Origin of the sequence: Nitrosococcus watsonii C-113 (assembly GCF_000143085.1) — a bacterium.
GTDB lineage: Bacteria > Pseudomonadota > Gammaproteobacteria > Nitrosococcales > Nitrosococcaceae > Nitrosococcus > Nitrosococcus watsonii.
On record NC_014315.1, the window covers coordinates 173,015 to 229,188 of the forward strand.

Here is a 56,174-nt window from a genome sequence, read left to right on the forward strand (position 1 = left end):
CCCCGTACTCGCTCTGCGCTCATCCTGCGCCCACTTCGCGCGCGGGGTGCCGCCTCAACTTCGCCCCGTTAGGCTCTTAAGAAATGAAGCTCCATGATTTAGAGGAACTGCGGGCTAGAATATCCCGCTTTACTAGTCGCCTAGAAGATAATTCGGGGGTAGGTTTTTCTCATTCATATACGTTTCCCAACGGAGAGACGCACCATTACCGGTTTAACGGGGTGAAGTCGATAGAAGTGTTCGAAGACGACCTCCTATCCGTATTCGTATGGGTCTGGAGTATGAAGGACTACTTAAAGGAGGTTGCCAAGGATAGAGGCACCGATCCTCGCAGGATAGAAGAAATTGTTGATTCGTCTTCAGAGCTACAGATCGTGTCTGACATCGCAAACAGAGCGAAGCACGGAGAACTAAACAAAAGCCGTTCTGGTTACTTTGCGAGGCTTGAGCGTCCTTCACTAACCTGCTCTCAGAAGGGTATTGGAAAGATTACAGTCGGGGCTTTCGACGTGACCTTGGATGTATCCGATCCCAGTGAAGTTGACTACAAGGCGGATATCCGCTCGAAGTCAGGAGCAACGCTCGGGGATGCGTCGAATGTGCTAGAGAAAGCCATTATGGCTTGGGAGACCAAGGGTTCTCAGTATGTGCCGTGAGCCTAACAACTACTTTGATTCCGACGTCTTACCCTTACGCTGCACTTCAGGGAAAGCTGCGGCTCAATATGAGTAACTACGTGTTCTTCAAGTTTCGAGATGTAAATAAATACCTAATTGATTCCCTGGTTAAGGGATATCTGTATTTTGCCCATCCTGATCGCTTGAATGATCCTTTTGATTGTCGAGTTGATATAAAGAGATCTGCACAAAATGCCATAGAAAAACTTTCTGGGAGCAAGAAGGCCAATTTGGCTAAGCTTGCTGGGCTTGATAGATATCTTGACCAAATTCAGAAAGACACAGGCAAGGCGGGTATTTGCTCATTTTCTTTAGAGCTAGATAACTCACTTCTTTGGTCTCACTACGCTAGTGAACACAGGGGACTGTGTTTGACCTATGACTTACCGGAATCATTCCTTGATGATAAATCGAACGAAATAACTGGTGTGGCACCTGTCGAATATGGAGACAGCCCACTAACAGACTGGTTTGTCGCGCATGCACCCGAAAATGGAAATTCAAGTTTTAAGGAGTTTACGCTTGAAGTAGTAAAGAAGGTTCTCACTATAAAAAACAAATGTTGGGATTATGAAAAGGAAGTAAGAATTATCAGGCAAGAGCAGAGTAAATTGACGATTCCGAAAAAATATCTAAAGCAAGTGTGTTTTGGCGTAAATACTCCAAAATCAGATATTAGCCTTATCCGTGAGCTGGTTGACAACTCCGGTTACAAGGTTGGCTATTGCAAGATGGGGAGAAGTGAAAGTGATTTTGGCCTTAGAACAATGGAAATATAACTACACCATAACCGACAGTAAAAAGCAGCATGCCTTCGTCGCCCCGCTTTTTACTGTCGGTTATAGCAAATGTTAGGCGCTACAGGAGGGCTATAATTAAGGCATTCGCGGTATGGATGAGCATCCTTGTGCTGGCCATCGCAAATGGCATGCTTCGAGAGGCGATTTTTATTCCAACACTAGAGAAACCTTCAGGACTCATCCTTAGAGGCGCTCTTCTGTCAGGAGTCGTTCTTGTAGTTGCGTACTTTGCGTTGCCGTGGTTTGGGCGGACGTCGGTTGCAAGGTACGTTGCCATCGGCTTTGGTTGGTTGTGCCTCACCTTGGCGTTTGAGTTCACGTTATGTGCAAGATGTGCAAGGAGCGTAGAGGAGCCCTACGGTATTCAGGGAGAAAGGATACCGGTTCTTCTTTTTCTCGCGGGAAGAACCGAGGTTGCACGTGCATCTTATGTCGGGTGATGGTGAGGCTAAATTCTGGCTGGAGCCTGGGCTTCAGCTCGCACGGAATTACCGTTACACCAGGCAGCAGTTGAAAGAGATCGAGTCCCTAATCGAGGATCACTACAATGAGCTTGTCCGCGCGTGGAAACACCACTTCGGCAGTCGAGGTGACAAACATATCCAGGCATGGCGTCTGGCTGTTGGCACACGACCGGGAACTGTTCATGCCGGAGGAGTTTCCATGGTTTAAGGAGCAACCAGTCAAGGCGATCCTGCATGTTGAGGAACCGTCGTCAGGGCACTTCTACTGGCCTGATATTGATGTGGACCTTACTGAAGAAATCATTGAACATCCAGAGCGGTTCCCGAATAAGGCGAAGAGCGCATAACGCGGCGCTCAAGCAGACGCCCTGCTTCGTCCATCCTGGCACCCCTCCCGCGCGGGGTGCCGCTCAACTTCGACCCGATAGCGCTTCTTGGACATCATCAGGTAAAATTCGGCCATAGCCAAGACCAATAAGTTGATAGAGAAAATCCTACGAGGCCGATCAGATGCCAGCATAGGCGTTGAAGAGTTGCGTTCATTGCTGAAGAGCCTGGGCTTTGAAGAACGTATTCGTGGCAGTCATCATATCTATCGCCGTGTCGATATAGAAGAGCGCTTGAACCTTCAGCATGAAGGCGCCAAAACCAAGCCCTATCAAGTCCATCAAGTACGTGCTGTTATTCTGAAATATCGGCTAGGAGTCGATGACGATGCATAAATACGAAGTGATTATTTATTGGAGTCAAGAAGATAAAACGTTTATAGCTGGGGTGCCGGAGCTGCCTGGTTGCATGGCACATGGACCTACCCAAATGGCGGCATTAGAGAGTGTGAATCAAGCAATAGAGTTATGGTTGGATACCGCACGGGAATTTAATGATCCCATTCCTGAGCCGAAGGGGCGTCGATTACTGTATGCGTAGGGCGCTAACCATTTGCTCAAGCGGACTGCTCTCTTCGGTCGTATCCGCTTAGCTCGGCCATTATAGATTATTAGTAATGGACTAGGGAGTGGACAGTATAATCGGAAAGTCTCTCCCGCCCGTGCAGAAAGTCCAGTTCGATGACGAAGGCGCAAGCTGCTACCGTGGCCCCCAGGCTTTCTACCAGTTCGCAGCTTGCTTTGGCGGTGCCGCCGGTGGCGAGCAGATCATCTACTAGCAGGACGTTATCCCCAGGACCGAGGGAATCGGTATGGGCCTCCAGGCTGGCAGAGCCATATTCCAGCTGATAGGAGATGCTTCGGACTTCATAGGGAAGCTTGCCGGATTTGCGCAAGGGGATAAAACCTACCCCCAACTCCCAGGCGACCAGCGCGCCAAAGATAAACCCCCGCGCCTCTATCCCGCCAACCGCCGTGATACCCTGTTCCAGGAAGGGATGGAGGAGTTGGTGAACCGCTAGCCGTAAGGTGGCGGGGTCTCCGACTAAGGGGGTGATATCCTTGAAGAGGACGCCTGGCTTGGGAAAATCGGGGATATCGCGGATTTTAGTTTTGAGCCGCTCCATCGATGCTTTACCTAAGTACACTAGAATTTGAGGGAGGCACTTTATATGATTAGGGTTAAACAGACAAATGAAACGGACCCCCTGGCTTTTCTGGTGACTATCACAGAAAGTTCGGGCGAGACGAGCCATCAGGTTACCCTTTCACAAGGAACCTATCAAAAATTAACGGGCGGTAAGGTCAGCGCCGTGGACTGCGTTCAGGCGGCCTTTATGTTTTTACTAGAACGGGAACCGCAAGAAGCTATTCTCGGGCAGTTTGATATTACGGTAATTTCCCATTATTTTCCGGATTTTGAGCGTGAATTACCTCGTTATCTGGAGCAGCTATAAGCATGATGGGTCGCGGTATACCCTTTATCTTTAGCTATTATAGGGCGGGGTTGTTGTTGGCCTTAATGCTTGGCGGATGTACATTGTTTGGCGGCGGGGGGGATTCGCCAGGAGGTTATACCCTGGAAGTAGTGCGGGTGCTAGAGCAACCTTCACCCCAGGCCAGGGAACGGATACTAGAGGTGGTTCCCTTTCGGATTAGCCCTCGTTATCGCAGCCGGCTTTGGCTCTACCAGGAGGCAGGCTCTTGGCATCGGGCGGAGGAGGAGCAGGCTTTTCTCATCCCTCCACAAACCTTGGTGACTGACCAGGCGAGTGCCTATTTCAGGCGTTCGGGGTTATTCGGCGCGGTGGTGGAAGGGGAGAGTCGATTACAAGTGACCTATCTTTTGGAAGGTGCGGTAACGGCGCTGTACGGTGATTTTAGCGATCCCACAGCCCCACGGGCCGTGATGGAAATTCAATTCTTTTTAATTGATCCCCGGCTTGATCCGCCGAAAACCCTGCTTAAATCAGGCTTCCGAGCCGAAGCGGAAATCTTGGCGGCAACCCCCCAAGCTCTTATCCACGGATGGAATAATGACCTAGAAAGTATATTAGAGAACTTCGAAAACGACTTGCGACGGTTATTCGATCATTCCTCACGAGGATAGTGAAAAATTGTTGCGCTGGCGTTAGTGTTTCCGGCACCGCCATGGCGCAATATGGTAAGATTCTCTCCGAAAATAGTTTTAAAACTGACTGTTAGCGCTGACAGGAAATTGAGGGCGTTTTGCGATGGATATCCTATAACAATCTCACTGTTTTTTTAGTGATTGTTAAACATGTTTCGTTTTAGCACAAACCTACTACATTTAAAACCGCTTTGTAAGGATTAGCGTTTTTTCACCTTATTACCTACCAAAGCGCGACTGAATTCCACGGAGACCGAACACCCATAATGGATGAGATAGCCCAGGAAGTTTTCCCGGTTAATATTGAAGATGAAATGAAGCACTCCTACCTCGATTACGCCATGAGCGTTATTGTAGGTAGAGCATTGCCTGATGCTCGTGATGGCTTAAAACCCGTGCATCGACGGGTATTGTATGCTATGCGGGAATTGGGCAATGATTGGAATAAGCCTTATAAAAAATCAGCCCGTGTGGTAGGCGATGTCATTGGGAAATATCATCCCCACGGGGATGCGGCGGTTTATGATGCCATCGTGCGGATGGCCCAGCTTTTCTCCATGCGCTGCCCTCTAATCGATGGACAGGGAAATTTTGGCTCTATTGACGGTGACTCTCCTGCAGCCATGCGTTATACCGAAGTGCGTATGGCTAAAATTGCCCATGAGTTGTTAGCCGATCTCAATAAGGAAACCGTCGATTTTGTTCCTAATTATGACGAGTCCGAGCATGAGCCAGCGGTTCTTCCAGCCCGTATACCTAATCTATTGGCAAATGGTTCTTCGGGAATCGCCGTGGGTATGGCGACCAATATTCCGCCCCATAACCTCGGTGAGTTATTGAATGCCTGCATTGCCCTTATTGATGATCCCGCTTTGAGCATTGCTGGGCTAATGGCCCATATTCCGGGACCTGATTTTCCCACGGCGGGGATAGTGAACGGTATCCGTGGTATCCAGGAAGCTTATCTGACTGGCCGGGGGCGAATCGTCATGCGAGCCCGGACCCATGTGGAAACCGATGAGGGCAGCGGCAAACAAAGCATCATCGTCACCGAATTGCCCTATATGGTCAATAAGGCCCGTTTGCTGGAGAAAATCGGCAATTTGGTTAAGGACAAGAAGATCGTGGGCATTGTAGGGTTGCGGGACGAATCGGACAAAGATGGCATGCGCATGGTGGTGGAGCTGCGCCGGAGCGAAATGCCGGAAGTGGTGTTAAACCAACTTTATCTTCATACCCAATTACAGAGTGTCTTTGGCATTAATATGGTGGCTTTGGTCGATGGCCAGCCCCAGTTGCTTAATCTCAAGCTGGCCCTGGAAGTCTTTTTGCGGCACCGCCAAGAGGTAGTGACCCGGCGGACCATGTTTGAGTTACGCAAGGCGAGGGAGCGAGCCCATGTGCTGGAAGGGTTGGCCATTGCCTTGACTAATATTGATTCGATGATCGCTCTTATTAAGGCGTCTTCAAGTCCGGCCGAGGCCCGGGATGGGTTGATAGCGCGTTTTTGGCCGCCAGGCGTTGTGATTGATATGCTGCAGCGGGCAGGCGCCGCATCCTCCCCGCCGGAGGAATTGGAAGCCGCTTATGGGCTGCAACGGGACGGTTATCGTTTATCTCCTGCTCAAGCTCAAGCCATTCTTGAGATGCGTCTCCATCGTCTAACGGGGCTAGAGCAAAGTAAAATTATTGATGAATATGAGCAGGTGATCATTTTTATCTCCGAGTTACTGGAAATTCTAGCTAATCCGGAACGACTCATGGCCGTCATCCGGGAAGAGTTAATGGAGATGCTAGAGCAATACAGTGCTCCACGCCGCACTGAGATTCAGGATAATTATGTGGATCTGCGCTTGGAGGATCTCATCCAAGAAGAAAATGTAGTGGTGACCTTATCCCATAGTGGTTATGCTAAATCCCAAACTTTAGACACTTACCGTTCGCAGAAGCGAGGGGGTAAGGGTAAGTCAGCGACGGCGATGAAAGAAGAAGACTTTATCGACAAGCTCTTTATCGCCAACACCCATGATACCCTGCTATGCTTTTCGAGTCGGGGCAAAGTGTATTGGAAAAAAGTCTATGAACTGCCCCAAGGGTCACGGATAGCCCGGGGTAAACCCTTCGTCAACCTCCTGCCTTTGGAGGAAGGAGAGCGGATTAATACGGTATTATCTATCCGTGAATTCGAAAAAGACAAATATATTTTTATGGTAACTGCCTTGGGGGTGGTCAAGAAAACTTCCCTGGCTGATTTTTCCCGGCCCCGTTCCAGTGGCATTATTGCCCTAGATTTGAGAGAGGGAGATCAATTGGTGGGAGCGGATCTTACCGATGGCGAACAGGAAATCATGTTGTTTAGCTCGGGGGGTAAAGTGATTCGCTTTTCGGAGCGGGATGTGCGGCCTCTTGGGCGTACGGCCCGGGGCGTTAAAGGTATGGAATTGCCCTCGAAACATCGAGTGATTGCCCTTATTATCGCGGCGAGCGGTACTATTTTAACGGCGACCGAATTGGGTTATGGTAAGCGGACAGCCATCGCTGAGTACCGTCTCCAAGGCCGGGGAGGGAAGGGCATTATCTCTATTCGGACGACCCCACGGAATGGTGCAGTGGTTGGAGCGGTGCAAGTAGAAAAGGAGGATGAAGTCGTGCTTATTAGCAATGGGGGCACGCTTATTCGTACTCCAGTGGATAATATTTCTCTTATGGGGCGTAATACGCAAGGCGTTAAACTCATTAATCTCCAGGAAGGGGAGCGGCTGGTGGGTATTGAGCGCATCGTTGAAGATGGAGAGGCTGGAATATAACGAGACCAGCGTGCTAGGAATATTAAAGAGGATATAAGACTATGACTCGTGTTTACAATTTCAGCGCTGGACCGGCCGTGTTGCCTGAAGAAGTCATTATCCAGGCCCGCGACGAAATGCTTGATTGGCATGGTACCGGGATGTCAGTGATGGAGATGACTCATCGTGGCAAGCAATTTATGGCCATTGCCGAGCAGGCTGAAGCCGATTTTCGGGAACTATTGGCTATCCCGGAAAATTACAAAGTTTTGTTCCTTCAAGGGGGAGCTACTAGCCAGTTCGCGATGGTGCCTATGAATTTACTACAGAACAAGAAACAGGCGGATTATATTTGTACCGGGCATTGGTCTAAAAAAGCTGTTGTCGAAGGGCGCCGATTTGGCGAGATTAATTTAGCGGCCAGCTCCGAGGATACGGGCTTTCAGCATGTTCCTCCTCATCAGGATTGGAAGCTAGATCCAGAAGCTGCTTATGTTCACTACACACCTAATGAAACCATTGCCGGAGTAGAATTTCATTGGATTCCTGACTCAGGAAAAGTGCCTCTAGTAGCTGATATGTCCTCTACTCTTTTGTCACGTCCATTAGATGTCAGTCGCTTTGGCGTCATTTATGCGGGAGCGCAAAAGAATATTGGCTGCGCGGGTCTAACCGTGGTCATAGTGCGGAATGATTTGATAGGACGGCCCCTGGTCGGGACTCCCGCCATGTTTGATTACCAAATCCATGCAGACCATAATTCCATGTATAACACGCCGCCCACTTACGCTTGGTATGTGGCCGGACTGGTCTTTAGCTGGCTAAAGCGGAAGGGGGGACTTGCCGCAATAGCAAAGGTAAACCAAGCTAAAGCAGATACCCTTTACAGCTTTATTGACAGTAACGATTTTTACTACAATCCAGTAGAGCGGGCTTTTCGCTCTCGCATGAATGTGCCTTTTATTTTGTCCGAGCAGCAGCTTGATGAGATTTTTCTGGAGGAGGCAAAAAAAGCGGGGCTGACTAATCTGAAAGGACACCGTTCAGTGGGAGGAATGCGGGCAAGCATTTACAATGCTATGTCCCAGGAAGGGGTTGAGACTCTGGTGGAGTTTATGAAAGAGTTTGAACGTACCCGGGCATGAAATGAATGTTTTCGAGCCAAGCTCGCTACCCATTTTTGCTCAAGAAGGATGGGGGAGGAATTGCATTATCGATTAAACCAGGGGGGTGGCGGATAACCGCATGTATAAGATACTCACGTTGAACAATATTTCTATCGTAGGGCTGGAGCGCTTGCCTCGGGATAAGTATGAGGTGGCCTCCGAGATTCAGCATCCAGATGCAATTCTCGTGCGTTCTCATAATATGCATGAGATGACTATTCCACCTACGCTCAAGGCGGTGGGGCGCGCTGGCGCTGGGGTTAACAATATTCCGGTAACGCGCTTGAGCGAAGAGGGGGTGCCTGTGTTTAACGCTCCTGGTGCGAATGCCAATGCAGTCAAGGAAGCCGTGCTAGCAGGTCTGTTGATATCTGCCCGTAATATTTGCCAAGCTTGGGATGCTGCCCGCACTTTGGTTGGCACCGATAAGGAGATTCACCGGGAAGTTGAGGCTCAGAAGAAGCGTTTTGTAGGCGTTGAGCTACCCGGGAGGACCTTGGGGGTTGTCGGCCTCGGATCTATTGGCGTTCAGGTGGCCAATGCCGCCTTAGCACTTGGTATGCGGGTGGTCGGGTATGATCCGCAGATCACGGTACAGCGTGCCTGGGCCCTCTCCGCGCAGGTTGAGCAGGCCACTAACCTGGACCATTTATTGTCCCAGGCTGATTTTTTATCCCTGCATGTTCCGTTGCTGGAGGCTACCCGAGGTTTGATTAACCGGGAACGGTTAAGAAATATAAAGCCGGAAGCAAGACTTCTCAATTTTGCGCGGGCGGAAATCGTTGATGAAGATGCTGTGGTGGATGCTATAGAAGAAGGGAAGATCGCGGCTTATATTTGCGACTTTCCTAGCAATCGCTTAAAAGGGCATTCCCAAGTGATTGCCTTGCCCCATCTTGGCGCATCTACTTATGAGGCGGAAGAGAATTGCGCGGTGATGGTGGTGGAGCAGATTCGCGAATTTCTGGAAAATGGTAATGTGCAAAACTCGGTGAATTTTCCAGAGGCCGTGTTGCCTCGTACTGATAGCTGGCGGCTTGCAATTGCCAACGCCAATATCCCTACTATGGTTGCTCAAATTTCTACTCACCTAGCTGAAGCAGGCTTGAATATTATCGATATGCTGAATAAGTCCCAGAGTAATTTAGCTTACACGCTCGTGGATGTGGATCGCCCTATTCCTAAGTATCTAGTGGATGGAATCAGAGCTGTTCAGGGAGTCCTATCGGTGCGGGCCTTGTGATTGATTACAAAGATAACTTGAGCAGGGTTCATTTTATTTTTAATGGACGATAGTCAACAATTAAGGGAGATTCGGGCGCGTATAGACGCTTTGGATGAACAACTTCAATGCCTCATCAATGAACGCGCCGAGCTTGCCCGCCAAACGGCACAGATAAAACAAGCAGTTGGTTTGGGGGAAAATTGTTTTCGCCCGGAGCGGGAAGCCGAAATTTTGCGGCGGGTTATTGCGCGCAATCGGGGACCGCTCAGTGGGCAGGAAATGGCCCGCTTATTTCGGGAAGTTATGTCAGCCTGCCTGGCGCTTGAAACGCCCCTGGTGATTGCTTACCTGGGTCCAGAGGGAACCTTTACCGAGGCTGCAGCGCTTAAGCATTTTGGTCATTCAGTAAAAACCCGACCGCTTATGGCCATTGATGAGGTTTTTCGTGAAGTGGAGGCCGGTACGGCTTATTATGGGGTCGTCCCGGTAGAGAACTCCACGGAAGGAGCCGTGACCCACACGTTAGATCGGTTTTTGGTCTCGCCCTTACAGATTTGTGGTGAGGTAGAATTGCGCATCCACCATCATTTGCTTAGCAGAAACGAAACCATTACCGAAGTAAACCGATTATATGCCCATCAGCAAACGCTGGCACAATGCCGAGAGTGGCTGGATGCCCACCTGGCAGGATGTGAGCGTATCCCCGTCAGCAGCAATGGGGAAGCGGCGCGGCGAGCTGGGGATGAATCTGGTTGCGCCGCTATTGCGAGTGACCGGGCCCGCGAGATTTATGGGCTTCGCGCTTTGGCGAGCAATATTGAGGATGAACCTGGCAATACCACCCGTTTTCTTGTGATTGGCTCTCAAGCCGTGGTTGCTAGCGGGAATGACAAAACGTCGTTGCTGGTCTCAGGCCCGAATCGCCCCGGTTTATTGTATAATCTACTGTGCCCCTTGGCGGAGTATGGCATTAGCATGACCCGGTTGGAGTCTCGTCCCTCACGGCGCCAGCTTTGGGAATACGTGTTTTTTATTGATGTTGAAGGACATATAGACGATTCTAATCTAACTACCGCGCTGGCTACGCTCAAAGAGCGGGCCTCCTTTCTCAAATTATTAGGTTCTTATCCACGGGCGGTAATATAAGAAGGTACCATGATGAATGGCTGAAAGCTTATTTTGCCAGCTTGCGGCAGCAGGGGTGCAAGGACTGACTCCCTACCAGCCTGGAAAACCTATTGAGGAATTGGAACGGGAGTATGGGGTACGGGGTGCGGTTAAGTTGGCCTCTAACGAAAATCCTCTGGGTCCCAGTCCCCTGGCAATAGATGCGATTTATGGGGTGCTTAGAGAAAGTGGCCGTTATCCTGATGGCAATGGCTTTGCGCTTAAGGCTGCTCTTTCTCAATGCTTAGGCGTTCCCGCTAATCAGATTACTCTGGGTAATGGCTCCAGCGATTTGCTGGAGTTTGCGGCTCGGGTGCTAATTTCACCTGAGCATGAAGTGATTTATTCTCAATATTGCTTTGCTCTCTATCCCTTATTGATTCAGATTTTGGGAGCCAAGGGTCACGTTGTGTCGGCGAAGGGTTTTGGTCACAATTTGGAGGCCATGGCTAAAGCGGTGAATAGCCAGACGCGGCTGGTTTATATCGCCAATCCCAATAACCCTACGGGTACTTGGTTGCGCTCCGATGAGCTAGAAGCTTTTTTGGCTGCTTTGCCAGAGCACGTTTTGGTGGTCTTGGATGAGGCCTATTACGAGTATGTAAACGAAACTCAATACCCTTATTCTCTGGCCTGGATGAGTCGTTATCCTAATCTGATGATCACCCGCACCTTCTCTAAAATTTATGGCTTGGCTGGTTTACGCATAGGTTATGGGGTGTCTCATCCAGATTTAGCGGATTTGATGAATAGAGTTCGCCCCCCCTTTAACGTCAATAACTTAGCTTTGGCTGCAGCCACGGCTGCTTTGCAGGATCACGATCATTTACAGCGTAGTCGGAAGGTAAATCAGGCCGGAATGGCGCAGTTAACGGCGGCTTTTACCGCGTTGGACTTGGATTATATTCCTTCGGTAGCTAACTTTGTGACTGTCAATGTGAGGAAATCAGGCGATAAAGTTTATGAAGATTTGTTGCGGCATGGCGTGATTGTAAGACCGATGACGGGATATGGGCTACCAAGGCACGTGCGGGTTACCGTGGGAAGGGAAGAAGAAAATACGCGCTTTATTCAGGCCCTTGAAAATGTTCTTGAGGAATTTAGGTGATCCAGCGTCTCTGCATCCTAGGAGTAGGGTTAATTGGGGGCTCTTTGGCGCTGGCTCTAAAGCAGGCCAAAGGAGTAGGCGAGGTTGTCGGTTATGAAAGAGACCCCTTTGCTAGGGACAAGGCCCTTTCTTTGGGAATCGTCGACCGTGCTGAGCTTCATCTTGCGGAAGCGCTTCGGGGAGCCGATATGGTGGTTTTGGCCGCGCCGCTTGGAGCTATGGAAGAACTATTGCAGGCAATGGCGCCTAGTTTGAAGCCAGGGATGGTAGTGACCGATGTGGGGAGCGTCAAGGGAAGTGTGGTTACCGCTGCGCGGGCTAAATTAGGGACGCGCATCGTCGATTTTGTGCCTGGCCACCCTATCGCTGGGACAGAAAAAAATGGCCCGGAGGCCGCTTTTGCCGATTTGTTTCACCTCCATAAGGTACTTCTTACGCCTTTGCCTGAGAGTCGCGCCGTGGCCGTGGGGATGGTAAGAGCGATGTGGCATCAGGTGGGAGCTGAGGTAATAGAAACCAGTATTTCCCATCATGATCGAGTGCTGGCGGGAACCAGCCATCTTCCCCATATATTAGCGTATACTTTAGTGGATATGCTGGCTAAGTTAGGGGAAACGCAAGAAGCCTTACAATTTGCCGCAGGAGGATTTCGGGATTTTTCTCGTATTGCCTCAAGCGATCCCAACGTGTGGCGGGACATCTGTCTTGCTAATAAAGAACCTTTGCTAGCGCTCCTGGAGCGATTCAGGACTGAACTTCACGGTATAGGCGAGGCTATTCATCGCAACGATGGGGCAAAGCTGGCGGAGATTTTCGCTCGAGCCAAGACTGCTCGGGATGCGCATTATGAGCGTTAGCTGGAAATATTTTGAGGGGCAGGGAGAATAGCTATGCAGCCTATCGAAGAAGTATCGCAAGATACGATGGCTTTTGTGGTGGAGCCGGGGGGGGCGCTGAGCGGCCGGTTACGGGTTCCCGGGGATAAGTCTATCTCCCATCGGGCTGTTATCTTGGGCGCATTGGCAGAGGGCGTCACCCGGATCACTGGCTTTTTGGAGGGAGAAGATACGCTGGCAACGCTGCGGGCCTTTCGGGATCTCGGAGTAAGCATTGAAGGACCTGAGGGAGGCCGGGTAGAAATACATGGCGTAGGTATGCAGGGTTTACAGGCACCGGAAGAACCCCTCTATTTAGGTAACTCAGGAACGTCAGCGCGATTACTTGCCGGTCTTTTCGCTGGCCAATCCTTTGATGTCATACTTAGGGGCGATGAGTCTCTTTCCCGCCGTCCCATGCGGCGAGTCTGTGACCCCTTAGCACGAATGGGTGCTTTTATCGAGACGACGGCTCAAGGCACTCCCCCTCTGCACATTCATGGTAGACAGCCACTTTATGGTATTGAGTATGCTATGCCGATGGCCAGCGCTCAAGTCAAATCCAGCCTGTTATTGGCGGGACTTTATGCATCAGGACGAACCTGTGTGATTGAGCCTGCTCCGACACGGGATCACACGGAGCGCATGCTGGCCGGTTTTGGTTATCCAGTAGAGCGAGAAGGCGCGAAAGTGTGTATCCAAGGAGGAGGATCGTTGTATGGTACTGTGGTTGAGATTCCTGCGGATATTTCTTCGGCGGCCTTTTTTATGGTGGGAGCCGCGATTGGCAAGGGTTCTGATATTTTGCTGGAGCATGTGGGTATCAATCCGACCCGGACAGGAATCGTTGATATTCTCCGGCGTATGGGAGCAGATATTGAAATAAAAGAAACGGGGGTGGTTGGTGGCGAACCGGTAGCGGCGATACGGGTCCGAGCTAGCCGGTTGCATGGGATTAATATTCCTGAAGACCTTGTTCCGTTGGCGATAGATGAATTTCCGGCCCTCTTTGTAGCCGCGGCTTGTGCCGAAGGCGAGACAGTGCTGGCTGGAGCTGGAGAGCTGCGAGTTAAAGAAAGTGACCGTATCCAGGTGATGGCTGATGGTTTGCAAGCTTTGGGAATTTCTGCCCAGCCTACGGCGGATGGAATTATTATCCAAGGAGGGAAATTGCAGGGGGGAGAAGTCCATAGTCACGGCGATCACCGATGCGCTATGGCTTTTGCTATGACTTCCCTGGTGGCTAAGGGGCCTATTATTATTCGCGATTGTGCCAATGTAGCCACTTCTTTTCCGGGGTTTTTGGAGTTAGCTTGTGGTGCTGGTTTAGTCATTCGCAGCAGGGAATAAATTAGGTACTCAATTTTTATGTCACCTTATAAACTTATAGTTTTCGACTGGGATGGAACCTTAATGGATTCGGAAGCGCGAATTGTGGCGAGTATGCGTTCTGCAATCCATGATCTCAGCTTCCCCTTTCGGGAAGACGCGCAGCTGCGCAATGTGATTGGCCTAGGCTTGCCAGAGGCGCTGGCCATGCTTTATCCAGATGGGGATAAAGTGATGAGAGGTGCGTTGGTTGAGCGCTACCGTCATTATTATCTGAGTGCCGATCCAACCCCTAGCCGACTTTTTGAGGGTGCTGAGGAATTATTAAAAAAATTGCGCGAGCAGGGTTATCTAATGGCTATTGCTACGGGTAAGGGGCGTAGTGGCTTGGATCGGATATTACCAGAGGTAGGGGTTGCCCACTATTTTTGCGCCAGCCGCTGCGCTGATGAGACGGCTTCGAAGCCTAATCCCCGGATGTTATTGGAAATTATAGCGCAAACCCAGGTTGAGCCTGGAGAGACACTGATGGTTGGCGACACCGAATATGACTTGTTGATGGCCAAATACGCGGGAACCGATGCTTTAGCGGTAAGTTATGGCGTGCATGAAAAAGCACGTTTACAACGCTGTGGTCCCGTGGATTGCGTTGATTCAATCGCCGCTTTAGGGGATTGGTTTTCAGGGCCTGTCTACGACTCTGCACGTAATGTAAGCTGTCGTCACGGTTGAAGATGGCCGCTATAATGGCTATTACTACTCCTTTCTTCTATGGTGTCTCAAGGATAAGGGGACAATGGGGATGAGTAAAGACATCCCCGTGATTACGGTAGATGGCCCTAGTGGTTCAGGGAAAGGCACCTTAGCGCAGCGGCTAGCGCAGCATTTAGAATGGCACTATTTAGATAGCGGCGCGATGTATCGGGTATTGGCTTTGGCAGCGGATAAACATAGCATTGCGCCAAATGATTCTCAGCAGCTAGAGGCTTTGGCTCAGAATCTAGATGTTCGATTTATATCGGGTCTAGGGGGAATGCCAGCACGAGTGTTTTTAGAAGACGTGGAGGTGGGAGATTCTATCCGCAGGGAGGAATGTGGTAATGCTGCCTCAAAGATTGCTGCTTTGGCTGAGGTACGGAGGGCCTTGTTGATGCGGCAGCGGGCTTTTCGTAAAACACCAGGCTTAGTGACCGATGGGCGAGATATGGGAACAGTGGTGTTTCCAGAAGCAGCCTTAAAAATTTTTCTTACTGCTAGTCCATACGAACGAGCGCGAAGGCGTTATAAGCAGTTGAAGGAAAAAGGCATAGGTGCTAATCTAAAAAATTTAGAGAAAGAAATTGCCGAGCGGGATAGGCGTGATTGCGAGCGTAATATTGCTCCGCTCAAGCCGGCTGACGATGCTATAATACTGGATTCTACGAACCTTGCTATTAAGGATGTATTTCAGCAAGTGTTACCATGGTTGTCAGGAAAGAATACGTGATTTTAGGGTAGTTCGTGGCAAATACCACGGGCCAAGATTAAACAAGTGGCTCCGCGAATTGTGGAGTATTTAGCTGGTTGGCATGGGTATTCGCTAACCAAGGGTTTTGGTGAATCAATGGGCGAAAGCTTTGCAGAGTTGTTTGAGGAAAGCCAGGCGGATATGCCGATGGCACCAGGTTCTATTGTAACAGGCACTGTCATGGAAATTCGTTCCGACGTTGTGATTGTCAATGCTGGATTTAAGTCCGAGGGAGTGATCTCTGCGGAACAGTTCCGTGATGAAAAGGGAAATCTGAATATCTCTGAGGGTGATTTAGTCGAAGTTGCTCTGGAAGCTATTGAGGATGGTTTTGGTGAGACCCGTCTTTCTCGCCAAAAGGCCAAGGAAGCCCGAGTCTGGAATGATCTTGAAGGAGCCTTTGAGGCCGGCGAGACTATTACTGGCGTGCTGACTGGCAAGGTTAAGGGCGGTTTTACAGTGGATTTAAATGGGGTTCGTGCATTTCTACCCGGATCATTGGTAGATGCTCGCCCTGTGCGCGACACTGCCTATCTTGAGAGCAAAGAACTTGAATTTAAACTTATCAAGCTGGATCGTCGGCGCAACAACATAGTGGTTTCACGCCGTGCGGTCATGGAAGCCGAGTACAGCGCGGAGCGGGAGGCGCTCTTATCTAGTTTAGGGGAAGGAAAGACGGTGAAGGGCGTCGTCAAGAATCTTACTGATTATGGCGCCTTCGTGGATTTGGGAGGGTTAGATGGACTGCTCCACATCACGGATATGTCGTGGAAACGAATCAAGCACCCTTCCGAAGTCGTGAATATTGGCGATGATATTACCGTTCAGGTGCTTAAATTCGATAAAGAGCGCCAGCGCGTCTCCCTCGGACTTAAGCAAATGGGAGAAGATCCCTGGAAGGATTTGGCGCGACGTTACCTTGATGGTACTCGCCTCTTTGGTAAGGTAACGAATGTTACCGACTATGGTTGTTTTGTGGAGATTGAAGAGGGGGTGGAAGGTTTGGTTCATATGTCAGAGATGGACTGGACCAATAAGAATATCCATCCCTCGAAGATGGTTCAAGTTGGTGAGGAAGTTGAGGTGGTGGTGCTTGATATTGATGAGGAGCGCCGCCGTATTTCCTTAGGGATGAAGCAATGCAAGCCTAATCCATGGGAAGAGTTCGCCCATAGATATAATAAGGATGATCGCGTTGCTGGCGAGATTAAATCCATCACTGATTTTGGCATTTTTGTCGGCTTAGAAGGGGGTATTGATGGCCTCGTTCATTTATCTGATATTTCCTGGTCGGCTTCAGGCGAAGAGATAATCCGTGATTATAAGAAAGGCGATCAGGTTGAGGCGGTTGTTCTGGCCATTGATCCAGAGAGGGAGCGCATTTCTCTAGGAGTCAAGCAGCTTGAGGACGATCCTTTCTCCAGCTATATTGCGACCTATCCTAAAGGTAGCGTAGTTAAGGGGGTAGTCAAGGTCGTTGATACTAAGGGTGCGGTCATTGAGTTGGCTGCGGGCGTGGAAGGGCACCTGCGTGCCTCGGAAATTGCTCGAGAGCGTATAGATGATGCTCGTACTTCCCTCAATGTAGGGGATTCTATAGAGGCTAAATTCACTGGCATTGATCGCAAGAATCGTGTGATCACCCTCTCTGTTCGTGCTAAAGATGTAGAGGAGGAGGCAGAAGCTATTAAGGAGTACTCCGGCACGGGTGCGGAAGCTGCTTCGACTACATTGGGCGATATCCTCAAGGAACAAATGGAAAGGCAAGAGGAGGAAAGCTAGAAATAATAGTTTTTTCCTGCCGAGGCTCATGGGGCGTTGCCCGGAGCTTGTTGTGGTATGTGGTTTTGGGAGCGCGTTATTTATGACCAAATCGGGATTGATCGAAAGGCTTGCCCAGCGCCAAGCGTTGTTATCCTATCGCGATGTAGAGCTAGCGGTCAAGATGCTGCTGGAAGTGATGAGCCAGGCTTTGGCACAAGGTGAACGTATCGAGATACGAGGGTTTGGGAGTTTTTCATTGCATTATCGCCCACCACGGAGTGGACGCAACCCGAAGACGGGTGATACTGTGCCATTGTCCTCTAAATATGTCCCACACTTCAAACCTGGGAAAGAGCTGCGAGAACGGGTTGATCGTGGTGGATCTATTTAGGGTTTTTCGGTTGCTTTCCAACCCCACTTTAAATTGCTAATCATTTAGTGGGATTTTAGCGAATGAAATTTAGTTTGGATGAGCGAGCAGATGTTTATACGGTAAGCGCTTATGGCCCTGGATATGTGGAGTTTAGGATACCTGCTTTTTCTATAAGAGAACCTGAGCGCCTGCAAAGTAAGGGTCTAAAGGGAGATAGTGGCAAACAAAAAATATGCCGAAATGTGGTGGTTTCGCCGGGAAGATTGCAGGAGTGGCCTCCTGCTTCCTTTGCTGAATTAGAGAAGAATCATTTTCAAGCCTTTCTGGAGATGGAACCAGAGGTGGTGGTAGTTGGTACGGGTGAGCAATCTCATTTCCTTTCTCCCCGCCTGATAGAACCTTTGTTAAGTCACCAGGTAGGGGTTGAGTTTATGGATACTGCAGCTGCCTGCCGAACTTATAATATTCTTGTTGGTGAAGGCCGACGGGTAGTGGCAGCGTTATTTATAATCAGGCAGCTCTAGTAGGCTATTTAAATAAAACCTCAACTGAAATACCTTCTTTAGCCAGGATGCGGCGCAACCGTTTGAGGGTTTCAAGCTGGATTTGGCGAACCCGTTCTCGGGTTACACCAATGGCTTGGCCTACCTGCTCCAAAGTTTGTGGCTCATAGCCTTGAAGGCCAAAGCGTCGAATGACAACTTCTCGCTGCTTGTCGTTGAGTTGGCTTAGCCATAGTTCAAGGCGGGCTTGCATATCATCGTTTTGTAGTAAAACGGTAGGGTCGGGCGCGCCTTCATCAGGCAGAGCATCAAGTAAGGTTTTTTCCTGATTGTTTCGGTAGCCCGTATCCATGGAAGCAGTATTGTCTTTAAGGCTCCACACACGTTTAATTTCTTCGACGGGCTTATCTAACTGCTGAGCTAGCTCTTCAAAGCTAGGATCGTGTTCTAATTCTTGTGCTAGTTTATTCGCTACTCGCTGATAGCTCTTGATTTCCTTTACCACGTGAACGGGTAAGCGCACGGTGCGTGTTTGATTCATGAGCGCCCGTTCAATAGTTTGCCGTATCCACCATGTGGCATAAGTAGAGAAGCGAAAACCCATCTCTGGATCGAATTTTTCCACAGCATGGATTAAGCCTAAATTCCCTTCCTCGATTAAATCGAGGAGCGCCAAACCTCTATTCATATAGCGCCTTGAAATTTTAACGACGAGCCGCAGATTGCTTTCAATCATACGTTTACGTCCAGCAGAATTTCCTTTTTTAGCAAGACGCGCATAGTAGACTTCCTCTTCCGCTGTCAGCAAAGGAGCAAAGCCGATTTCACTTAGGTAAAGGTGCGTAGCATCAAATTCATGATCATTTAGAGACTGGCTTTCCCGTGTATTCTCAGGGCTTGTGGACAGATATTGGGGGTCATGTTCCTGTAGCGCTATTTCGGATTTGCTTATAGACAAAGCCTTTTCTCCTATAATTTAGTTATAGACGTACTCGCAGTTTACATTTTCACTTTTCCCCTCGGATATTCTAAGGCTTAGTACTTATATGTAAGCAGCGAGCTTATCCCTTATTAAGAAAACCTTTTATGATTTCCTAAGTATGGTACTCTCAGCGCTTAGTGGATTACATAAGGAGAATCCCTTACATAGAGAGATCCTTCTCATTTCTCTAAGTGTGGGAATTTATCTTCAACTTCGCTGTTTTTTATACGATCCCATTGGTCCGCATCTGCCGGTGGCTCTTTGCTTTCGGTAATGACTGGCCAGCTTCTTGCTAATTCAGCATTGATTTCCAAATATTTTTGATGTTCCTTAGGCACATCATCTTCTGAAAAAATAGCCTCAGCCGGACATTCCGGCTCGCATAATGTGCAATCGATGCATTCGTCTGGATCGATGACCAGAAAATTGGGGCCTTCATGAAAGCAATCGACCGGGCATACTTCAACACAGTCGGTATATTTGCATTTGATACAGTTTTCAGTTACTACGAACGTCATAAAAACTCTCTCCTGTTCAGCGCATGTCTCTCGTGCTTGTGTTCCGGGATTGGCCAAGCTAGTAAATAATTTATAGAGTTGTTTGCGCTTAGCTATATCATTAACATTTTAATCCCAATTTCCCATCCTGGCGAGAGTAAAATATTGGACAGATTATTAGAGAGTTCAGGTATGATGTATCTAGGGTACAGTGTCTAGGGGGAGGAGGCATGCGAAGAATTTTTTATTTTTTTATTTTTGTTTTTGTTTTTGTTCTAGGGCTCACCTTTGCAGGACGTCACGCCGAGCCCGTCGCAATCGATTACCATTTCGGCCAGCTACATGTCCCATTGTCCTTGCTTCTCGCTCTTATTTTGCTGACAGGAACAATACTTGGCATACTTGCCAGCTTAATTACGATCATAAGATTGAGGCGTGAAAATAGGAGGCTGCGCAAATCAATTAGGTGGGTTGAAAAAGAGAATGCCAACCTGCGGACGATTTCTCTTAAACATGAGCAATAAATGTGATCGAATGGTTATTGTTGCTGTTACCTGTGGCAGCGGCTTCGGGATGGCTGGCGGGTAAACGCAGTGCAGAAACCGTAAATGCGGGTAGTCATTCCCAGCTAAATTCTGCCTACTTTGCCGGTCTAAATCATTTGTTAAATGAGCAGCCCGATAAGGCTATTGATACCCTGCTTAATGTTTTGGAAGTAGATAGCGACACGGTAGAACCTTATCTAGCATTAGGTAATCTATTTCGCCAGCGCGGGGAGGTAGACCGGGCAATTCGGGTTCATCAAAACATCATTGAGAGGCCTTATTTAAGCAGCTCGCAAAGAGGACAAGCCCTTTTAGAGTTGGGTTTGGATTATATGCGCGCGGGAATGTTGGATCGGGCTGAAAGCTCTTTTCTTGAGGCACTTAAGCGAAGAAGCCACATAGGAATTACCCTGCGCCAGTTACTTGATCTCTATCAGCAGGAAAAAAATTGGTATCAAGCTATTGCTATGGCCCAGAAGCTGCGCGAGGAAAGTGGTGAAGCGACGGAATCCATGATCGCTCATTTTTATTGTGAACTTGCAGAACAGCGTTGGGTCCAGAGACAAGCTGCGGAAACGACCTGGTTTATCAAACAGGCGCTGGCCTCAGATTGGCGCTGTGTTCGGGCAACTCTGCTCCAGTCCCGTTTAGCAATAGAGAAAGGTGATTATAAGAGGGCTATTCGCTGCTTACGGCAGGTCGAGAGGCAAGATCCAGACTATTTGCCGGAGATATTAAAGCCGCTTTCGGAATGTTACCGGCATCTTGAGGGTCAAGATGAGTTTTTTTTCTGGCTAACTGAAGCATCAGAGCGACATCCAGGATGTACTTCATTGATTTTAGCCAAAGCGGCATACTTACAGCAGCGGGGAAAACAGAAGGAGGCTCGCTATTTCCTGATCGAGCAACTTAGAGTATATCCTTCCGTTGAAGCACTTCAGCAGTTGTTAGCTTTAGGAGTGCCAGAGGATATTGAAGCTGCCTCAGAACCTTGGTCTTTAATAGAAGAAGTGGCTAGCCGCCTGTTGAAAGCCAAATTAAACTACGTTTGCGGTTTTTGCGGATTTGGCGGCAAGTATCGCTATTGGCAATGCCCAGGTTGCAAACGGTGGGGGACCGTTAAACCCTTGGCCTTAGGTACTTAATCTACGCGGTATTGATCTATATAATATTGATAATATTAGCTTATCCAGGATTAAATAAAATATTTAGGGTTTAATTCAGCGTTCTGGCCAAGGTTAGCTCGCCAGAACTCAATGGGAGAGAAAAATTAATGTCTCAAGTCTCTATTTATCATAATCCCCGCTGCAGTAAATCTCGACAGACGTTACAATTGCTTCGTGAGCAAGGCATAGAGCCAGTCATTATAGAATATCTCAAATCGCCTCCAACACCGGCACAACTGTCAGAAATTCTCCAGTTATTAGATAAACAACCGAGAGACTTAATGCGCCAGAAAGAGGCTGAATATGAAGACAATGGGCTTGATAATCCGAGTCTTTCTCGGGAACAGTTAATTGCAGCCATGCTTGCCTACCCTATTCTTATTGAGCGGCCTATCGTGCTAGCTAACGGCAAGGCCGCTATTGGGCGGCCACCAGAAAAAGTACTCGAAATTCTTTAAGTTGAGATACAAGTCAATGCCAGAAATTCTTATTCTTTATTACAGCCGCTATGGCAGTGTAGGGGCCATGGCTGAACGGGTAGCCCGGGGGGTGGAGGAAGTGGAGGGTATGCAAGCGCGGCTGCGAACTGTGCCAGCGGTGTCTACCGTCTGTGAAGCAGTAGAAGATGCGATACCTGCAAGCGGTCATCCTTACGCAAGTCATGATGATCTGCGAGAATGCGCAGGGTTAGCTTTAGGAAGCCCAACCCGATTTGGGAATATGGCGGCTCCTCTTAAATATTTTCTCGATAGCACCAGCACGTTATGGCTTTCAGGGGCTTTGGCGGGTAAGCCAGCCGCCGTATTTACCTCAACTTCCAGTTTCCATGGCGGGCAAGAATCCACTTTATTATCCATGATGATTCCCCTGCTTCATCATGGCATGGTGTTATTAGGAATTCCCTATACTGAACCGGCCCTCATGAATACCCAAGAAGGAGGTACCCCTTATGGTGCTAGCCACGTTGCCGGTGCAGATAACGATTTACCGCTGAGTGAGAGCGAGACTATTTTATGTCGCGCGCTAGGACGGCGGTTGGCTCAGATGGGGATTTCATTAGCGTCTACACGGCAGTGAGATCGCTTAGCTTTGATCCTCCGCTGATCTATACAAAATGCGGCGTTACAGGTAATTAAAACAGGATATCTTTTGCAAGCGGATAGCGCGCCTCTTAAATTACAGTCCATCCGGGCGGCGATGGGAAAGGATAGTCTAAAGTGGTTATCGCAATTAGAACTTTACCCGGAATTGGATTCTACTAACCGTTATCTTTTAGCTCAAGTCAAGCACGGCGCCAAGAAGGGGACAGTTTGTTTAGCTGAGGCCCAGTCAGCAGGCAGAGGGCGCCATGGGCGTCTCTGGGTGTCGCCCCTCAGTGGTAATATCTATCTCTCATTGCTATGGTGCTTTTCTAAAGGCCCGCGCTTTCTCTCAGGCCTGAGTATAGCCGCTGGTGTGGGTGTATTACGTGCCCTGCAAGACCAAGGTGTGACTCAAGTAGGCTTGAAGTGGCCTAATGACGTGCTCTGGGATGATCGGAAATTGGGTGGTATTCTAGTAGAGCTGGTGCCCAAGGAGGGGGGTACGGGCGCAGTAGTAGGGGTAGGAATTAATGTAAACATGCCTATTCCCTATAGGGAACAATTAGTTCAGCCTTGTACTGATTTAGCGGAAGCTGCTCAAAACCGGTCGATAGATCGTAATTATTTGGCTGGACGCCTCATCCATCATTTTTTATTGATAATGCATAGTTTTGAGCGCTGGGGGCTTAGGGATTGTCTTGATGATTGGCGTAGATGGGACGCCTGCTATCAACGGGAAGTCTATTTATATGGGGACAGTAAGGTGATCAGTGGTATTGCTTGTGGTATTAATGAGGAGGGAAACTTGTTATTACAAGAAAAAGAGGGAATATCATGCTACCTTTGCGGGGAAGTAAGTTTGAGGCCAGTTAAGTGATTCTACTGGTGGATATTGGTAATAGCCGGATTAAGTGGGCCCGGCTAGACGGCGGTAAGCCTGCCGATATGGGGGCGGTGGCGCGGGGTAAGACGGGTATCAAGCGGGTCTTGTCCAAGGCTTGGAAAGAGTTTGACGATGTTAACCGGATTGTTGTTGCCAACGTCGGTGGGCCAAAAGTTGCGGAACAACTGGAACAGTGGCTGCAAACTCACTGGCAGATAGCGCCCGAGTTTTTAACCGCCCGTAGTAATGGTTATGGGATACGTAATGCTTATTCCAAACCGGAAACTTTGGGGATAGACCGTTGGTTAGGACTGGTTGCAGCACGTCAACGTTATCGGGGCGGTGATCGTAAGAAAGCGGTATGTATCGTCGATTGTGGCTCGGCGATTACTCTTGATGTACTTGCCGCTGATGGCAAGCATTTAGGGGGGTTGATTATTCCTGGTTTGGCTATGATGCCGAAATTGCTAACCGATCATACGGCGGTCATCAACGAAACTACCGAAGAAGCATTGGAATATTCACTGCTTGCCAGTACTACGGGTACGGCAGTTAGTGCTGGTGCGTTGTATGGAGCGGTAGCTTTTATCGACCGCGTCAGCCATGATGTGGCAGTCGAAATGAAGGGAGAGCCTAAGCGCGTCATTACCGGCGGAGATGCGCCCCGGGTACTACCATTATTGCGAGATAAATACGAACATCTTCCTGATCTCGTTTTACGGGGACTCGCACGGGTAGCCAAGGATACTTCAAAGGTAAGGCGGGAAACGGGCCTGGATTGCGTAACTCAGTAAGTTTTCTTAAAATAACGGATTAATTTTTCCTTCCCTTAAGCTAGCAATATCTTTGTAATCATCATTGCCGGGTTAGCACAGTGGTAGTGCAGCGGTTTTGTAAACCGAAGGTCGGGGGTTCAAATCCCTCACCCGGCACCGATATTGCCGTGTTTTCAATCTTCACAATAATTTTTTCTTCTTGATATGCGTCTTGTTCGCAACTGGTTTCAGCGTCATTTTGCCGATCCTCAGGTCGTGGGTTTAGCCATTTTGCTCGCCGTCGGTTTTATCACCGTGGTGCTTATGGGGCGTATGCTGGCACCCGTGCTAGCTAGTTTGGTGATCGCTTACCTTTTAGAGGGAATTATAGGGTATATGGAGCGGTGGCATTGTCCTCGCTGGTTGGCGGTAACACTGGTATTTATTACCTTTATGGCCGCTCTGTTTTCAGTCATATTCGGCTTGTTGCCTTTACTCTCACAGCAATTAGCCGAATTCTTCCAGCAACTACCCATTATGATTGCCCGTGGGCAAGAACTCTTGTTGAGTCTGCCTGAGTATTATCCGAATTTGTTTTCTGATGAACAAGTCTATGATTTAATGAATGCACTTCGTTCCGAGCTTGCCCAATGGGGGCAGAAGGTACTTTCCGTGTCTTTAGCCTCGGTAATGGGTCTGATGACACTCGCCGTGTATCTCGTTATCATGCCATTGCTGGTGTTTTTCTTCCTCAAGGACAAAGCCCGGCTGATTGGTTGGCTTGAACAATACCTCCCACGGGAGCGGAAATTGGCCGCTCAAGTTTGGCATGACGTGGATTTTCAGATTGGAAATTATGTCCGAGGGAAATTCCTCGAGATTTTGATTGTATGTGCAGTGACTGCCATCACCTTTACTTTCATGGGATTGCAGTTCTCAATGCTGTTAAGCGTTCTAGTGGGACTGTCAGTTATTATCCCCTATATTGGCGCAGTTGCGGCTACCTTGCCGGTAGCTTTTGTTGCTTATTTCCAATGGGGTTTTAGCATTGATTTCGCTTATTTGCTTGGCGCCTATGGGATTATCCAAGCCTTGGACGGTAACGTTCTGGTACCCTTGCTGTTTGCTGAAGTAGTGGATTTGCACCCGGTAGCGATTATTGTTGCTATCTTGGTTTTTGGTGGGTTTTGGGGTTTCTGGGGAATCTTCTTTGCTATTCCTCTGGCTACCCTCGTGCAAGCGGTGCTTAAGGCTTGGCCCAGTCTTCCTCCTCCAGAAGAGTCCGCTATACTTTAGCCAGCAGATGCTCTTGGTATTTGAGCAGAGGGAAGCGCCCCCAGTGCCAGCGGACTGTGGGAGCCTTGAGCCGCAAGATGGCAACTCAGGACTACTAGCACCTTCTTGGAGCTTCCCAGCCTTAAAAGGCGTCTTACAGCTGCTTACCCAGCGGGCGTTTTTGGAAAAGATAGTTATAGCGCCATATTTTTTCCGCTGAGATCGTGGCTTTTCTTGCAGAAAACTTACAATTGAATAGGACGCCTGGAGGTATAAATGACCATATTCTCTCTGCTTTTGCAGCCTGATGAGCTAGCGCGGCGGTTGGATAAGAAAAATTTGCTGCTCATTGATCTTGGTAATGAAGAATCCTACCTGGCGCACCACGTACCTGGTGCGGTACATCTTGATTACACACATATTGTAGCGGCTCGTCCTCCGGTGATGGGGCTTTTGCCTGATGAGCATCGTTTAAGCCGGGTGCTATCCCAGTTGGGGTTTACGCCGGCGAGCCATGTCATTGCTTATGACGCAGAGGGGAATGGTCGTGCTTCTCGTTTTCTCTGGACCTTGGAAGAGTTAGGACATGAGCGTTTCTCGTTGCTTGATGGGGGATTGAAGGCATGGTTAGCTGAAGGATATCCGGTAGAGGAAGGGCGACAAAGTCGGCAGCCTAGCCACTTTCATGGGCACTATCAGGGTAATAAAGCCATCGATAAAGAATATATTTTGGCCCATTTATCCGATCCTAAGGTTGTGATTCTAGACGCTCGTTCTCCGGCTGAATATCATGGCGAATATGTCCGCGCCCAACGTGGGGGGCATATTCCAGGCGCGGTGAATTTTGAGTGGACTCAGGCTATCGACCAGGAGCGTAATTTACGATTTAAACCCATGGAGGAACTGCGTTCCAGCTTGGAAGCTTTGGGGATTACTCCCGATAAGGAAATTATCTGCCACTGCCAGACGCATCATCGCTCGGCCCACACCTGTATGGTGCTGAAATATTTAGGGTATCCCAAAATTAAGGGTTACCCGGGTTCTTGGTCGGAGTGGGGGAACGATCCAGATACGCCTATTGAAGTGTAAAAAAACGATGACAGCGCTGCCTCATCTGAAAATCGCGAATGATCGCAGCGAATCTATCCATGTGCTGCAGCTAACGGATTCCCATTTGCTGGCGGATTCGGAGGCTTTTTTATGGAACGACTTAAATACCCGTAGGTCATTGGTAGCAGTCCTTAACCATATTCAGCAACAAGATCTTCTGGGAGATCTGATGGTGATAAGTGGCGATATTGCCGAAAAGGCTGAACCGGAAGCGTATCATTGGTTGCTGGAGTGTTGCCAAGCATTAGGGCTGCCGGTTTACTGCCTTCCCGGGAATCATGACGATCCAGTGCTTATGGATGAGATTCTGAACGAGATGAATGTTAGCACCGAGCCTTTAGTTGCGCGCAAGAACTGGCAGCTTATTTTTCTTAATTCCGTTGTTCCTCGGCGAAGTTATGGACATTTAAGCAAAGGACAATTGGACTTTCTTGACTGTAGCTTAGCCGATAGACTCGATTTGCATACGTTCGTTTTCCTTCATCATCCTCCCGTAGCCCTAGGAAGTCCTTGGATGGATGCCATGGGATTGGATAATGCGGCGGATTTTTTTGCAATATTGGATATGTATCCCCAGGTGCGGGGTATTGCCTGGGGTCATGCCCATCAGGAATTCCATACCGAGCGTCGAGGAGTTCAATTATTAGGTAGCCCTTCTACCTGCGCCCAATTTGCTCCTGGCAGTGAGCATTTTCAACTGGACCAGCGAGGACCGGGCTATCGCTGGCTGATATTATTGCCCGATGGTCAAATCGAAACTCGGGTTTATTATGTGGATTATCCTGCTCGATAGAGGGCGGTTGCCGCAGTTTGAACTTTCCTGGGTTCGTGGGAGCAGAGCCCAAAGCAAGTGGAAAAATAATTTGCTGAAGGATGTCTAAGCCAACCTTTTTTGTAGTTGCCGTAGCTGTGTTTCTGTTTCACGGTAACCGCTTTCTTGCCTTGCGCCGCAGTACTTCCAAGGCGGTAGCGCCAGGGGCATGGGAGGTGGTTTCAGGTAAAGTCGAGCAGGGCGAATTACCCTATGAGGCTGCCCGGCGGGAAACCTATGAGAAAACAGGGATAACGGTTGCTTTGGATGAACGACCTGTCACCGCCTATCAGGCTGATTATGGCATGGCACCTATGATAGTGCTGGTCTATCGTGGAAAAAGGCTAACAGGGGAGGCTCGTCTTTCCAGCGAGCACGAAGCCATGGCTTGGATCACCGAGGATGAATTTGCTCAATTGTGCCGCTATAGGGAACTCGTGGAGGCGGCTCGGCAGGCCGCTAAATTGCCCTGGTGTGAAGGTTAGTAGGGAATTTATCTTTCAGGAATATGCGCTATTCCTCGGGGAGGACGTGCGCCTGATCCATCGTTATTCGCTGGGAAGACATATATAAACGCCGACTGGGAATTGTCCCCGCGTGAGGATGCTTATTGAAATTTTTTTTAAATTCCGCATAATAGGTGTTTCTGCTTTTGTGCGCCCGTAGCTCAGTTGGATAGAGTACCTGGCTACGAACTAGGGGGTCGGGAGTTCGAATCTCTCCGGGCGCGCCAGATAAATCAAATAGTTAATAACGGTCCCCTTATCAAACCATTATCTTTTTTAGCAAAAATAAAAAATTACCCCCATTCTCCAAATCGCTTGGTGCCAGAAGCAAGCCGTCTTGGCTGATCTTTCGAATCCTGCTATCTGGCAATTTTTTAAACGGATTTAACCGTTCTGCCACCTCTGTAAGTAAAACCTGCGCGAAAACATCATGCTGAGCGGTCAGTTGCTCGAAAGTACTCCAGTGCATCCCTTTGGACTTCCACCCTCTACCTTAGGATACCTGGCTTCCAGCGTAGTTTTTCCCTGATTTTGTTTGCCCGCCGTGTTGAAAGCCGTTGGTGCGCCTGCCGATGATGATTAAGCGGCAAGGCCGCCCTCATCGGGCCCCATGAACACCCAGGCAGCCATCTCTTCGCGAGTGGCATCAAGCCTGTCCTTAAGCAGCGCCAAGGCTTTGGGATAGGCAATGAATTTTGCTTTTGTATCGCCGCTGCGCCCGTGCTTCTGCTGTTTTTGTGGGCAGTTTTTGCTTTGCTCAGCTGAAGGATCGAAGGTCATAACATGCTCCTCTATTTAAACCCGGTCGTTTCTATCCGAGGACATCCAAGGTAAACTATCTAAGTTGATAACAAGTAAAGGCTTTTATGGTTACGGTTATCCAACTGAGGTCATGAGGGCGCACTTTGCGTCCCTTATGAAAGCAGGGAGAAAAAGGGATAGCTGGGCCACTCCCAACCTTGGAAGTAATCCGCAAGCGGGAAGTTGGGCATTTGCTGGAGGGAGCGTCCGTATGGTTGCTGTGGCAAGTGCTGTTTCATAGCCCATAAGGCGGAGGGATTAATCCGAAGCTATGACACGACAAATGATCTCTAAGCAGCGCAGACCCAAATAGGCATAGATAGGGAGTTTATGAACCACGCCATTCACAACAGCATTGTCAATTTTATTTGGGGCATCGCCGACGACGTGTTGCGTGATGTTTATGTGCGCGGCAAGTACCGTGACGTTATCCTGCCGATGACGGTCATCCGCCGTCTCGATGCGCTGCTGGAGCCGACCAAGGAAAAAGTGCTCGTCATGAAGGCGCAGCTAGACGAGGCTGGGATCGCCAACCAGCATGCCGCGCTCTGCCAAGCTGCTGGCGAGGCTTTCTACAACGTTTCGCCCTTCACCCTGCGCGACCTGAAATCCCGCGCCAAGCTCCAGCAGCTCAGGGCTGATTTCGAAGCCTATCTGGACGGCTTTTCCCCCAACGTTCAGGAGATCCTCGACAAATTCAAATTCCGCAACCAGATCCCCACGCTCATCGAGGCGGATATCCTGGGCCATCTCATTGATAAATTTCTGGACACCCGCATCAATCTCAGCCCCAGGCCGGTGCAAGATATGGACGGCAACGAGCGGCTCCCAGCCCTCGACAACCATGCCATGGGCACCATCTTCGAGGAGTTGATCCGCCGCTTCAACGAAGAGAATAACGAAGAGGCCGGTGAGCACTTCACGCCCCGGGATGTGGTCAGGCTCATGGCCGACCTCATTTTTCTGCCAATCGCCGATGAGATCGAATCCGGTACCTACCTTGTCTATGATGGGGCCTGCGGCACCGGCGGCATGCTCACTGTGGCGGAGGAACGCCTGGCGGAGCTGGCCGCAAGCCACGGCAAGGAGGTCTCCATCCATCTCTTCGGCCAGGAGGTGCAGCCGGAGACCTATGCGATTGCCAAGGCCGATCTGCTGCTCAAAGGTGAAGGGGGCGGAGCCGAAAATATCAAGTACGGCTCCACACTCTCCAGCAGCGACCCATTCCTATCGCAGGAATTCGATTTCATGCTCTCCAATCCGCCCTATGGCAAGAGCTGGAAGTCCGATGTGGATCGCCTGGGCGGCAAGGACGACATCAAGGACCTGCGCTTTGTCACCCACCATGGTGGCGACCCGGCATACAAGATGATCACCCGCTCCAGCGATGGGCAGCTCATGTTTCTGGTCAACAATCTCGCCAAGATGAAGCCCACCACCCGCCTTGGCAGCCGCATCGCCGAGGTCCACAACGGCTCGTCGCTTTTTACCGGCGACGCCGGTCAGGGTGAGAGCAACATCCGCCGCTGGATCATCGAAAACGATTGGCTGGAGGCCATCATCGCCCTGCCGGAGAACATGTTCTACAACACCGGCATCGCCACCTACATCTGGGTGCTGACCAACCGCAAGCGCGAGAAGCGGCGGGGCAAGGTGCAGCTCATCGACGCCAGCGAATGGTTCGTGCCGCTGCGCCGCAACCTTGGCAAAAAGAATCGAGAACTCACCGAGGAGCACATCCGCGCCATCTGCGATCTGGTGGTGACTCCGGTCGAGACCGAGCAATCCAAGATCTTCCCCAACGAAGCCTTTGGCTATTGGAAGGTGACGGTGGATCGCCCGCTGCGTCTTGCTGTTGACCTGAGCCCAGCCCGGCTGGAACGGTTCGAGCGGACCTGCGCCAAGTCCAAGGAAGAACCGCTGGCCAACCTGGCCCGCCGCGTGGCCGGAGTCCTGGGTGCTGGCCCGCACCTTGATTTCAACGCCTTCATGGATGCCTGCGGCGCTGACGCCAAGGCGCATGGAATCAAGCTCACCGCCAAGCGCAAGAAGCTGCTGCAAAGCGAGCTGTGCGACACTCGCGAGGATGCCGCGCCGGTGCTCAAGAAGGTTCATAGGCCGGATAAGGCGACGCCCGATCCCATCCACGGCCTGTTCAAGATAGAACTCCCCTCTCCTAGAGGGAGAGGGGCCGGGGGTGAGGGGAAAATCCACGTGGTGGAATTCGAGCCGGATACCGCCCTACGGGACAGCGAGCAGGTGCCGCTCCTGGAAGAAGGCGGTATCGAGGCGTTCTTCCGGCGCGAGGTGCTGCCTTATACCCCGGACGCCTGGATCGACCCCGCTAAAATCCAGATCGGCTACGAAATTTCCTTTACCCACCATTTCTATAAACCCGCGCCCATGCGCACCCTGGAGGCGATCAAGGCCGACATCTACGCCCTGGAGCAGGAGACTGAGGGATTGTTGGAGCAGATTGTCGGGGAGGCTGAACGATGAAGCTGGTTTCCTATCCAGAATACAAAGACTCGGGTGTGCCGTGGTTGGAGAAGATTCCTAGGAGATGGAGGTTTTTTCGGGCTAAAAACGTTTTCTATCCTATCGATTTACGTTCTAAAACTGGGGCCGAGGAGCTTCTTTCGGTTTCTGAACGCCATGGTGTGACCTCTCGCAAAAGCGTAAATGTTACTATGTTTCAGGCTGCATCATACCAAGGCTACAAGTTGTGTTGGCCAGGCGATTTGGTCATTAACAGCCTTTGGGCTTGGATGCAGGGTCTGGGGTTTTCCAAATATCACGGAATTATCAGTACAGCATACGGCGTGTACCGTCCAAGGGTGAGGCGGGTATCAGACTTTAGATATTTTGACTATTTGCTTCGCTCCGCTGCTTACAAGTGGGAGCTTCGCGTTCGTTCCAAGGGTATATGGCGCTCTCGTTATCAATTGAAGGATGATGATTTCCTCAAGATGCCAATTTTGCTCCCAGAGGCCGAAGAACAAACCCAAATCGCCCGCTTCCTCGACTGGAAAACCGCCCAGATCAACCAATTCATCCGCAACAAGCGACGGCTCATCGAACTGCTCAAGGAGCAGAAGCAGAACGTCATCAACCAGGCCGTGACCCGGGGGCTCGATCCCAACGTCAGGCTCAAGCCCAGCGGCGTGGAATGGATCGGGGATATTCCGGCGCATTGGGAGACCACAAAGCTCAAGCGCGTGGTTAGCTTTAATCCATCAAAATCTGAGACACGAGCGAACTCGGCGGATGAAGAAAAGGTTGTCTTTCTTCCCATGGAGAACATCTCCGTCAATGGAGATATCGATTGCTCTGAAAAACGCCCTTTGTCCGAAGTCTGGAGTGGCTTCACCTATTTCCGACGCGGGGATGTGGTCATGGCGAAAATCACTCCCTGCTTTGAAAACGGGAAGGGAGCCTATCTGCAAGGGCTTGAGACTGGTTTTGGTTTCGGCACAACGGAACTGATTGTACTTCGCCCTTTAAAGGCCATCGACGGTGCTTTTCTCCGGTTCCTCATGTGGACCAAGCAGTTCTTATTGCTGGGCGAGCAATACATGACCGGCGCGGCTGGCCAGCAGCGGATTCCGTTGGATTTTGTGAAAAATTATCCAATTGGTTTGCCGCCAATTGAAGAGCAGCGGGAAATTCTTGCGCACATCCAAGAAAAGTCGGCGGAGATCGACCAAGCCCTCACCCGCGCCCAACGCGAGATCGAGCTAATACGCGAATACCGCACCCGGCTGATTTCCGATGTGGTCACCGGCCAGGTGGATGTGCGCGGCATCCAGGTGCCGAAAGTAGCTGACGAAGAACTTCTGGCACTAGATGAGGACGCCGCTGAGTCCGATGACCTGATCAATGATAGGGTTGAAATGAAGTCCGTGGGATGAGCAGGCAGGCGGAGAAAAAAATCATCATCATTGCCGGACCCAACGGCGCGGGGAAGACCACCTTCGCCGAGGAATTCCTGCCGAAGGAGGCGGCCTGCCCGCGCTTTGTCAATGCCGATCTCATCGCCGCCGGACTGGCCCCATTCGAGCCGGAACGGGCGGCCTTCCGCGCCGGGCGGTTGATGTTGGAGGAGATTCACAACCATGCCCGGAAAGCCGAAAGTTTTGCTTTCGAGACCACCCTGAGCGGCCGGGGCTATGCGGGCTTGATTCCCAACTGGCGGTCGGACGGTTATACCGTCAAGCTATTTTTTCTCCGGCTTGCCTCGCCGGAACTGGCCATTGCCCGGGTTCGGCAGCGGGTGCGCGAGGGCGGCCACAACATCCCCGAGCCGGTCATTCGGCGGCGTTTTACGGCGGGGCTGCGTCATTTCGAGAATCTCTACAAACCAGCGGTCGATGAATGGGCACTATACGACAATTCCGGTAGTGAACCCGTGCTTATTGAGGAAGGAGTGAAATCATGAGTCATCAGCCTGTCGATTCCGGCAAGAAGAACAAGCGGCGCGATCCCGATTTGGCAGCGGCGGAAATCGCCATGAAGCGGGCAGCGGAGAAGGCCCGGCAGAGGGCCAGAGAGGTGGGCGCGGGCGTTGTGGTGTGGAAGGATGGCCGCATCGTGGAAGAGCGGCAGAACGCACGGCCATAAAATGAATGGAAGTGGTGCGGATGAAGTCGACTGACACCAGCGAAAAGGGCCTGGAGTCCACCATCGTGGCCTCTTTGGTGGAGGAGGCAGGCTACGTCCAGGGTGATCCGCAGGATTTCGACCGGGAACACGCGGTTGATCGGGCCAAGCTAGTGCAGTTCCTTGCCGCTACCCAGCCCGATACCTTTGAAAATCTCGGCATCGAGCAGGACAGCCCCAAGCGCACCCAGTTTCTGCACCGGCTACAAGGGGAGATCGCCAAGCGCGGCGTGATCGACGTGCTGCGCGGTGGCCTTAAGCATGGCCCGGCCCATATAGATCTCTTCTACGGCACCCCAACGCCGGGCAATGTGAAGGCCGCCGAGCGGTTCGCGGCCAATCTCTTCAGCGTCACCCGTCAGCTCCGCTACAGCCGCGTTGGTACCGCGCTCTCCCTCGACCTGGCGGTGTTCATCAACGGTCTGCCTATCGCCACCTTCGAACTTAAGAACAAGCTCACCAAGCAGACGGTCCTTGATGCCGTTCAGCAGTACCAGCGGGACCGGGACCCGAAGGAACCGCTCTTTCAATTTGGTCGCTGCGTTGTGCATTTTGCCATGGACGACCACGAGGTACGGATGTGTACCCACCTCAAGGGCAAGGGCTCGTGGTTTCTGCCCTTCAACAAGGGCTACAACGACGGTGCGGGCAACCCGCCCAACCCTCATGGGCTGGCCACCGATTACCTGTGGAAGGAAATTCTCACCAAGGAGGGCTTGGTGGACATCCTAGAAAACTATGCCCAGGTGGTGGAGGAAAAGGACGAAAAAACCGGCAAAAAAAAGGACAAGCAGATTTTTCCCCGCTACCACCAATTGAAGGTGGTGCGGAGGCTGCTGGCCCATGCTCGGAAGAGCGGTGTCGGCAAACGGTATCTGATCCAGCACTCGGCAGGCAGCGGCAAGAGCAACTCCATCGCCTGGCTGGCGCATCAGCTTGTGGGGCTGGAGCAGGGGGGCAGGGCGTTGTTCGATTCGGTCATCGTGGTCACCGACCGGCGGGTGCTGGACAAGCAAATCCGCGACACTATCAAGCAGTTCGTCCAGGTCTCGGCCACGGTGGGCCACGCGGAACACTCCGGCGATTTGCGCAAATTCCTCAAGGTGGGGAAGAAAATCATCATTACCACGGTCCAGAAGTTTCCGTTCATCCTCGATGAGATCGGCGACGAGCACCGCGGAGCCAAGTTCGCCATCGTCATTGACGAAGCCCACTCCAGTCAGGGCGGCAAGACCACCGCTGCTATGAACCGCGTGCTGGAGGAGACCGCACCCTACGGTGATGAAATGGCTTCAGTCGAGGACAAGATCAACCAGATCATGGAAAGCCGGAAAATGGTGACCAACGCCAGCTATTTCGCCTTTACCGCGACCCCCAAGAACAAGACCCTGGAGATTTTCGGCGAGCCGGACCCCCAGCCCGACGGCACGGTGAAGCACTCCCCGTTCCACAGTTACACCATGAAGCAGGCCATCCAGGAGGGGTTCATTCTGGATGTATTGAAGCATTACACGCCGGTGGAGAGTTACTATCAGCTGGTCAAAGCGGTGGAGGACGATCCATTGTTCGATGCCAACAAGGCCCAGAAGGAGCTGCGCCGCTATGTGGAATCCCATGCGCATGCTGTTCGTGCAAAGGCCGAAATTATGGTGGACCATTTCCACGCCCAAGTGATTGGCCACCGCAAGATCGGTGGCCAGGCTCGGGCCATGGTAGTCACCCACGGCATTGAGCGGGCTATACAGTATTTCCACGCCTTCAAGGACTACCTGAAGGAGCGCAAGAGCCCTTATGCGCCTATCGTGGCTTTTTCTGGTGAGCATGACGACCCCGCCTGGAGCGGGGGCGGACGCCTGCAAGGCGCTCCTCAATACGGCGGCAAGAAAGTGACCGAAGCGGCCTTGAACGGCTTCCCCGGCAGCCAGATTCCAGACAAAATTCAACAGGACCCCTATCGCTTCTTGATCGTCGCTGATAAATATCAGACCGGTTATGATGAGCCGCTGCTTCACACCCTGTACGTGGACAAGGCGCTCTCCGGCATCAAGGCGGTGCAGACGCTCTCGCGCCTGAACCGCGCCCACCCGCAAAAGCATGACACCTTTGTCCTGGATTTTTGCAATGATTCGGATACTATTCAGCAGTCGTTCGAGCCCTACTATCGCGCCACGCTCCTCAGCGATGAGACCGATCCCAACAAGCTCCACGACCTCAAGTCCGATCTAGATGACTATCAGGTTTATTCCCAGGCGCAAATCGACGATTTGGTAGGGCGCTATCTGAGCGGCGCAGACCGGGACCAGCTTGATCCGATCCTGGACGTTTGTGCGACCACTTACAATGCGGATCTGGATGAAGACGGCCAGGTGGATTTCAAGGGCAAGGCCAAATCCTTCGTGCGTACCTACGGTTTTTTGGCCTCCATCCTGCCGTACTCCAATGCCGGCTGGGAAAAGCTGTCGATATTGCTGAATTTCCTAATCCCCAAACTCCCTGCGCCCAGGGAGGAAGATCTGTCTTGGGGTATTTTGGAAACCGTGGATATGGACAGCTACCGGGTCGAGGCGAGATCCAGTTTAAAAATTGGTCTTGCGGATCAGGAGGTAGAGATCGGTCCCGTGCCGACCAGCGGCGGTGGCCGCAAGTCGGAACCTGAACTGGATCAACTCAGTAACATCATCAAGGCGTTCAACGACCAGTTCGGCAATATTGAATGGAAGGATGCCGACAAGATCCGCAAGGTCATCGCGGAAGAAATTCTGATCAAAGTCAGCATGGACCTGGCCTACCAAAATGCCATGAAGAATAACGACAAGAAAACAGCGCGGATCGAACACGACGCTGCCTTGCAGCGGGTCATGATCGATCTGTTGGCCGATCACACCGAGCTGTACAAGCAGTTCAGCGACAACCCCTCGTTCAAGAAATGGCTGGGTGATACCATCTTCGGCGCGACCTACCAAAACGCACCTTGATTCGGGAAGGGTTTCTGCAATCTCTGCAACCCACCCTGTGGCCCTGGTTCCGGCTTTGTTACTTTTCCTTACTGCTTGAAAATTTTTGGCTGATTGGGCAATACACGAGCCTAACTCCCTGCCCGCTCAATTATTTATGCCATGTTGGCGAAACGATCCACAACGACGTTTTTGCGATCCTCGGATGCCAGAAGGAGAGAAAGCCTGTTACCGAGTAAGTGCCACGCCTGTTGCTGTTCGGCTCTTAGATCATGGCGTTGATAGATGCGCCTTAGCTTATTCTGTTCTACATGATTGATACACCGCTCAATGACTTCACCAATGACGCCCAATTCCCCCATCATGGTTGCACCGGTGCGGCGCAAATCGTGGGGCGTCCAGTTACCGCCCGCTAGCAAAAGAGTCCCCGTGGCCTTTGTGCGGTTAGTAAGCGGCTCGCTTCTCATCCGATCTTTGATCTGTTTGGCGATGGACTTCAAACAAATAGGGCGGAAGTCCGCACAATGATATTGTGAGCCTTAAAAGAGGCGTTAAAAGTCAGGAGAAGCAGATTGCTATGAGTATAGTAGGGATATTGATTTGGACTTTAGCCATGGTGGGCGCGGTAGTTTATGCCCAGTACCGCATCCCCTTTCATGCTACGAATACCACCCAAAGCTGGGTGGTCCGCTTGATGCTGGTGGTGGTAGGCGTGGGTGTGGGTTTTGTTTCGGTAAGCCGTTATCAAGGAAGTGCAAGTATGCCTCCAGTGCTAGCTTTTCTTAATGGTTTTGGCGCCGCGCATGTGCCGGCTGCTTTTATTTTATGGATGAAGGGGAGAGACAGCGTTCCTTAAATTTCCTCGTCTACATAGGTGACATGGCGAAAATAACGCTGGCCTTCAAAGGAAGCACCTAGCGAGCCCATCATTATTCCTAAGGAAGCGATAAACCCCGATAGCACTAAATAGTGCCGGAGATAAATATGGCCTTCCAGAGAGGCGGCCCATCCTTGAAGCAAGAGGGGATTATAGAAGATCTTCCCTAAGAGTAATACTAGCAGAAATAACACCAGGTAAGTGGTCGTCATTCCTAGGACCACCACCATGGTAATGGCAAGGTTGGTAATGACCGTTTGTTCGGTTAATGCGCGTTTGCCCCGATGCAGCAATAATTGTTGCCGTTTTAGAATAAACAGGCTGGTGCCAGTCAATGCCAGCAATGAAAGCCCAGTGACAAGCAGCGGCGGTTGGCTCATGCCTAGTTCCCAAACTTCAGCCGTGATGATCAGGACAAGCAAAGTAGAGATAGCTGCTGCTGTTAAACGGCTTAATCGAAAAGGAAACTGCCAAGGCTTAGCTTGTATGACAGCGCTGGCAATATCGCCGCGACTCCTTCCGAGGACTTTAAGATAGAAAAGCCATGGCCGTGTTTTGCCGGCTTGAGATTGTTCTTCTAAACGAATGTCTCCTACCTCTGCAAAAGCTTCAGCAAGTTGTGCTTGCTCTTTTTCTGAATAGCTTGTCATTCTCTCTAAGTCACGGATGATGTGGGGAGAATACATAAATCCCTTCGGATCATCTCTATGGGGTAAATCATTTAAATCACCCAGTAAGTGCATTCCCAAAGCAAAAATTTGCTGGCTCATGACTGTGTTATTTATATCATCGGTCGAGTGAAAAGCAAGCCGGGCGGTGGAGAGCACCGCCACGTTTATGGCCCGGGAGGGTATTGCCAAAGCGAAAGGCTTATAATAGCTTTTTAAATCAGCGCGAGTGACTACAAAAGCATAATCCCAGCGCCGTATTTCCCGCTCATGCTCGCCTTTTTGCAGTAAATCGGTGGGGGCTTCCAGGGTGCCGTGAGGCTGTTCGGTCCGTTTAATGACGGGCATCCGCCATTCAAATTGAGGAAAGTGCTGTTGCAGGTATTGGAGCATTTGAGCCCGTCCTTGAGAGATAGAAATTTCTTCTACGGACTCCATCTCATTAATAATCAGCCATCCTAATTCTATTGTGTTTAGAGAGTAAGATTGTAAGTTAGAAGCCATCTCAAGCTAACGTCTATTCAAATAAGCTATAACCATTATAATATTTTATCCATGCTAACATTAGGTAAAACAATTAATATGGAATTTCCAAAAAAGAGGTTAAGCAACGACACTCAAACGCCTCTCCTTATACTTTAACTTTTTCCCTTCCCCAAAGTTCTAATTGACCTTTCCTGCTGTGCTTAAGCAGAATGTCCTTATTTGCGCGGGCAGTATAAATTAACATAAATGATTAATATCTACCTTGTCAAAGTGGCGAGACTGGTTTAGATCTATCCAATTAACACACAATTGTAATGTGTGAATTAAATGTGCTTCTTGTAGCGTATAGAGCAAATGCTGGGGGGCATTCTATCAGGTCGCAATCGGATTCAATTTAGCGCATTGATGGTTCTAATAAAAACGCAAATTTGACAATGAAGTTGTAATATTTATTAGGTTGATAGTAAAAATATTAATGCAGGCTAATTTAACTTGTACTAGTATTAATGTGGAGTGCTTTTAGTAGAACTCAAAAATATTGCCGTCAGGGTTAAGGAAAAGTAAAACGTAGTAAAAATAAAATGCCACAGGAGGTATTATGATTTATAAAAACTTGAGTATAAGCGCGTTATTATTAGCGTTTTCGTTTGCGCTAGCAGGTTGTGATGTAGATAAAACGCAAGAAGGTGAGATGCCAGATGTTGATATCCAAACAGAGTCGGGCCAAATGCCAAAATATGATGTGGATACTCCAGATGTGGACGTGGGCACCGAGAAAAAACAGATAGAAGTTCCTGATGTGGACGTGGATACTGAAACAAAGGAGATAGAAGTACCTGACGTAGATGTAGACATGCCGAAAGAATAAGAAAACCAGGTTGGAAAAAGACTATCGTTAGTTTCGATAGTCTTTTTCCTTGGCGCTTGTATTAATGAGGAGACTATAGTAAATGAATACTGACACGCAGAGTTCTACAATGAAATGCGCACATGCTCCCTGCTCGTGTGTCGTCACCGCTGAGGAAGGCGTAAAGAAAGACGGACAAGTATACTGTAGTGAAGCGTGCGCTAGGGAGCAAGGCTGTGAACACGGCGCATGTGCTTGCCGCAACCAACAGGCTGGATAATAAGCTGTTTTCTAAAGATTATAGACAGCAGCCCGAGTTCATCATCCCATTATTTCTAATTGAAAATTAGTTCGTGAATTATATAAAGAACTGCGGAGGCAGAGCAGGGTATGGGGGAAATAGCAGTCTTTTAAGTTTTTCTCTACTGCCCCCCCTGTAATATTTTATTCTATTATCTGGCCTCATTACTTTTATTTAAATGCCCCTAGTAAGTGCTGGTAGCGAGGCGATACTTATCCGAGGAGCGGGGCAGAATCTTACGCTGCATAATTTACAATTTGGAGAGAGCGCTTTACAAAAACTAAAAGCATAAGCTATAAAGTATAAGCTACGAAAGTGTGAGGGTATATAGAGTGTGAAGGCCATGCTATGCAATCATTAAAAATGATAATAAATGCTGTCAGCGTTTTGTTGCGAGGCGTTGGGCAAGTTGTATTTCAGAACAATCCTATCTCAGGGCTGGTTATTCTAACCGGCCTTTTTTTTGCCTCTTTAACGGCGGGGGCAGCAGCGTTAGTGGGCGTGATCGTCAGCACTCTGACTGCAGTTTTATTAAAGGTTGACAAAGATCTTATTGGCGCTGGGCTGTTGGGTTTTAATGGCGTTTTGGTAGGGATCGCGATCAGTCTTTATAGTAGTCATAACGTCACCCTGGGTGATCTGCCCGTTTGGAAGATATGGTCTCTGGTTGTGATGGGCTCAGCTTTCTCAACGGTGGTGATGATGGCGCTAAGCAGATTTCTTTCTCCTTGGAACATGCCTGCTTTGACCATGCCCTTTGTGTTATGTGCTTGGATATTTGTGGGTTCGGTTGAGCATACCGTCAAGCTTGAAACGCCGGGCGCTTTGGAGAGCTATGCCTACCAACTTTTTCAACCTGAGATTGGCCACCGCATAGAAGAATACCGGCAGTATGCTTTAGAAACCTGGTACATTGGCATTGGCAAGGGATTCAGTGAGATTTTTTTGCAAGACAGCGCCATTGCCGGATATCTAATTTTACTGGGGATTCTCATTAATTCCCGTATCAGCGCAATCATGGGTTTTCTAGCAGCGTTGCTGTCTATTACGGCAGCCATGCTATTTGGTGTGACCGAGGAGAGTATTCGACTAGGGCTTCACAGTTATAATCCGATTTTAACCGCATTAGCGGTTGTCTTATTTGTTCGTTTTACTATTAGTTCTGGCCTCTATGCTTTGTTTGGCGTGGTAGTCACTGTTTGGGTGAGTTTGGCGGTTGGGCTTGCCCTCTATCACCTGGAATTTCCAGTGTACACTTTCCCCTTCGTCATCGTTACCTGGGCGCTGCTGCTCGGAGCGATGAGTGTTGGCAGGTTAAGGTATATCCTGCCGGCGGAAGCCCTTACCCCGGAAGCTAACTTGGCTCGCTTTGCGGCCCAGGAAATTGAGACGGACACTGAAAAAAGGCCCGCTTCGTCGCATCAGCCGAGTCCAGAAAAGCCGTTGGAGGATCAAAGGGAATAGGGATATCGCAGAACCCTAAAATCTTTAGTCCCCAGTGGGTTTATACGCTGATTTTATGAATTGAAGCGACCGGCCTATGAGAAAAATAGCTGTTTTTAAGCAGAAGCCTCATGAAGTGGCGGATGCTTGTCTTGCCAAAACTGACCTACTCCCTTTGACTTGGCCTGCTAAGCTTGAACTGGCTTATCAACGGGTGAAAATGCGTACTGTGCCTGTCCTGCGGCGTCACAAAGGACCGCTGCGGGTACAAAAACACCTTTATCCGGAAGGATCGGCAGTTTGTCAACATCTGATTCTCCATCCTCCCGGAGGAATCGCGGGGGGTGATACCTTGGATATCCAAATCCATGCGGGCTCCCATGCCTGGGCGCAGTTGACCAGTCCTGGGGCAGCAAAGTGGTACCGCTCCGAGGTTTCGCTGGCCCGGCAAAATCTGACCTTGAGCACAGAGCCTGGGGGCATCCTTGAGTGGTTGCCCCAAGAGACCATTTTTTTTGCAGGCTGTCAGACAGCGTTGGATACTACTATTGACTTGGCTGAGGATGCCAAGGTAATTGCTTGGGATATTATCGCCCTTGGCCGGCCTGCCAGTGGAGAGCGGTTTAATTCAGGGCGGATTCATCAACGATTTCGTTTGCGCCGCAATGGCCGCTTGCTTTGGAGCGAGCGGATGCAGCTGCTTGGCGGCAGCCGATTGCTGGAATCGCCTATTGGTTTTGCTGGCTATCCCGTGGCGGGCACCTTGCTCGCGAGTGGAGAATTGAATGATCAACAGTTAGCCGCTTGCCGCAGCCTTCCCATCGAAGGAGGTCGAGGCGGTTTAACTCAACTTCCAGGGCTCGTTGTCGCACGCTTTCTGGGTGAGGAAGCCGAGGCAGCGCGCAACTGGTTTATCGCCTTGTGGCAAGAACTGCGTCCCGCCTTATTGGGTCGCTCTGTATCTATTCCTCGTATTTGGAATACCTGAACTATTAAGGAGGTTTTATGGAACTCACCCCACGGGAAAAAGACAAGTTGCTAATTTTCACTGCGGGCTTGGTAGCTGAAAGACGCCGCGAGCGAGGTTTGAAACTCAACTATCCAGAGGCGGTAGCGTACATTTCCGCAGCCGTGCTGGAGAAAGCGCGGGAGGGTATGAGCGTTGCGGAGCTGATGCACCATGGCACGACTTTATTGACCCGGGATGACGTCATGGAAGGAGTGCCGGAAATGATTTCTGATATCCAGGTGGAGGCCACCTTTCCCGATGGCACCAAGCTGGTGACGGTCCACCATCCTATTGCCTAAAATTAATGATAAAAAGGAGGATCTATACCGATGATACCAGGGGAAGTACAAGCAGTGAGCGGAGATATCGAGTTGAATGCAGGCCGCCGCACGCTTTCTATCAGTGTAGCCAACACGGGTGATCGTCCCATCCAAGTGGGATCTCATTTTCATTTTTTTGAAACCAATGGCGCCTTGTCCTTTGATCGGGATAAGACCCGGGGGATGCGCCTGAATATCCCAGCGGGTAACGCGGTGCGTTTCGAACCCGGACAAAGCCGTACGGTGGAATTGGTGGAGTATGCGGGGCGGCGTCATGTATATGGGTTTAACGGCAAAATTATGGGGGCGCTATGAAAATTTCTCGGCAAGCTTATGCGGATACATATGGCCCCACTACCGGAGACCGGGTGCGTTTGGCCGATACGGATTTGTGGATCAAAGTGGAGCGGGATTTAACGACCTATGGAGATGAGGTTAAATTCGGTGGGGGTAAGGTCATCCGCGATGGCATGGGCCAAAGCCAGCTCCCCCGGGAGCAGGTTATGGACCTGGTGATTACCAATGCCCTTATTGTGGACCATTGGGGAATCATCAAGGCTGATGTGGGCATCAAAGATGGCCGTATCGCGGCGCTGGGCAAAGCCGGGAACCCTGACACCCAGCCTAACGTAGACATTAATATTGGGGCTGCGACCGAAATTATTGCTGGGGAAGGTAAAATCCTCACTGCGGGAGGTATTGATAGTCATGTGCATTTTATCTGTCCCCAGTTAGTGGAGGAAGCGCTGACCTCGGGGGTGACCACTCTGATTGGCGGCGGCACGGGCCCAGCAACCGGCACCAATGCGACTACCTGCACGCCGGGGTCCTGGAATATTGGACGGATGCTCCAGGCGGCAGATGCTTTCCCCATAAATATGGGTTTTTTAGGTAAAGGCAACGCCAGCTTACCACAATCCCTTGAGGAGCAGGTACGGGCGGGGGTGCTCGGTCTTAAGTTGCATGAAGACTGGGGTACCACGCCAGCCGCCATTGATAATTGTTTGAGCGTGGCGGAGCGTTTCGATGTGCAGGTCACCATTCACACGGATACCCTCAATGAATCCGGTTTCGTTGAGGATACGATTGCCGCTTTCAAGGACCGCACTATTCATACCTATCATACGGAAGGCGCTGGGGGCGGCCACGCGCCGGATATCATCAAGGCCTGCGGCGAGGCGAATGTACTGCCTAGTTCCACCAACCCGACTACTCCCTTCACGGCGAATACCATAGATGAACACCTGGACATGTTGATGGTTTGTCATCATCTGGACCCTTCCATTCCGGAAGATGTAGCCTTTGCCGAGAGTCGTATTCGGCGTGAGACGATTTCCGCCGAGGATGCTCTGCATGATATGGGAGCGTTAAGTATGCATGGTTCCGACTCCCAGGCCATGGGTCGAGTGGGGGAGGTAATTTTACGCGCCTGGCAGAATGCAGCGGTCATGAAGCGCGATCGGGGCACTTTGCCGGAAGATAAGGCTGACCATGATAATTTCCGTATTAAGCGTTATATCGCCAAGTACACGATTAATCCGGCGCTTACCCATGGAGTAGCCCACGAGATCGGCTCGATAGAAGTAGGGAAGCTGGCGGATTTAGTGCTGTGGAAGCCGGCCTTTTTTGGAGTCAAGCCAAGTTTGGTGCTAAAGGGAGGTATTATTGCGACTGCTCCCATGGGCGATCCCAATGCCTCTATTCCTACCCCGCAACCGGTGCATTATCGCCCCATGTTTGGCAGTTTTGGCGGCTGCCGCACCGCGAGCTGCGTCAGCTTCGTTTCCCAGGCAGGGTTGGATGAAGGCATTGGTGAGAAGCTGGGCCTCCAGAAACGGCTTGTGGCGGTGAAAAATATTCGTGGCCTGCGCAAAAGCGATCTGATCCATAATAATGCTCTGCCGCGCATAGAAGTAGACCCCCAGAACTATCAAGTGCGCGCCGATGGCCAGCTGTTGTGGTTTGAGCCCTCTAAGGTTCTGCCCATGGCTCAACGTTATTTTCTATTTTAGCAGGAACCCTTTAAGCTTATGCTGTGTTTCGAGCGGCGTCTGCCTAGAGATACTCCCGCGGATGTGGAGATGGCTTTTACTTTTGAACAGCGGGAGCGCAGTCGGTTGCGCTTCCAATTACCCGATGGCCGCGAGGCCGCTTTTCTTATCGAACGGGGCGCACCTTTGGCAGAAGGAGAACGTTTGGGAACGGCGGAAGGCCTGGTGCTGGCCATCCAGGCTGAGCCCGAGCCATTGATGGAGGTACGTTCCTCCGATTCGCTTGCTTTAGTTCGGGCTGCCTATCATCTGGGCAATCGCCATGTGCGTTTGGAGATAGGAGCGCACTGGCTGCGTTTACCGCCGGATTATGTGTTGCGGGATATGCTAACGCGTCTCGGCGTGGAAGTCTTTGAGGTTACCGCTCCTTATCAACCCGAATCGGGTGCTTATGGAGGAGGCCATCATCATAGTCACAGCCATCATGAGGGGGATGAATTCCATTCCCAGCCCCGCTTGCACCATTTCGGAGAGCGCCAATGAACAGTCTTTGGCCCTTGTTGCGCTTAGCAAGCCCGCAACTACCTATTGGCGCCTATACCTACTCCCAAGGGCTAGAGAGTGCTATCGATCAGGGTATTATCTGGGATTCCGACAGTGCCCATATCTGGCTCTCTGACCAATTAGCCATGAACATTGCCTGTTTTGAAGCGCCTCTGTTTGCCCGTATGTTGGAGGCAGCAGCCCAGGGGCAGTGGCGGGAGCTGTTTAATTGGGCGGAAGAGTATGTCGCCAGCCGTGAAACCCGTGAGCTATACCAGGAAAGTCGGCAAATGGGTTTTTCGTTGGTCCAATTGTTAAACGATTTGCCTGAGCTGGATGAGGCGATGCGGCATCAGCTGTTGAGTTTTGCGGAACCCCCTCTACCTTTGGTCTGGTCGGTGGCTGCGCGGACCTGGAATCTTGATACCCGAAGCGCGGTGGCTGCCTGGCTGTGGGGCTGGCTAGAAAACCAACTGGCGGCGTTAATGAAAGCGCTGCCTTTGGGCCAGCAGGCGGCTCAGCGGCTGCTCTCGCGGCTGTTGCCAGAACTGGATGAAGCCCTTGAGACTGCCCTGGCATGTTCTGATGAACAGTTGGCTAACGGTACGTTGGGCCTCTCGATCGCTTCTATGGACCATGAAATTCAATACACTCGTTTATTTCGATCCTAGGAGGTTTTTTAATAATGAGTAAGCAACCTTTGCGTGTTGGCATAGGAGGTCCGGTGGGGTCCGGTAAGACAACCCTTACCCTTTCTCTCTGTAATGCCCTGCGCAATCGCTACAATGTGGCCGTCGTTACCAATGATATTTATACCGAGGAGGACGCTCAATTTCTGGTGCGTCACCAGGCGCTCGCGCCAGAGCGGATTATCGGCGTGGAAACAGGTGGCTGTCCTCATACGGCGATTCGGGAAGATGCTTCTATTAATCTGGAGGCGGTGGCCCAGCTTAGCCAGCGTTTTTCAGGTCTCGATCTGATCTTGGTGGAATCCGGCGGTGACAACTTGGCGGCGACCTTCAGCCCTGAGTTGTCCGATTTAACCCTGTATGTGATTGATGTCGCCGCGGGTGAGAAAATCCCCCGTAAAGGCGGTCCTGGGATTTGTAAATCCGATTTGCTGATTATCAATAAGACTGATTTAGCTCCGCTCGTAGGCGCTTCCTTGGAGGTCATGGACCGGGATGCGCGCAAGATGCGTGGTGAGCGTCCCTTTCTGTTCAGTAATTTAAAAAGTGGGGAAGGGCTCGATCAGATCATTGATTTCATTGAGCGCCAAGGTCTGTTTAAAACCTAAGTTAAGAGGGAGAATTTATTGTGAAGACAAAGAAATACCTATCCATTCTTGCATTGCTACTATTTTCCGGTATTGCGTTGGCTCACCCCGGCCATACGGAACATGACCTTTCTGGCTTCATCAGCGGATTGTTGCATCCCCTGACCGGCTTGGATCACTTGTTGGCGATGTTTGCCGTGGGCCTATGGGCCGCTCAGCAGCAGGGAAAGGCGCGGCTAGTGGTGCCAGCAACTTTTATCTTGGCTATGCTGTTTGCCGGCCTGTCGGCAGCTTATCTTGGGATAACGCTGCCGTTTGTGGAGAATGCTATTGCCGTATCGGTGCTTGCCCTGGGTTTATTGGTTGCCCTAGCGATACGTTTGCCCCTGTTTGTAGCGATATTGGGAACAGCCTTGTTTGCCGTTAACCACGGCTATGCCCATGGGGTGGAGATTCCAGTATTGGCTAGCCCGGCCGGATTTGCCATGGGCTTCGTGCTGGCTACCATGGCGCTGCATGCCATTGGTTTTGGACTCGTCAGCTTTCTGCCTCCTCGTTTTGCTCCTCTTATCCGTATGCTGGGCACCTGTTCCGCAGGTGCTGGCCTGTGGCTGCTCGCCTCATAGGGCGGTTTCCTGGCCCGCGCAGTAACTATTCTTTGCGCGGGCTGTTTTTCTCACCTCTAGCAAATATTTAGGAAGAAATTCTATCTGGTCATAAAATCCTTTTTTGACTGGAGAAGACCGCCTGCCCGTGGATTTTAGGTAGTAGTGCTGTAACAAACAGTGGTTAGAATTTAATAAAATTACCAAAGAGGAAACACTTAAGGTGTCTCGAAGCAATGACAAGCAAGGGCATTACCGCTCAAGCATTGCGAGCGTCTTTATCCTGGCGATCATAGGGTTCCCTGGCGTAGTTCAGGCAGCAGCGGGTTACTATAAGTTCGATGAAACTAAATGGATAAGTGTCGGTGGTGGTTTAAAATCGAGCTTTAAGGCAACCGAGAACGGTGATGCAACAGGCGATGGTTGGAGCACCAATCCCACTATTAATAATTTTCGTATTTATGTTAATGGGCAGCTCCATAAGTATATTAAATTTGAGTTTAATACTGAGTGCGCGGCCTGCGAGGAGGAAGGGGATATCACGATATTGGATGGAATTTTAAAATTTGATATTACTGATTATTTTAATATTTGGTTAGGACGCATGCTAACCCCCGCTACCCGAGGGGAGTTAAGCGGTCCTTTTTTTCAAAATATTTTCGAATTTAACAGGACTCCCTTCTATCCTTCCGATTTTTCTGGCGAGAATCGTGAGGCGGGACGGTTTGGTCGTGATGAGGGGATGAATATTTGGGGCGCTTTAGGCGCGGAGAAAAGATTCACGTATGTGGCCGGTATATTTCGTGGCCATCGGGGTACCCCTAACCTCGGGGATGGTCCCCTGTATGCGGCGCGTGTGAGCTATAATTTCTGGAACGTAGAGCAAAATCCAGGCTATTACACCAGCAGCACCTATTATGGTACGGCAGGTGATATCTTTACCGTTGCCGCTGCTTTTCAATATCAAGATAATGGCGTTGGCACGAGTCAAAATCCGGCGGATTTTTTGGGAACCAATGCGGATCTCCTCATCGAGAAAGTGCTTGCCAATAAAGATGTGTTGACCCTCGAGGGAGAGTACCAATACTTTGTGCCTAATTTAAATCAAGCTGCGCTATCCGCCGCGAATTGCTTTTGCATCTTTGAAGGGCATGCTTATATGGCAACGGCGCTTTATCTGTTTTCTCAACAAGTATGGGTAGGTCAATTTCAGCCCTATATGCGCTGGACGGATAATAGGCCCAGTAACAGTTCAGACCGTAATGAGGTTGAAGTGGGCCTTAATTATGTTCTAGACGGACATGACGCTAGGATCTCTCTTTTTTACCAATACGGTGATATTAATACTAAGGGCAGGGTTTGGGTGCCTGGTGTGGAAGGGGAAAAAGTTAGTGCGGTGGGTATTGGTGTTCAACTCCAACTGCGTTAAAGCCGCTGGGTAATTATATTATCTGCAGCGATTCCTTAACGAAAGTGCCGCTTGAGAATCTAATTGAATATGACTAATCAATAAAAAATAAGAAGCGTTATAATTTGTATGAAGAATAAAAAAGTTTGGAGCATTCTTCTTAGAGGGGGGTGCGCGCTTTTTTTTTTGGAATAAGGCGGTTTATGCCCATCCTGTAGAATCTGAACCGCCAACAGCCGAGCTAGATAAAATCAATGTCACCGAACGCGCTGAGGATTTAGCTGAGCTTGCCGTTTCGGCTTCCCAAGGCCGCGTCAGTTATATCGAGCTTGACAAGCGGCCCTTACTGCGGATTGGCGAATTACTAGAAGTTGTGCCGGGAATGATTGCAACGCAGCATAGCGGGCCAGGTAAAGCTAATCAATATTTTCTGCGGGGATTTAACCTGGATCATGGTACTGATTTCTCAACTAATATCGATGGTATCCCCATGAATTTACCCACCCATGCCCATGGACAGGGTTACCTTGATTTAAATAGTCTTATTCCTGAGATGGTTGAGAGTATTACCTTTCAAAAAGGCCCTTACTATGCGGATGTTGGAGATTTCTCTTCGGCGGGAAACGCCCGCATCCAAACCTTTAATCGGCTGTCTCAGGGGATTGCGAAGTTGGCCGTTGGAGAGGACGATTTTTATCGTGGTTTATTCGCTGACTCCAGCCAATTGGGAAAGGGTGAGCTGCTTTATGCGGGTGAATTTAACTTTTATAATGGACCTTGGGTGCACCCTAATGATGGCAGGCGGTATAAGGGGCTTATTAAGTATACGCTAGGTGATAGCGCCCAAGGCTTAACCTTATTGGGATCAGCATATCATGGGCGTTGGAACGCGACGGATCAAATACCGCAGCGCGCCGTGGAGCAGGGGCTTATCTCCCGTCTAGGTACGATTGACCCCACGGATGGGGGGGGGAGCAGCCGGTATAGTTTGGGTCTCAACTGGAGACATCACCGGGCTAATAGCAGCACTCATATCACAGCCTATGGATTTTACTACGATCTTGATCTCTACTCGAATTTTACCTTTTTTCTTGAAGATCCCCTTAATGGCGATCAAATATATCAAAAAGATCGGCGTTGGGTAGCGGGCACAGAAGCCGAGCATACCTGGTTTTTGGCCTGGGGTGATCGAGAGGTTGCTAATACCGTCGGTTTGCAGTTTCGCCATGATGCGATAGGTGAGGTGGGGCTTTTTCACACCCGGGCCCGTGAGATTTTAAATACCGTCCGAAGCGACCAAGTCCATCAAAGCAGAGTGAGTTGGTATGGAGAAAGCGAAATAAAATGGAATGATAAGTTTCGTTCCGTTGTAGGATTGCGGGGCGACTTTTACAATTTTGATGTGAATAGCAGGCAGCCCGAAAATGGTGGCGATCGAACGGATTTTATCGCTAGCCCAAAGCTGAGTTTTATTTTAGGGCCTTGGGCCAAAACGGAATATTTTATTAATGGGGGCTATGGCTTTCATAGCAATGATGCCCGCGGCGTTACGACAACGGTGGATCCCGAAACAGGCATGCCGCTTAAGCAAGTCAATCCCTTGGTCAGATCTAAAGGGGCGGAGGTGGGTCTTAAGAATTGGTGGATCCCGGGGCTTACCACAACACTGGCCGTATGGTACCTTAATTTAGGTTCTGAGTTGGTTTTTGTGGGTGATGCGGGCACAACTGAGCCCTCCGGTAGCAGTCATCGCTATGGCGTGGAGTTGACTAACGCTTATCAGTTAACCTCCTGGCTCATGTTGGATGCGGATTTTGCATTTTCAAAAGCAAAATTTGCCGGAGGAGGGGATGTGCCCAACTCTTTGGGGCGTGTGATTAGTGCGGGCGCTACTATGAACTGGCCAACCAATACCCGTTTTTTTGGCGCATTGCGTCTTCGCCATTACGGAAATTCTCCTCTGACCGAGGAAGGCAATGTAAAAGCGCGCAGTACTACGGTGCTCAACTTAAAAGCAGGGTACAACGCTAAGCAATGGGAAATAATGCTTGATGTCTTAAATCTTTTGAACTCGGAAGATCCGGATATTGCTTATTTTTATGATTCCCGCCTTCCGGGAGAGCCATCAAGCGGCGTTCCGGATATTCTTTTTCATCCTGTTATTCCTCGTAGTATTCGTGGCAGCGTAGTGGTTCGTTTTTGAGCGGAAGATCCGCCGACAGATGGCTGGTTTTGTTTTTACCTCTCCCCCCTATACAACAGCATTATTTTTTATTTAGGGATCTTGTGCTGCTCCCATTGCATCATATTGAGCAAAAGGATGAAGGCTCAAACCGAAAATAAGCTTGAAAAGGCGATATCTTCTTCGGAAACTACCCTGATATCCCATGACCATGCCCGGATTATGCAACGTGCCACCTACGCCGCCGTGTCGGTGGCAGCAATGCTTGTGGTAATTAAGTTCGGCGCTTACCTAGTGACGGGCTCTGTGGCGATGCTCTCCGCTCTGATTGACTCGGCCCTAGATGTGGCGGCTTCCCTGATTAATTTGTTTGCAGTGCGTACCGCGCTTACGCCGGCCGATCAGGAGCACCGTTTCGGTCATGGTAAAGCTGAACCCTTGGCTGGACTGGGCCAGGCAGCCTTTATTACCGGGTCTGCGCTTTTTCTAGCAGTAGAATCCATAAGATTACTATGGGTACCGCAGCCAGTAGAAAATGGCGCTTTAGGTATAGGCGTGATGGTCGTATCCATTATGTTGACGCTTGCCTTAGTCTACTATCAGCGCGGCGTAATACGTAAGACGGGTTCCCTGGCGATTAGCGCGGATTCGCTCCATTACACGGGGGATGTGCTGGTTAATTTGGGGGTTATAGCGGCTATCGGGTTAAGCTCGCTTGGGGGTTGGACTCTGGCTGATCCACTGTTTGCGTTGGGTATTGCAGCTTATATTTTATGGACTGCCTGGCAAATTATTTTCCGCTCGCTGGACCAACTCATGGACCGGGAACTGCCGGAGGAAAAACGAGCACAGATTGCCCAGCTCGCTTTATCCCATCCTGAAGTGCTCGATTTCCATGATCTCCGGACACGAGCTGCCGGTCAAACTATATTTATTCAATTTCATTTAGGCGTGGATGGGCAGTTAAGTTTGCACCAAGCCCATCGGATAGGAAAAGAGGTAGAGGCTAAGGTTTTGAATATTTTTCCCCAAGCAGAGATTATTATCCACCAGGATCCGATAGATAAGGACAAGAAGGATTCGCTCGGACAACATTAATTTAAACAAAATGTAGAACCCCCCTTCTATTAAGATTATCATAACTTAATGAGACGACCAGACAGTCGCGTTATCTTTAATTTAGATAATGAGGAAAGTCCGGGCTCCATAGGGCAGGGTGCCAGGTAACACCTGGGGGGCGCGAGCCTATGGAAAGTGCCGCAGAAAATATACCGCCTAAGCGTCAGCGGACGCCGGTAAGGGTGAAATGGTGCGGTAAGAGCGCACCGCACGGGTGGCAACACACCGTGGCAGGGTAAACCCCACCCGGAGCAAGGCCAAATAGAGGAACAAGGGTGTAGCCCGCACCGTTCCTGGGTAGGCTGCTTGAGATGCATGGTGACATGCATCCTAGATGAATGGCTGTCCATGACAGAACCCGGCTTATCGGTCGTCTCAATTTTTTCGCATTATGGTACTTTCCCTTTCTGTTTAGCTTCAACCTTTTCCCTAGCATTCATTTGTAAGCTGTTGATATAATTAAAAACAGCATTCTGTTCTATAGAAAACCTAAAGGAAACTCTTAAGTCGCTGTTGACACTCTGCGGTACGCGCACCTACTATGATGTCCCGGTGGGTTAAAGTGGGCTGAAGTGGGAGAAATGGCTCAGGTAGAGGGTAGGCATTGTTTCGGGGGATAACCACACTCAACCTAGATGCCAAAGGTCGGTTATCCATACCTGCCAAATACCGCAAATCCTTAGGGATCTGTTGCGAGAGTAAAGTTGTTATTACCGTTGATTTGCTTGAGTCTTGTTTGCAGTTATACCCCCTGCCCGAGTGGGAAGCTGTAGAGCGGAAATTGATAGCCTTACCCTCCCACAATCGCCAGGCCCGGTATATCAAGCGCCAACTTATTGGCCATGCAGAGGAGCGTGAGCTGGATAGCCATGGTCGCATCCTGTTACCGCTGGAGTTGAGAAGTCGGGTAGAACTTGGGAAGAATATTACCCTGGTGGGGCAGGGCAACAAATTTGAGCTTTGGAATGCGGCGGTGTGGGAGCAGCAAATAGCAAAAGAAGAAGCGTTGAACAAAGAAGAACTAACTCGGGAATTGGCTCTATTAGGGCTTTGAGAAAGGGAAATCCTTGCTAATGGATAAAAATAAAACCTCATCAAGCCATCAGCACCAGCCCGTATTGCTGCGAGAAGTTATTCAAGCCTTGGCTATTCGGAGAGATGGCATATATATAGACGGCACTTTTGGCCGTGGCGGCCATGCCCAAGCAATTTTAGCTGCACTGTCTAGCGAAGGACGCCTATTGGGCGTGGATAAAGATCCAGCAGCCATCGCCGCGGGTCATGCACTAGCTCAAAAGGACGGGCGTTTTACTATTGTTCAGGCTTCTATCGGAGATTTGGCGCGGGTAGTGTCGGAGCGGGGCTGGCTAAGGAAGATAAATGGGGCGTTGTTTGATCTAGGTGTTTCTTCTCCTCAGCTTGAGAATGCAGAGCGAGGTTTTAGTTTCTTGCAGGATGGGCCTTTGGATATGCGCATGAACCCAGCAGTGGGACAAAGTGCAGCCGAATGGCTTGCTAACGCTAAAGAAAAAGAGATCGCAGAGGTTCTTAGGGTTTATGGAGAAGAGCGTTATTGCCGGCGTATTGCCCGAGCCATTATCCAGGCCCGAGGACTCAATTCTCTGACTCGAACGAAGCAACTGGCTGAAGTCGTGGCTAAAGCTATTCCCCGCTGGGAACGGAGGATACATCCTGCGACCCGCTCTTTTCAAGCAATCCGTATTTTTATCAATCACGAATTGGAAGAACTGCGCGCCGCGCTTGAGCAAGCGCTGGCAGCGCTGGCGGTCAAGGGACGTTTAGCGGTGATAAGTTTTCATTCTTTAGAGGATCGAATCGTTAAACGTTTTTTTAGAGAAAAAGCCCGGGGCGAGGATCTTCCTCTGGATTTACCGGTCATGCAGGAGGATTTTCAGCAGGCCAGCCTGAAAGTATTAGGTAAGCCAATTTGGCCGGTCCCCGAAGAGATTGCCCATAATCCTCGAGCCCGTAGCGCACGGCTACGGGTAGCGGAAAAACAGACCTATTAGCGGGGAGCGTCATGGACTTGGCGCGTTGGTTGTTAGTGGCGGTATTGAGTGCCTTGATTGTAGCTTCGGGCGTAGCCGTTGTTTATGTCAAACATGAAAACCGTAGATTATTTATGGAGTTACAAGGTTTTTATAAGGTAAGAGATCAACTAGATGAGGAATGGGGACGTTTACTTCTGGAACAAAGCACATTGGCTAGGCAAGGGCGGGTGGAACGCTTGGCCCGTGAACGGCTTGGGATGGTTGTGCCGGACTCAAGCGAAGTAGTCATTATCACACTTATAAAATGGTAAGCCGACGAGAACGCGATAAGAATTATCCTGGCCGCTTAGGGGTCGTAGGGCTTGCTTTTGCTGTAGCTGTCGCAGGGCTGGCCTGGCGCCTCGTCGAGTTGCAAGTGCTCGACTGCGACTTCTTGCGAGGGGAAGGAGAGGCCCGTCACCTTCGGGTTGTGGAAATGCCAGCCCATCGGGGCATCATTACTGATCGTCATGGTGAGCCTCTGGCCGTGAGTACACCCGTGGCTTCGATATGGTTCAATCCTCGTCTGCTAGGTGAAGCCAGAGAACAATGGCGAGCCCTGGCAGAAGCAGCAGGTGTTTCCATGGCTCATCTGGAGAAGCGGATGAAAGAGGGAGGTAGGCGGGAGTTTGTATACCTGAATCGTTGGGTCGAACCTGATGTGGCCCAGCGAGTACAAGCCCTAGAGGTTCCCGGTGTAAATCTCCAATCAGAATACCGGCGTTATTATCCTACGGGCCCAGTAGCAGCCCATGTGGTGGGGTTTACCAATATTGATGATCGTGGTCAGGAGGGCCTGGAATTAGCTCTTGATGAGACCCTGCGGGGGATTCCGGGTAAAAAGCGAGTTATCCAGGATAGTCGTGGACGGGTAGTGGAGGATGTGGAGAATCTGAGGGTCCCGCGACCAGGACAAGATCTGCGCTTAAGCATTGATTTGCGGCTTCAGTATTTAGCTTATCGGGAGCTGAAAACGGCGGTTCAGGACCATAATGCCCGGGCTGGTTCATTGGTGATCCTGGATGTTGGCACCGGTGAAGTTTTAGCGATGGTGAATCAGCCCTCTTACAATCCCAATGATCGTGCCCAGCTGAAAAGCCATTTATATCGTAATCGGGCAGTCACGGATTTATTTGAGCCTGGTTCTACTATTAAGCCTTTCACCATAGGGGTAGCGCTGGAGTCGGGAAAGTATTATCCCCATACTCCTATTGATACAGCACCCGGTTACTTCCGGGTAGGACGTTACACCATTCGTGATAGTCGCGATTATGGCCGTATTGATGTTAGCACGGTGATTAAAAAATCAAGCAATGTAGGCGCAAGCAAAATCGCCTTAAGTCTCGATCCGATGCGCCTCTGGCAGGGTTTTTACCAGGCGGGGCTAGGGACCTCAACGGCCAGTGGCTTCCCTGGCGAGGCGGAAGGCCATTTACCCCGTTCTCGCACTTTCCCTTTTCGGGAAATTGAACAGGCCACGCTGGCATTTGGTTACGGTCTTTCGGTCACCCCGTTGCAGTTAGCCCGGGCTTACGCAGCTTTAGGGGCGGGAGGTGAGCTAAAGCCAGTCAGTTTCCTTTATCGAGAACAGGCTGTAAGAGAGCATCAGGTGTGGTCTGAGGGCATCGCGCCTACAGTGTTATCCATGCTTGAAGAGGTGGTGAGTGATGGCGGCACGGGAGAGCGAGCCTATGTTCCTAGTTATCGGGTGGCGGGTAAGACAGGTACGGTGAAAAAAGCGACTCGGGGTGGATATGCTAAGGAAAGATATCTTGCTGTATTTGCTGGTCTTATCCCTGCCAGCCATCCTCGTTTGGCGGCGGTGGTGCTGATCGATGAACCCCAGGGGAAATACTATGGGGGCCAAGTGGCAGCCCCGGTGTTTTCTAAAGTAATGATCGGGGCGATGCGATTGCTGAACATTGCGCCGGACAATTTGCCTCCCTTACATTTAGCGGAGCGGGAAAATACTGAGTAAGGTAAGCTGGTAAGGACGCAGATGGAAACGGTAGCAAGAGAGCGTGGAGCGATGGTGATGGCGTCCGGTGATCGAAGCTGCTGTTTAAGTGATTTGCTGGCGGAATGGGTACCCATTGGAGCAGTTCGGGAGCGGCGGATTAGCAGCCTGTCTCTGGATAGCCGCCAGGTCGTTCCCGGGGCGCTGTTTTTTGCCTGCCAGGGGACACAGCAGTCAGGCCATGGCTATATCGGTGCCGCTGTGAATCAAGGTGCCGCCGCGATTGTCTATGATCCGGTAATTCCTGTTTCTCCAGTAATCCAAACGCAGTTACAGGTCCAAAATATACCGTTAATCCCTTTACCTGATTTAGACAGCAGATTGGGGATAATTGCTAATCGCTTTTATCTCCAGCCGTCACGGCAGTTTTGCGTGTTAGGGGTTACAGGAACCAATGGCAAAACCTCGGTGAGCCATTTTTTAGCCCAGGCTCTCCACCGGCAAGAGGTCCCTTGTGGGTTGATAGGGACCTTGGGCAGGGGGGTGGTGGACGCGCTTCAGCCTAGTTCCCTTACCACTCCTGATGCGATAACCGTGCAGGAGCAGTTGGCGGCGATGGTGGCGTCAAAAGCTCGTTATGCAGTGTTGGAAGTATCCTCCCATGCTTTGGGGCAGGGACGGGTCAGTGGCGTGGCGTTTAATATCGCTATCTTTACTAATCTGAGCCGTGAGCATCTTGACTACCATGGTGATATGGCTCGCTATGAAGCGGCCAAGTTTCGCCTCTTTAACCAGCCTGGGCTG

62 protein-coding genes, 2 tRNA genes and 1 other RNA gene (1 of these 65 cut by a window edge) are annotated in these 56,174 nt (G+C 50.3%); 59 read left to right on the forward strand and 6 right to left on the reverse strand.

The window, feature by feature from the left end; genetic code table 11:
* The first annotated feature begins 83 nt into the window (after positions 1-83).
* From NWAT_RS00765 to NWAT_RS00790, 7 genes are all read left to right on the forward strand, one after another.
* The gene (locus tag NWAT_RS00765; RefSeq protein WP_013219247.1) at positions 84-656 is read left to right on the forward strand and encodes a hypothetical protein; all 573 of its coding nucleotides are present in this window, start codon (positions 84-86) and stop codon (positions 654-656) included.
* Positions 657-724: 68 nt separating this feature from the next.
* Positions 725-1,456, forward strand: coding sequence for a DUF2971 domain-containing protein (locus tag NWAT_RS00770; RefSeq protein ID WP_041350364.1), 732 nt, complete (start codon positions 725-727; stop codon positions 1,454-1,456).
* Between the two features lie 29 nt (positions 1,457-1,485).
* Positions 1,486-1,917, forward strand: a complete 432-nt coding sequence (locus NWAT_RS16925) for a hypothetical protein (RefSeq protein WP_013219249.1) — start codon at positions 1,486-1,488, stop codon at positions 1,915-1,917.
* Entirely contained in the window at positions 1,907-2,149 is a 243-nt protein-coding gene (locus NWAT_RS17230) for a DUF4160 domain-containing protein (protein WP_232420291.1), read from the forward strand. The genes NWAT_RS16925 and NWAT_RS17230 overlap by 11 nt, the downstream gene beginning before the upstream one ends.
* Entirely contained in the window at positions 2,031-2,288 is a 258-nt protein-coding gene (locus NWAT_RS00780) for a DUF2442 domain-containing protein (RefSeq protein ID WP_232420292.1), read from the forward strand. The genes NWAT_RS17230 and NWAT_RS00780 overlap by 119 nt, the downstream gene beginning before the upstream one ends.
* A gap of 132 nt (positions 2,289-2,420) precedes the next feature.
* A complete protein-coding gene (locus NWAT_RS00785; RefSeq protein ID WP_232420173.1) occupies positions 2,421-2,663 on the forward strand; it encodes a type II toxin-antitoxin system HicA family toxin in 243 nt (80 codons plus the stop codon).
* Positions 2,656-2,868: a type II toxin-antitoxin system HicB family antitoxin gene (locus NWAT_RS00790; protein ID WP_013219252.1), complete on the forward strand. Its 213-nt coding sequence runs from the start codon at positions 2,656-2,658 to the stop codon at positions 2,866-2,868. Before NWAT_RS00785 ends, NWAT_RS00790 begins: the two co-directional genes overlap by 8 nt.
* 70 nt (positions 2,869-2,938) lie before the next feature.
* Here the strand turns inward: NWAT_RS00790 and NWAT_RS00795 are convergent, their stop codons facing one another.
* Complete coding sequence (locus NWAT_RS00795; RefSeq protein WP_013219253.1) at positions 2,939-3,454, reverse strand: adenine phosphoribosyltransferase; 516 nt, start codon at positions 3,452-3,454, stop codon at positions 2,939-2,941.
* A 45-nt stretch (positions 3,455-3,499) separates the two neighbouring features.
* Here NWAT_RS00795 and NWAT_RS00800 point away from each other — a divergent pair, with 45 nt between their 5' ends.
* The 14 genes from NWAT_RS00800 (at position 3,500) to NWAT_RS00865 (ending at position 18,282) form a co-directional block, all read left to right on the forward strand.
* Entirely contained in the window at positions 3,500-3,784 is a 285-nt protein-coding gene (locus NWAT_RS00800) for a hypothetical protein (RefSeq protein WP_013219254.1), read from the forward strand.
* Positions 3,785-3,786: 2 nt separating this feature from the next.
* Positions 3,787-4,437 (forward strand): hypothetical protein, encoded by a 651-nt coding sequence (locus NWAT_RS00805; protein ID WP_013219255.1) that lies wholly within the window; start codon positions 3,787-3,789, stop codon positions 4,435-4,437.
* Positions 4,438-4,724: 287 nt separating this feature from the next.
* Positions 4,725-7,265, forward strand: a complete 2,541-nt coding sequence (gene gyrA, locus NWAT_RS00810; protein WP_013219256.1) for a DNA gyrase subunit A — start codon at positions 4,725-4,727, stop codon at positions 7,263-7,265.
* 41 nt (positions 7,266-7,306) lie between these two features.
* A complete protein-coding gene (gene serC / locus NWAT_RS00815; RefSeq protein WP_013219257.1) occupies positions 7,307-8,389 on the forward strand; it encodes a 3-phosphoserine/phosphohydroxythreonine transaminase in 1,083 nt (360 codons plus the stop codon).
* A 100-nt stretch (positions 8,390-8,489) separates the two neighbouring features.
* Entirely contained in the window at positions 8,490-9,653 is a 1,164-nt protein-coding gene (locus NWAT_RS00820) for a 3-phosphoglycerate dehydrogenase family protein (RefSeq protein ID WP_013219258.1), read from the forward strand.
* A gap of 42 nt (positions 9,654-9,695) precedes the next feature.
* Positions 9,696-10,781 carry a prephenate dehydratase gene (pheA, locus tag NWAT_RS00825; RefSeq protein WP_013219259.1) on the forward strand — a complete coding sequence of 362 codons (1,086 nt, stop codon included), beginning with the start codon at positions 9,696-9,698 and terminating at the stop codon, positions 10,779-10,781.
* Between the two features lie 16 nt (positions 10,782-10,797).
* Positions 10,798-11,910 carry a histidinol-phosphate transaminase gene (gene hisC, locus NWAT_RS00830; RefSeq protein WP_013219260.1) on the forward strand — a complete coding sequence of 371 codons (1,113 nt, stop codon included), beginning with the start codon at positions 10,798-10,800 and terminating at the stop codon, positions 11,908-11,910.
* Positions 11,907-12,767 (forward strand): prephenate dehydrogenase, encoded by an 861-nt coding sequence (locus tag NWAT_RS00835; protein ID WP_013219261.1) that lies wholly within the window; start codon positions 11,907-11,909, stop codon positions 12,765-12,767. Before hisC ends, NWAT_RS00835 begins: the two co-directional genes overlap by 4 nt.
* Before the next feature lie 33 nt (positions 12,768-12,800).
* Positions 12,801-14,135 carry a 3-phosphoshikimate 1-carboxyvinyltransferase gene (gene aroA, locus NWAT_RS00840; protein WP_013219262.1) on the forward strand — a complete coding sequence of 445 codons (1,335 nt, stop codon included), beginning with the start codon at positions 12,801-12,803 and terminating at the stop codon, positions 14,133-14,135.
* Between the two features lie 18 nt (positions 14,136-14,153).
* A complete protein-coding gene (locus NWAT_RS00845; RefSeq protein WP_013219263.1) occupies positions 14,154-14,846 on the forward strand; it encodes an HAD family hydrolase in 693 nt (230 codons plus the stop codon).
* A 70-nt stretch (positions 14,847-14,916) separates the two neighbouring features.
* Positions 14,917-15,600: a (d)CMP kinase gene (cmk, locus tag NWAT_RS00850; protein WP_041350820.1), complete on the forward strand. Its 684-nt coding sequence runs from the start codon at positions 14,917-14,919 to the stop codon at positions 15,598-15,600.
* 117 nt (positions 15,601-15,717) lie between these two features.
* Positions 15,718-17,403: a 30S ribosomal protein S1 gene (gene rpsA / locus NWAT_RS00855; protein ID WP_013219265.1), complete on the forward strand. Its 1,686-nt coding sequence runs from the start codon at positions 15,718-15,720 to the stop codon at positions 17,401-17,403.
* A gap of 82 nt (positions 17,404-17,485) precedes the next feature.
* Complete coding sequence (locus NWAT_RS00860; RefSeq protein ID WP_013219266.1) at positions 17,486-17,776, forward strand: integration host factor subunit beta; 291 nt, start codon at positions 17,486-17,488, stop codon at positions 17,774-17,776.
* A gap of 62 nt (positions 17,777-17,838) precedes the next feature.
* On the forward strand, positions 17,839-18,282 hold the full coding sequence (locus NWAT_RS00865; protein WP_013219267.1) for an Mth938-like domain-containing protein: 444 nt from the start codon (positions 17,839-17,841) through the stop codon (positions 18,280-18,282).
* Between the two features lie 4 nt (positions 18,283-18,286).
* Here the strand turns inward: NWAT_RS00865 and rpoS are convergent, their stop codons facing one another.
* Together rpoS and fdxA are read right to left on the reverse strand one after the other, a co-directional pair.
* Positions 18,287-19,219, reverse strand: coding sequence for an RNA polymerase sigma factor RpoS (rpoS, locus tag NWAT_RS00870; RefSeq protein ID WP_013219268.1), 933 nt, complete (start codon positions 19,217-19,219; stop codon positions 18,287-18,289).
* A 203-nt stretch (positions 19,220-19,422) separates the two neighbouring features.
* Entirely contained in the window at positions 19,423-19,761 is a 339-nt protein-coding gene (fdxA, locus tag NWAT_RS00875; protein ID WP_013219269.1) for a ferredoxin FdxA, read from the reverse strand.
* Positions 19,762-19,970: 209 nt separating this feature from the next.
* Between fdxA and NWAT_RS00880 the strand changes: the two genes are divergently transcribed.
* The 12 genes from NWAT_RS00880 to NWAT_RS00940 all read left to right on the forward strand — a co-directional run bounded on the left by NWAT_RS00880 (position 19,971) and on the right by NWAT_RS00940 (position 28,100).
* On the forward strand, positions 19,971-20,264 hold the full coding sequence (locus tag NWAT_RS00880; RefSeq protein ID WP_013219270.1) for a lipopolysaccharide assembly protein LapA domain-containing protein: 294 nt from the start codon (positions 19,971-19,973) through the stop codon (positions 20,262-20,264).
* A 2-nt stretch (positions 20,265-20,266) separates the two neighbouring features.
* Positions 20,267-21,430, forward strand: a complete 1,164-nt coding sequence (gene lapB / locus NWAT_RS00885; RefSeq protein WP_013219271.1) for a lipopolysaccharide assembly protein LapB — start codon at positions 20,267-20,269, stop codon at positions 21,428-21,430.
* 128 nt (positions 21,431-21,558) lie between these two features.
* Positions 21,559-21,909, forward strand: a complete 351-nt coding sequence (arsC, locus tag NWAT_RS00890) for an arsenate reductase (glutaredoxin) (RefSeq protein ID WP_013219272.1) — start codon at positions 21,559-21,561, stop codon at positions 21,907-21,909.
* Between the two features lie 16 nt (positions 21,910-21,925).
* The gene (wrbA, locus tag NWAT_RS00895) at positions 21,926-22,528 is read left to right on the forward strand and encodes an NAD(P)H:quinone oxidoreductase (RefSeq protein ID WP_013219273.1); all 603 of its coding nucleotides are present in this window, start codon (positions 21,926-21,928) and stop codon (positions 22,526-22,528) included.
* Between the two features lie 72 nt (positions 22,529-22,600).
* Positions 22,601-23,410 (forward strand): biotin--[acetyl-CoA-carboxylase] ligase, encoded by an 810-nt coding sequence (locus tag NWAT_RS00900; RefSeq protein WP_013219274.1) that lies wholly within the window; start codon positions 22,601-22,603, stop codon positions 23,408-23,410.
* Positions 23,407-24,210: a type III pantothenate kinase gene (locus NWAT_RS00905; protein ID WP_013219275.1), complete on the forward strand. Its 804-nt coding sequence runs from the start codon at positions 23,407-23,409 to the stop codon at positions 24,208-24,210. The genes NWAT_RS00900 and NWAT_RS00905 overlap by 4 nt, the downstream gene beginning before the upstream one ends.
* Positions 24,211-24,276: 66 nt before the next feature.
* Positions 24,277-24,348 (forward strand) — tRNA-Thr (locus tag NWAT_RS00910).
* Positions 24,349-24,396: 48 nt separating this feature from the next.
* Entirely contained in the window at positions 24,397-25,467 is a 1,071-nt protein-coding gene (locus NWAT_RS00915; protein ID WP_013219276.1) for an AI-2E family transporter, read from the forward strand.
* Between the two features lie 255 nt (positions 25,468-25,722).
* A complete protein-coding gene (locus NWAT_RS00925) occupies positions 25,723-26,535 on the forward strand; it encodes a sulfurtransferase (protein WP_013219277.1) in 813 nt (270 codons plus the stop codon).
* Positions 26,536-26,542: 7 nt separating this feature from the next.
* Positions 26,543-27,349 (forward strand): metallophosphoesterase, encoded by an 807-nt coding sequence (locus NWAT_RS00930; protein ID WP_013219278.1) that lies wholly within the window; start codon positions 26,543-26,545, stop codon positions 27,347-27,349.
* 80 nt (positions 27,350-27,429) lie between these two features.
* Positions 27,430-27,852 (forward strand): NUDIX domain-containing protein, encoded by a 423-nt coding sequence (locus NWAT_RS00935; RefSeq protein ID WP_013219279.1) that lies wholly within the window; start codon positions 27,430-27,432, stop codon positions 27,850-27,852.
* 171 nt (positions 27,853-28,023) lie between these two features.
* Positions 28,024-28,100: transfer RNA gene (locus NWAT_RS00940), tRNA-Arg, on the forward strand.
* A 352-nt stretch (positions 28,101-28,452) separates the two neighbouring features.
* Here NWAT_RS00940 and NWAT_RS00950 read toward each other — a convergent pair.
* On the reverse strand, positions 28,453-28,653 hold the full coding sequence (locus tag NWAT_RS00950) for a hypothetical protein (RefSeq protein WP_041350372.1): 201 nt from the start codon (positions 28,651-28,653) through the stop codon (positions 28,453-28,455).
* 351 nt (positions 28,654-29,004) lie between these two features.
* Between NWAT_RS00950 and NWAT_RS00955 the strand changes: the two genes are divergently transcribed.
* Genes NWAT_RS00955 through NWAT_RS00975 form a run of 5 tightly spaced genes read left to right on the forward strand, consistent with a single transcriptional unit; the run spans position 29,005 to position 36,308 of the window.
* Positions 29,005-31,173: a type I restriction-modification system subunit M gene (locus NWAT_RS00955; protein ID WP_013219280.1), complete on the forward strand. Its 2,169-nt coding sequence runs from the start codon at positions 29,005-29,007 to the stop codon at positions 31,171-31,173.
* Positions 31,170-32,585 carry a restriction endonuclease subunit S gene (locus tag NWAT_RS00960; protein ID WP_013219281.1) on the forward strand — a complete coding sequence of 472 codons (1,416 nt, stop codon included), beginning with the start codon at positions 31,170-31,172 and terminating at the stop codon, positions 32,583-32,585. The genes NWAT_RS00955 and NWAT_RS00960 overlap by 4 nt, the downstream gene beginning before the upstream one ends.
* Positions 32,582-33,112 (forward strand): zeta toxin family protein, encoded by a 531-nt coding sequence (locus NWAT_RS00965; protein ID WP_013219282.1) that lies wholly within the window; start codon positions 32,582-32,584, stop codon positions 33,110-33,112. Before NWAT_RS00960 ends, NWAT_RS00965 begins: the two co-directional genes overlap by 4 nt.
* Positions 33,109-33,294 (forward strand): hypothetical protein, encoded by a 186-nt coding sequence (locus tag NWAT_RS00970; RefSeq protein ID WP_013219283.1) that lies wholly within the window; start codon positions 33,109-33,111, stop codon positions 33,292-33,294. Before NWAT_RS00965 ends, NWAT_RS00970 begins: the two co-directional genes overlap by 4 nt.
* 20 nt (positions 33,295-33,314) lie before the next feature.
* The gene (locus NWAT_RS00975; protein WP_013219284.1) at positions 33,315-36,308 is read left to right on the forward strand and encodes a type I restriction endonuclease subunit R; all 2,994 of its coding nucleotides are present in this window, start codon (positions 33,315-33,317) and stop codon (positions 36,306-36,308) included.
* 134 nt (positions 36,309-36,442) lie between these two features.
* On the opposite strand, the gene NWAT_RS00980 is transcribed toward NWAT_RS00975, so the two are convergent.
* Positions 36,443-36,754, reverse strand: coding sequence for a site-specific integrase (locus tag NWAT_RS00980; RefSeq protein WP_041350374.1), 312 nt, complete (start codon positions 36,752-36,754; stop codon positions 36,443-36,445).
* A 110-nt stretch (positions 36,755-36,864) separates the two neighbouring features.
* Between NWAT_RS00980 and NWAT_RS00985 the strand changes: the two genes are divergently transcribed.
* Positions 36,865-37,143, forward strand: coding sequence for a hypothetical protein (locus tag NWAT_RS00985; protein ID WP_013219285.1), 279 nt, complete (start codon positions 36,865-36,867; stop codon positions 37,141-37,143).
* Here the strand turns inward: NWAT_RS00985 and NWAT_RS00990 are convergent.
* A complete protein-coding gene (locus NWAT_RS00990; protein WP_013219286.1) occupies positions 37,140-38,336 on the reverse strand; it encodes a hypothetical protein in 1,197 nt (398 codons plus the stop codon). The two genes, NWAT_RS00985 and NWAT_RS00990, sit on opposite strands and share 4 nt — an antisense overlap.
* A gap of 580 nt (positions 38,337-38,916) precedes the next feature.
* Here NWAT_RS00990 and NWAT_RS00995 point away from each other — a divergent pair.
* The 20 genes from NWAT_RS00995 to NWAT_RS01080 all read left to right on the forward strand — a co-directional run.
* Positions 38,917-39,186, forward strand: coding sequence for a hypothetical protein (locus NWAT_RS00995; RefSeq protein WP_013219287.1), 270 nt, complete (start codon positions 38,917-38,919; stop codon positions 39,184-39,186).
* Between the two features lie 109 nt (positions 39,187-39,295).
* Positions 39,296-39,445, forward strand: coding sequence for a metallothionein (locus NWAT_RS15845; RefSeq protein WP_231561856.1), 150 nt, complete (start codon positions 39,296-39,298; stop codon positions 39,443-39,445).
* Between the two features lie 384 nt (positions 39,446-39,829).
* Positions 39,830-40,930, forward strand: a complete 1,101-nt coding sequence (gene yut, locus NWAT_RS01000; protein WP_232420174.1) for an urea transporter — start codon at positions 39,830-39,832, stop codon at positions 40,928-40,930.
* A gap of 76 nt (positions 40,931-41,006) precedes the next feature.
* Entirely contained in the window at positions 41,007-41,897 is an 891-nt protein-coding gene (locus NWAT_RS01005) for an urease accessory protein UreD (RefSeq protein ID WP_013219289.1), read from the forward strand.
* Positions 41,898-41,914: 17 nt separating this feature from the next.
* Entirely contained in the window at positions 41,915-42,217 is a 303-nt protein-coding gene (ureA, locus tag NWAT_RS01010) for an urease subunit gamma (protein WP_013219290.1), read from the forward strand.
* A gap of 30 nt (positions 42,218-42,247) precedes the next feature.
* Positions 42,248-42,553: an urease subunit beta gene (locus NWAT_RS01015; RefSeq protein ID WP_013219291.1), complete on the forward strand. Its 306-nt coding sequence runs from the start codon at positions 42,248-42,250 to the stop codon at positions 42,551-42,553.
* Positions 42,550-44,250 (forward strand): urease subunit alpha, encoded by a 1,701-nt coding sequence (ureC, locus tag NWAT_RS01020; protein ID WP_013219292.1) that lies wholly within the window; start codon positions 42,550-42,552, stop codon positions 44,248-44,250. Before NWAT_RS01015 ends, ureC begins: the two co-directional genes overlap by 4 nt.
* Before the next feature lie 18 nt (positions 44,251-44,268).
* Positions 44,269-44,772 carry an urease accessory protein UreE gene (gene ureE, locus NWAT_RS01025; protein ID WP_013219293.1) on the forward strand — a complete coding sequence of 168 codons (504 nt, stop codon included), beginning with the start codon at positions 44,269-44,271 and terminating at the stop codon, positions 44,770-44,772.
* Entirely contained in the window at positions 44,769-45,443 is a 675-nt protein-coding gene (locus tag NWAT_RS01030; RefSeq protein WP_013219294.1) for an urease accessory protein UreF, read from the forward strand. The genes ureE and NWAT_RS01030 overlap by 4 nt, the downstream gene beginning before the upstream one ends.
* A 14-nt stretch (positions 45,444-45,457) precedes the next feature.
* The gene (gene ureG / locus NWAT_RS01035; protein WP_013219295.1) at positions 45,458-46,069 is read left to right on the forward strand and encodes an urease accessory protein UreG; all 612 of its coding nucleotides are present in this window, start codon (positions 45,458-45,460) and stop codon (positions 46,067-46,069) included.
* A 20-nt stretch (positions 46,070-46,089) separates the two neighbouring features.
* Complete coding sequence (locus NWAT_RS01040; RefSeq protein WP_013219296.1) at positions 46,090-46,674, forward strand: HupE/UreJ family protein; 585 nt, start codon at positions 46,090-46,092, stop codon at positions 46,672-46,674.
* 202 nt (positions 46,675-46,876) lie between these two features.
* A complete protein-coding gene (locus NWAT_RS01045) occupies positions 46,877-48,082 on the forward strand; it encodes a hypothetical protein (RefSeq protein WP_013219297.1) in 1,206 nt (401 codons plus the stop codon).
* A 115-nt stretch (positions 48,083-48,197) separates the two neighbouring features.
* Positions 48,198-50,264 carry a TonB-dependent receptor gene (locus NWAT_RS01050; RefSeq protein WP_049772892.1) on the forward strand — a complete coding sequence of 689 codons (2,067 nt, stop codon included), beginning with the start codon at positions 48,198-48,200 and terminating at the stop codon, positions 50,262-50,264.
* Positions 50,265-50,381: 117 nt separating this feature from the next.
* A complete protein-coding gene (locus tag NWAT_RS01055) occupies positions 50,382-51,341 on the forward strand; it encodes a cation diffusion facilitator family transporter (RefSeq protein ID WP_013219298.1) in 960 nt (319 codons plus the stop codon).
* A 49-nt stretch (positions 51,342-51,390) separates the two neighbouring features.
* An RNA gene (gene rnpB / locus NWAT_RS15795) (RNase P RNA component class A) lies at positions 51,391-51,744 on the forward strand.
* A gap of 222 nt (positions 51,745-51,966) precedes the next feature.
* A complete protein-coding gene (gene mraZ, locus NWAT_RS01060; protein ID WP_013219299.1) occupies positions 51,967-52,416 on the forward strand; it encodes a division/cell wall cluster transcriptional repressor MraZ in 450 nt (149 codons plus the stop codon).
* A gap of 19 nt (positions 52,417-52,435) precedes the next feature.
* Positions 52,436-53,392: a 16S rRNA (cytosine(1402)-N(4))-methyltransferase RsmH gene (rsmH, locus tag NWAT_RS01065; RefSeq protein WP_013219300.1), complete on the forward strand. Its 957-nt coding sequence runs from the start codon at positions 52,436-52,438 to the stop codon at positions 53,390-53,392.
* Positions 53,393-53,403: 11 nt separating this feature from the next.
* On the forward strand, positions 53,404-53,685 hold the full coding sequence (gene ftsL / locus NWAT_RS01070) for a cell division protein FtsL (protein WP_013219301.1): 282 nt from the start codon (positions 53,404-53,406) through the stop codon (positions 53,683-53,685).
* On the forward strand, positions 53,679-55,391 hold the full coding sequence (locus tag NWAT_RS01075) for a peptidoglycan D,D-transpeptidase FtsI family protein (RefSeq protein WP_013219302.1): 1,713 nt from the start codon (positions 53,679-53,681) through the stop codon (positions 55,389-55,391). Before ftsL ends, NWAT_RS01075 begins: the two co-directional genes overlap by 7 nt.
* Before the next feature lie 21 nt (positions 55,392-55,412).
* Positions 55,413-56,174: the beginning of a UDP-N-acetylmuramoyl-L-alanyl-D-glutamate--2,6-diaminopimelate ligase gene (locus tag NWAT_RS01080; protein ID WP_013219303.1), read on the forward strand. It continues 798 nt past the right edge of the window; the window shows 762 of its 1,560 coding nt (coding positions 1-762); the start codon lies at positions 55,413-55,415; its stop codon lies beyond the right edge, outside the window.

Bases quoted from the DNA above. Each gene is read 5' to 3' on its own strand.
- NWAT_RS00765 (WP_013219247.1), top strand. From the start codon at position 84: ATGAAGCTCCATGATTTAGAGGAACTGCGGGCTAGAATATCCCGCTTT.
- NWAT_RS00770 (WP_041350364.1), top strand. From the start codon at position 725: ATGAGTAACTACGTGTTCTTCAAGTTTCGAGATGTAAATAAATACCTA.
- NWAT_RS16925 (WP_013219249.1), top strand. From the start codon at position 1,486: ATGCCTTCGTCGCCCCGCTTTTTACTGTCGGTTATAGCAAATGTTAGG.
- NWAT_RS17230 (WP_232420291.1), top strand. From the start codon at position 1,907: ATGTCGGGTGATGGTGAGGCTAAATTCTGGCTGGAGCCTGGGCTTCAG.
- NWAT_RS00790 (WP_013219252.1), top strand. From the start codon at position 2,656: ATGCATAAATACGAAGTGATTATTTATTGGAGTCAAGAAGATAAAACG.
- NWAT_RS00795 (WP_013219253.1), bottom strand. From the start codon at position 3,454: ATGGAGCGGCTCAAAACTAAAATCCGCGATATCCCCGATTTTCCCAAG.
- NWAT_RS00800 (WP_013219254.1), top strand. From the start codon at position 3,500: ATGATTAGGGTTAAACAGACAAATGAAACGGACCCCCTGGCTTTTCTG.
- NWAT_RS00805 (WP_013219255.1), top strand. From the start codon at position 3,787: ATGATGGGTCGCGGTATACCCTTTATCTTTAGCTATTATAGGGCGGGG.
- gyrA (WP_013219256.1), top strand. From the start codon at position 4,725: ATGGATGAGATAGCCCAGGAAGTTTTCCCGGTTAATATTGAAGATGAA.
- serC (WP_013219257.1), top strand. From the start codon at position 7,307: ATGACTCGTGTTTACAATTTCAGCGCTGGACCGGCCGTGTTGCCTGAA.
- NWAT_RS00820 (WP_013219258.1), top strand. From the start codon at position 8,490: ATGTATAAGATACTCACGTTGAACAATATTTCTATCGTAGGGCTGGAG.
- pheA (WP_013219259.1), top strand. From the start codon at position 9,696: ATGGACGATAGTCAACAATTAAGGGAGATTCGGGCGCGTATAGACGCT.
- hisC (WP_013219260.1), top strand. From the start codon at position 10,798: ATGGCTGAAAGCTTATTTTGCCAGCTTGCGGCAGCAGGGGTGCAAGGA.
- aroA (WP_013219262.1), top strand. From the start codon at position 12,801: ATGCAGCCTATCGAAGAAGTATCGCAAGATACGATGGCTTTTGTGGTG.
- NWAT_RS00845 (WP_013219263.1), top strand. From the start codon at position 14,154: ATGTCACCTTATAAACTTATAGTTTTCGACTGGGATGGAACCTTAATG.
- cmk (WP_041350820.1), top strand. From the start codon at position 14,917: ATGAGTAAAGACATCCCCGTGATTACGGTAGATGGCCCTAGTGGTTCA.
- rpsA (WP_013219265.1), top strand. From the start codon at position 15,718: ATGGGCGAAAGCTTTGCAGAGTTGTTTGAGGAAAGCCAGGCGGATATG.
- NWAT_RS00860 (WP_013219266.1), top strand. From the start codon at position 17,486: ATGACCAAATCGGGATTGATCGAAAGGCTTGCCCAGCGCCAAGCGTTG.
- NWAT_RS00865 (WP_013219267.1), top strand. From the start codon at position 17,839: ATGAAATTTAGTTTGGATGAGCGAGCAGATGTTTATACGGTAAGCGCT.
- fdxA (WP_013219269.1), bottom strand. From the start codon at position 19,761: ATGACGTTCGTAGTAACTGAAAACTGTATCAAATGCAAATATACCGAC.
- NWAT_RS00880 (WP_013219270.1), top strand. From the start codon at position 19,971: ATGCGAAGAATTTTTTATTTTTTTATTTTTGTTTTTGTTTTTGTTCTA.
- arsC (WP_013219272.1), top strand. From the start codon at position 21,559: ATGTCTCAAGTCTCTATTTATCATAATCCCCGCTGCAGTAAATCTCGA.
- wrbA (WP_013219273.1), top strand. From the start codon at position 21,926: ATGCCAGAAATTCTTATTCTTTATTACAGCCGCTATGGCAGTGTAGGG.
- NWAT_RS00915 (WP_013219276.1), top strand. From the start codon at position 24,397: ATGCGTCTTGTTCGCAACTGGTTTCAGCGTCATTTTGCCGATCCTCAG.
- NWAT_RS00925 (WP_013219277.1), top strand. From the start codon at position 25,723: ATGACCATATTCTCTCTGCTTTTGCAGCCTGATGAGCTAGCGCGGCGG.
- NWAT_RS00930 (WP_013219278.1), top strand. From the start codon at position 26,543: ATGACAGCGCTGCCTCATCTGAAAATCGCGAATGATCGCAGCGAATCT.
- NWAT_RS00935 (WP_013219279.1), top strand. From the start codon at position 27,430: ATGTCTAAGCCAACCTTTTTTGTAGTTGCCGTAGCTGTGTTTCTGTTT.
- NWAT_RS00950 (WP_041350372.1), bottom strand. From the start codon at position 28,653: ATGACCTTCGATCCTTCAGCTGAGCAAAGCAAAAACTGCCCACAAAAA.
- NWAT_RS00955 (WP_013219280.1), top strand. From the start codon at position 29,005: ATGAACCACGCCATTCACAACAGCATTGTCAATTTTATTTGGGGCATC.
- NWAT_RS00960 (WP_013219281.1), top strand. From the start codon at position 31,170: ATGAAGCTGGTTTCCTATCCAGAATACAAAGACTCGGGTGTGCCGTGG.
- NWAT_RS00965 (WP_013219282.1), top strand. From the start codon at position 32,582: ATGAGCAGGCAGGCGGAGAAAAAAATCATCATCATTGCCGGACCCAAC.
- NWAT_RS00970 (WP_013219283.1), top strand. From the start codon at position 33,109: ATGAGTCATCAGCCTGTCGATTCCGGCAAGAAGAACAAGCGGCGCGAT.
- NWAT_RS00975 (WP_013219284.1), top strand. From the start codon at position 33,315: ATGAAGTCGACTGACACCAGCGAAAAGGGCCTGGAGTCCACCATCGTG.
- NWAT_RS00980 (WP_041350374.1), bottom strand. From the start codon at position 36,754: ATGAGAAGCGAGCCGCTTACTAACCGCACAAAGGCCACGGGGACTCTT.
- NWAT_RS00985 (WP_013219285.1), top strand. From the start codon at position 36,865: ATGAGTATAGTAGGGATATTGATTTGGACTTTAGCCATGGTGGGCGCG.
- NWAT_RS00990 (WP_013219286.1), bottom strand. From the start codon at position 38,336: ATGGCTTCTAACTTACAATCTTACTCTCTAAACACAATAGAATTAGGA.
- NWAT_RS00995 (WP_013219287.1), top strand. From the start codon at position 38,917: ATGATTTATAAAAACTTGAGTATAAGCGCGTTATTATTAGCGTTTTCG.
- NWAT_RS15845 (WP_231561856.1), top strand. From the start codon at position 39,296: ATGAAATGCGCACATGCTCCCTGCTCGTGTGTCGTCACCGCTGAGGAA.
- yut (WP_232420174.1), top strand. From the start codon at position 39,830: ATGATAATAAATGCTGTCAGCGTTTTGTTGCGAGGCGTTGGGCAAGTT.
- NWAT_RS01005 (WP_013219289.1), top strand. From the start codon at position 41,007: ATGAGAAAAATAGCTGTTTTTAAGCAGAAGCCTCATGAAGTGGCGGAT.
- ureA (WP_013219290.1), top strand. From the start codon at position 41,915: ATGGAACTCACCCCACGGGAAAAAGACAAGTTGCTAATTTTCACTGCG.
- NWAT_RS01015 (WP_013219291.1), top strand. From the start codon at position 42,248: ATGATACCAGGGGAAGTACAAGCAGTGAGCGGAGATATCGAGTTGAAT.
- ureC (WP_013219292.1), top strand. From the start codon at position 42,550: ATGAAAATTTCTCGGCAAGCTTATGCGGATACATATGGCCCCACTACC.
- ureE (WP_013219293.1), top strand. From the start codon at position 44,269: ATGCTGTGTTTCGAGCGGCGTCTGCCTAGAGATACTCCCGCGGATGTG.
- NWAT_RS01030 (WP_013219294.1), top strand. From the start codon at position 44,769: ATGAACAGTCTTTGGCCCTTGTTGCGCTTAGCAAGCCCGCAACTACCT.
- ureG (WP_013219295.1), top strand. From the start codon at position 45,458: ATGAGTAAGCAACCTTTGCGTGTTGGCATAGGAGGTCCGGTGGGGTCC.
- NWAT_RS01055 (WP_013219298.1), top strand. From the start codon at position 50,382: ATGAAGGCTCAAACCGAAAATAAGCTTGAAAAGGCGATATCTTCTTCG.
- rsmH (WP_013219300.1), top strand. From the start codon at position 52,436: ATGGATAAAAATAAAACCTCATCAAGCCATCAGCACCAGCCCGTATTG.
- ftsL (WP_013219301.1), top strand. From the start codon at position 53,404: ATGGACTTGGCGCGTTGGTTGTTAGTGGCGGTATTGAGTGCCTTGATT.
- NWAT_RS01075 (WP_013219302.1), top strand. From the start codon at position 53,679: ATGGTAAGCCGACGAGAACGCGATAAGAATTATCCTGGCCGCTTAGGG.